The sequence below is a fragment of the Thalassobacter sp. 16PALIMAR09 genome (genome assembly GCF_000765485.1).
GTDB lineage: Bacteria > Pseudomonadota > Alphaproteobacteria > Rhodobacterales > Rhodobacteraceae > Thalassobacter > Thalassobacter stenotrophicus.
On record NZ_JHAK01000010.1, the window covers coordinates 1 to 57,671 of the forward strand.

Here is a 57,671-nt window from a genome sequence, read left to right on the forward strand (position 1 = left end):
AAAATTACCAAATATATCAGACGTTTAGTTCTATGGTAAAATACTGGGGAATTAAGCGTGCTCGTTTACATCAACGCCACATCAACGACTGACGAGTCGCACACCTATAATTGTCGTAATCATAGATAATCACCGGCGCTTAGCGATAATCGATGTTGTTCAGCCGCTTTGAAGCGGATTGATTTGGCCGTGTGATGATGGACAATCTTGTGTGCTGGCGTTATGGCGCCAACCGCCTGCTTTGCCCTTCTGCAGCAGCCCCATTTCAATCAAGCTCGGGATGTCGCGATTTGCACTATCCTGAGTGCAATTGGCAATTATCGCCCATTTCGACGTGGTCATCCTTCGTTCTAAGCCGTCAGGCAAGCGGTTCAGAATCTTGATCTGGCGTACGTTCAGCGGCACCGGGGTCGCGCGCTCCCAGAATTGACCCTTGGCAATGACAGTGATCTGCCTGGTGTCTGCGTTAAGAAGGTCGTGATCGCTAATCGTGAGAAGCCGCTTGCGCCAGGATACTCTTTAAGTAACAGCAATTGGCATTGCTCATTGCCCTGGTGGCGTCACTTCCAAGGGCTTTTCCACGTCGATGAAGGCTGAGATACTGTGAGAGCAGCCAGGGTAAACTCGCTATCTTAATAAGATTTGTCTCCTCAGTTACACCTCCGACCTGAACAACAAATCACATCAGCATTCAGTTCATCAGCGTTAGAAAGACTACCTGGTCATGCGAGCACCTTGATTGGGCAGTGTCGCGCAATGTCCGGGATCTTTAACTTTTGGAAGCTAAGAATTTCGACGCCGTACATAAGTTATCAGTATTTGCTTGCTCTTTCACCAAAAGTTACTTTTTCGCTCGATGGTAAGTTTCATTTTGTTTTTTTCAGTGTATCTTCTCCCCACAGACCTGTACATGAATCCCGACAAAAAGGTTATGTTCAAGGCTAGGTAAGAAATGTCTGATATCACTAAAATGTATGCATCGGTGTCGCCAATCAACGCTGGCTCCCATGGGGATGTCTCAATCAAGCCAGCGACCAACCTGGAGTTTTCGCGCGGCATTAATTCAATTCCGGTCGTTGCGGCTGAGTTCCCTTCGGCTGCTCAGGATATGGCGATTGTGTTTACGGGTGATGACGACGCGATGGTGCCTGTCGCCTTGACCGGCGTGAAGCCCAACGAAAACGCATACCTCGACGAAGATGGAAAATGGACAGGCCGGTATGTGCCTGCATTCCTACGCCGCTACCCTTTTATTTTCGCTCGCAGCGAACCAGACACCATGACGATGTGTCTAGATGAGGGGTATTCGGGGATAAATCGTGATGGACGGGGCGAGCGTCTATTTGATGCTGACGGCAACCGGACCCAATATTTGGAAAATATGCTGGGGTTTGTAACTCAATATCAGCGCCAGCACATCGTGACGCAAGCTTTCTGCAAGCGTCTTGCAACGCTGGATCTGCTGGAGGCGGCAACTCTCAACGCTACTGATGCGGACGGTGAGACCCGCCGTTTGATCGGATTTCAGGTGATCAAACGTCAGAAGTTCAAGGAGATCCCAGATGCTGATCTCTTGACGATGTTCCGGTCTGACGAGTTGGAACTTTGCTACCTGCACATGCACTCGCTACAAAACCTTGGCATTCAACTTGCCAACGTCCAGACCTCTGAACTGGCCCGTGACCTGTCGGAGCCAGACGCGGCTGAAACGTTGCAATAGGGCAGAGGTTGTAAGCATAATGAAAACCCGCAAACTGGCGGGTTTTTTCGCTTAAATACCTGATGTATAATAAACAAGTATAAGTGTTATGCACGCAACCCTGCTTCAAAGCTATGATTTGAATGGCTTGTGAGGCGAGCGACTAAAAAACGATTGAGCAACGCTCTAAAACAGCCAGCCAAACGTAATCTGTAGTTCTTGGGTGCGTTCGTCATCCCGGTCATGGACCGGTTGTGCGTAAGAGATGTCAAACGGGCCAACCGGCGACTGCCACCGAAGGCCGACACCTGTGGTGCGGTTGAGCCTGCTGGGGGCCAGGTCGCTGGTGTCGTTGGTTGCATCGCCGCCATCCATAAAGGCGAACACTGCCAGATTGCGATTTTGACCGCTAATCATTCCCACTTCAAGTGAGTATGTCAGTGCGTACTTTCCTCCAACGACGGCGTCCTCTCCCGAGGTTTGCATAGCAGAAACCGGGCCAAGACTGTTTGGTTTGTAGCCGCGCACGCTGCCGGGGCCGCCGACGGAAGTGTTTTGGTTGAAGGGGAAATCGCCGCTGTTGGTAAAACCTGCGCTTGCCGCGATGCGCCCTTTTGTGAACATCCGTTCACCGAGCGGAATGATGCGTTGCGCTGACAACTGTCCCACGGCGTAGGGCGTTGAGCCTGCGTTCCCGATTTCCAACGATGTGATGAATGTCGAGCCAGAGGTAGCGAAGTTTTCATCCCCAACCATGGTCGAGAACTTATGGCTTAGGGAGGCATAGCCAGTGTAGACCTTGCCATCATCCAATACGTCGGCATTAGCGATCAGCGCGGGCAAATCGTCAGAATTTTTGAGGTCCAGTAGATTGTATCCGAATGCGATCGACATGCTGCGCCGTGGCCCGAATTCGCGGCCAAAGGATACCTCGGCGTCGGCGGTGCCGAAGCCAAAATCACGCAAAATGTCTTCGTGGGTTGAGATCTGGCGTACCGAGAATGAGAAAGTTCGCGACCAGGGGGATTCGAACAAGTCCAGGTCTGTCGAGCGTATGCTAAGACCACTGCTGTACTTGCTGTAGGACAGGTCTAGCGCCAGATTGTCATCAGTGCCCAAAAGGTTCGGCTGTTCCAGCCCAAAGTTGAAAGTAGACTGGTTAACGTTGTCGTAAAATACGCCCAATTTGTACGATCCTTCGGAAGGCATATCGAGGTCGAACGCGAGGGGCTGGGACTGGGCAGAGAGTTGGGACGCGAGAACGGACAAGCTGGACGCAAGAGTAAGCCGGTAGAGGAACTTGTAAGGCTTCATTCTGCTCTCTTGCGTGAATTGACGTACCGACATCTCAATACAGCCAGGTTGTAGATAAAAGGAATTAGTAACAAACAACTCCAACGATGAGACAAGTATCACGGTCAATTTTTTCCAGCAAGGCTAGGCTTTGAGCGTAGGTAAGGTGCAATGGGTGTAGCACGTTCTTTTTGAAATAAGCTCGAGGAGCAGATGATAGTTGTGTGCCTATTGCTCCCTTCGAAGTGCTACTGAAGGATGCTAACTGCGATCAGGTGGTTAATTTTCACATATTAAGATGCATTGCATTAACCAAAGTGGCATTTTTACATCCTTTGGCGAAAAGATTGATTGATGTTGCGAAGGTGAGTCTCTTTCGGCTGTAATAGCTTATCGCAAGCGATCTTTGGCTTCTGGGGTCTTGTGCGCGTAGGTACCAACAGGATACTTTCATCCTTTTAAGGGCTTTGTACTGGTTTGTTAGGATAACTTTTAAAGGGTTCCCGTGGATCTTAACGAGTAGCAGTGCGCGGGTTTGCCGGGGTGGTACTCTCCTGGTTGACACGCTTTTTGGGGCTAAAGTCGGCCAGCCGTGGGCGCTTAGGCGATACGGGTGCCAGCTACGGAATGGCGTGAGTTAGTAAGATATGACTGACAGACTTGACGACGAAAAGTTTGATGCTGGTGAGGACCGTGGATCAGATTTTGGTTTGGAAACACTCGAACAGCGCATCGTACTGTCGGGTGATGTCGCATTAACTTCCTCGGAACAGCCGTCGCTAGATAATTATATCCAGGTTGCGGATGCCGACGAAGCCACGGCCCAAGCCACGCCGCCCACGCTTGATCCTGAGGAAGAGGATTCGGATCTCATGTTGGTCGGGTCGAGCGGGTCACAAACGGCCTTATCGGCAAGTGGGGTTGACGCTCCTCTGACCGTGTCATCTGGTCAAACGCTGACCGGCAAAGGGAGCGTAGCTGCTGGCTTGACAAACAATGGGACCATTGCGCCCGGCCAGTCGCCAGGTGTTTTGCGTGTGACGTCCTACGATCAAGATCCCACGGCCACTCTTGAAATCGAGATCGCCGGGCAGCGTCCTGCGTCCGAAGGGCTGTCCGAGGCTTATGACCAGCTTTTGGTTTCAGGCACGGCGGAATTGGGCGGCACGCTGGCGCTGTCATTCTTGGATGACTTCACCCCAACCGCAGGTCAGGTCTTCGACATTATTCGTTGGGGCCAGAGGACGGGATCGTTCAGCGCGTTCACAGGCCTCTACGCCGGCAACGGAATGTACATGCGGCCCGTCTATTCGGCAGACCGCTTGCAACTGGTGGCGACTGCGGTTCCCGGTCTCGACCAGCTGAATGCGATTGGCGATGAGGGACAGGGCGTCATTGACGAATGGTTGACCGGGCTGGTTAATCAAGTGCCGCAAGAATTGACACTATCGGCGTCGCTGGACGTATCGGGCTTGCGTGTTTCGGGTGATTGGACTGTCTCCGTTTTCGAGGCGGTAGACGGCTGGCGCACACGACTGACCGTTGCCGATGGGACTGCAAGCTGGGCCATCTCGGGATTGACCGGCGGTTTGACCGATGTGGCAGGCAGCTATGAGTTCGGAGCCGGTTCGCCCACGCTCGCGATGACCGCGAATGGCGCGTTGTCGGCCTTTGGCGGGGCGTCCCTGTCAGGCGATTTTGCCATCGCTCATAATGCGACCACCGGTGGTTTGCAGGTTACGGCGAATGGCGTTTCTGCCCGGTTGGGCAACCCTTCGCATGGAGTTTCGGCCTTGGTGTCGGGTGCGTACCTTTCGGTACAGATGCAGGGCGGGGCGTTTGACATCGTCGCGACAGGTGATGGCACGATTGATGGCTTGCCCGGTTTCAGCTTTATCGGTCAGCTGGGGTTCGAGGCGTCGTCGGCCAGCGGCACGGCAAGGTTTGTGGCCCGTGACGCCCAGGTTGTCACCCCCGATTTGGGTGCTTTAACAGGGGATTTTGTCTTTGCGACGTCCTCCCAAACCACCGCGACCCATCGCATTCATCGATTTGTTATCGGTGCGGATGAAGTCAGCGGTGCGCTTACACTTGGTGCCTTGAACAGCACGCTGAGCACTGGTCGCCTAGGGATTATTGTCGAAAGCACCTCCAGCCTCAACGGCATTGGCGAGCTTACCACAACCAAGGCAGTCTACGGTCAGCTTGATTTGGATATCGCCATTGATGACACGTTCTCGCTGTCGGGGCAGAATGTTCAGCTGGCCTACAGCACTGCCAACAAGGCAACTTCGGCAGGGGTTGAGTTGCTGTCCGGTATGACGCTTTGGATGGATGTGGCTGCGGGGGCTGCCAGTATCGAGGGTCAGTTCGAGGCGACAATCGACGGTATCCTCGCGTTCTCGGGTCATCTGAAGCTGGACATCAGCACGACGACACGGCTTTTGTCCGATGCCTCCACCGTGCGCGTGGTGGAATACAGCCTGATGGGCCGCAATATCAGCGCGAGCTTTGGCGGCGAAAATGGGCTGGAAACGGACGGATCGGATTTCGTCCTTGTCTATTCAAAGGAACAGAATGGCGCGCGGTCTTGGATGTCCTCGCGCGGCGGCATCTATGAGGCTTCCGTAGCGGGCTATATGCTTCCTGACTTGGAAGTCGCCCAATGGTCGATTAACCGTGCCATTGGCGCGCTGCCCGATGCGGCGACAATCGATTGGTCGGTTCCGGCGAGTTTCGACTTGGGCGACAGTATTTCCTTTGTGCTGGACCAAGTCGGTGACGTGTTCAGCGTGCCGGTTTCAGGCGGGATCAACATTGATGGGAACGTCCTGTCGGGTGATCTGACCCTGACCTATAATCGCACAGACGACAGCTGGGTCATTGATTTTGACGATCTGACCCTTGTCGCGGCGGCGGCGGGCGTGGCCTTCACTCTATCTCAAGGGAATGGTCAGTTGCGGATCGACAGCAACCGTCGCGCTTCTGGCACGATTTTGGGAGCTTTGTCGGTCACGGGCGTTGACGGAATGACGATTGATGCCAGTGGCTCGATCACATTCGCCGCGGATAGTCCAGATTTGGCAATCACCGCCAATGGGGCAGTGGCGATTGACGGTTTTGCGCGCATTCAGGGTGATTTTAGCATCGAGCGTCAGGAAACCGCTGCGGGTGAACGCTTTGTCATCGCGGCCAGTGACGCGGCGATTGCCGTCGGCACTGCTGGTAACGGTGTTTCGGTCAGCGAGGTCGATCTGGCGATGGTTCTTGCGCGCGATGCGTTGGGGACGGCCGGTGTGGCGATGGTGGCCAACGGTTCTGTCGCATTGGAAGGTCTGGGGGGCGATTTGTCCCTGTCGGCGGCCAATGGAAGCGTGTTGGTCAACACTCTTGGCAGCCCAATCCAAGAGACGATAACCGTGGGCGGTCGGGCGCTGACGCTTGCGTTCGAAGACGCGCACGAGGTCAAGTCTGTTGCCGTGTCCGGCCTGTCAGTCAGCGTAGCCGGTGGCCCGACCATGACGGGCGACGCGCGGATCACTTCGCGGGAGTTGGCGATCGGCGGCACCACTCGCCGTCAACTGGAAATCGGCTTCGATAACCTTTCGGTTATCGGCATCAGCATGGGCGAGGCGACCGCATCCCTTAGCGAAGCGCGCGGTGCGGTGCTTGTCTTCAAGACTTCCGCGGGCGACACGAAATATGCGGTTCAGGCTCAGGGCTCGGTCGATCTGACCGGGCTCACTGGCGTTTCGGTTTCGGCAACGGACATGGCGTTGTCGTTGAACCGGACGGGCCGTGCGATTGATACACAAATCGCAACAGCGACAGGCTTCATAGCGCTGGATCAAGCGCAAGACGAGATACGTCTGACCGGTCAGGCGAGTGCCGCGGTTGATGGCGTCATGGCCATCTCGGGCGGGCTGTTTTTGGAGCATCGCGCGGATCAGTCCCTTTCGGTCAAAACCGGGGCGGGGGAGAGCGCGACGTTTGAGACCATCACTGGCGATATGCTGGTGATTGGCGGTTCGGACCTGAGCGCGGATCTTTCGGCGGGCGATGCCTCGCTGGTCTTGGGCGATGTGGATATGGCGCTGGCCCTCACGACCGAGGTCGTAACCGGCTCTGATCCCGCCCGTCGCTGGATTACCACCAGTGCAAGCCTGTCCGAGGCGCGCATCGATGCCTATGCCGATGTGGCCGTGACAGCCGGCATGCTTGAGATCAACCGCGGCTTGGCATCTGACGGCAGCCTGTTGGCGGCGGGAACGCCTGTTTTGGATTTCTCGGGGGACCACAGCATCCTGTTGCCCCTCGGCGGTAGTGAGTCGATGGCGTTGATCAACGATACCGAGCGGTTCACCGCTGCGGTCGTTGGTGCAGTTCAGATTGGCGGTGTGAACCTGATCGGCAAGATCCACGTCAATGAATATACAGACGACGCTGGCGAACCCGCTTGGGAGGTGCGCCTTGGTGAGGGAGAACTGACGCTCTCGACCGATGATGCGGCGGTCACGATCAATTCGGTCGAGGGGGCGTTCTACGTTACCACTGATGGGGTCAGCGGCACCGTGTCAGGGGTTGGCGCGATCATCGGGGTAGACGGCCTGACGGCATCGGGCGCGTTGACGGCCAGCTTTGCGGACAATGAGCTGTCGCTGGCGGGTAACCTCGATCTGGCTGTCGAAGGGATCGGCAGCCTGAACGGTGATTTTTCGTTCGTTAAGGAACAGGCGGAATTCGCGCAACCTATTGAACAGTTGGCGACCGCCACCGCCGCAAATGGGAGTGCATCCGACGCGGCGCAGAACGGCGGTGAAACCACCAACGCCAAGATCCACCTGGACATTACCGGCGACAATGGCGCGTTTGCCCGCGAGGGTGTCTATGCGCTGGAATACAACGGGGTGCGGCAGACCGTTTCGACCCTGGATGATAGTGATCGCCCGGTTTCTGACGCGGTTCTGGTCTCCCGCTTCCAGGACACACTCGCCCGGATTCCGGCTATCGGGTTGGGCAATGTGCTTGTCACAGGCACCCGTGCCGATGGCTTTACCTTTGAATTTATCGGTGCGTTGGCAGGCAAACCGATTTCGTTGGCCAATGCGCGCGACAGTGCCGGTTTGTGGCTGGAGCAACCGGTCGATCTTCAGGATGCTCCTGATTGGGGTGTCACAGAAGAGGTCAGCGCCGCCACCACCGGCGTGGATGAGACGCAAACCCTGCGTATGCAACGCAGTGGCAACGGGACCGACACGGATACTTTTACCCTGACCGTGGATGGCCAGACCACTGACGCGATACAGTATTTGCCCAACGGCAGCTTGGTAAACGAACAGCAAACGATCGCGATAACGGCGGTACCGACGACGTCTGGCCAATTCTGGTTCGATGTGAATGGTCAAACCACCGCGAAGATCCGCTTTGGTGGCAACCCCAGCTTCCAAACCGCCAAGATGCAAGGGGCATTCGAGGCTATTCTGGGGCAGGGCAACGTCACCGTCCGCTACGATACCCAGTTTACTGGTAGCAACCAGATCAACTACGTCGTTACCTTTGCCAATGACCTTGGCGGGCAGGATATACCGACGATTGTGTCGCACGTATCGACATCGGCCATCGACATTGAAGTGGCCGAGACCCGGAAGGCCAGCGCTGGATATTCGGTCGAAAAGCAGGCCAAGCTGATCGAGGATGCCTTGATTGCAACTTTCGGCGTAGGGTCCGCGTCGGTGGCATTCGCGGCGGGGACCAGCTTGTCGGACGTCACGTTCAAGGTCGACTTTGCCCGTGCCTTGGGTGGTAAAGACCTTGAGCTGATGACCGCGACCGGGTTCGCAGGTGCGACCTTTACCGCAGCGCAAAGCATCGCCGGTTCCACTGCAAAAGGCGCGGTGCAAGTGGTGCATCTTTATGACTCGCAGCGCCTAGGCGCGTTCGAGATGCGCATCGATCATGATGGCAAGACTTATGTGACCGCGCCCTTGGGCTTCGCGGCGACGGCGGTTCAGGTCAAGGCCGCGCTGCTGGCGGCGCAGGCGGCGGATGGAACGCGGCTGGCCTCGATTGGGGCGGATGTCTACGTCGCTCTGAATGAAACCGCTGGCAGCGGTGCCTGGGAACTGGCCTTCAAGGGCACGTTAACGGGTCAGATCCTGCCGTTGGTGCAGGGCAAGGTCTTGACGTCAATTCCCGCACCCGATGGCCTCCTGACCAACGTGGTCACTGGACGCACCACCAGTGAGATCCAGACGCTTGATCTCTCAGGCGATGCGCGTGTGCGCCTTTCGGTCAGCGGCGTTGCCGGGGCGACGGACGTTCTAGAGGTAGCCAGCCTTGATGCGGCGGCACTTGCGCAGGCATTGGGTGGTTTGGTCGTCATAGGTGCGGCGAGCAACGTCCAGGTCACCGAGACCGAGACGCCAGACGTCTATTCCATCGCATTCGTTGGCGGGCTGGCCCAGCAGAATATTGCCCGCATCGAAGTGTCACCTGTTCAGCGCGTGACCCTCGCTCAGGCCGACGGGGCGATGCCAACGTCGATTATGGCGCGGGTTGCTTCGTCTGATGTATGGTCCACGGAAGTGGACGTGCGCGGCATGGAGGCCGATACCATCGCGGCGGTTCTGAAAGCGCAGCTTGACCAGATGGACAATTATACGCGCGCCGATATCACGGTCAGCGTGGCGGATGCGGACAGCCTGACGCTGGACGTGGCGTTTATCGGCGGTCTTGCCGGCGCGGATGTCGAGGCGTTGGAGGTGATTTCGACCACCACGGCCCAGACCACCGCGCCGCGTTTCCTGATCGGGGCCAGCAACGTAACTGGCGCCGTGGGCGACAGCGCGACCGCCAGCCTGGAGCTGGCGAACGGCTCGCTTGCCCTGCTGATTGACACCAAGGAGGATGGCACGACCGGCTTTGCTTTGCAGGCGGGGGGGGACGTATCCCTTTCAGGCTTTGGTGATGCGGTGTCGATCAATGCAACGGGTGCGGTGCGCGTCAACGCGTTGGGTCGCGAAGTAAGCCAGACCATTCCGACCGGCGCCACATCCACCCAGCAGATCAGTTTTTCCGATGGCGTCGCCCGTCAGGAAGTCATCATCGACAGCGGCTCTGTTACCGTTGACGGCGTTGGCACTCTGAGTGGCGCGCTGACTGTGGTGCGGACGCAGGAAATCGTGCAGGGCGTCACCGTTACCGAGATGACCATTGGCGTTGACCAATTGTCGGGTAGCCTGACCCTTGGGCCAGCAACGGCGGATCTGACGGAGGGGCGTGGTGCGGTTCTGCTACGGCAGGAAGTGGATACCCAAGGCGGCGTGACCAACAAGGTTGCCGTCCAAGCCGATGGTGACGTGTCGTTGTCCGGTGTCGCAGGCATTGGCCTGCAAGCCGAGAACCTATCGGTCTCTTACAACCGTTGGGGGCAGGCCCTGTCGCGCACAGTTGCCACGCCAGGTGTCGACTATGTGGTCGACATGGCCGCTGGCGCCACCCGGATGAGTGGTCAGGCTGTGGCAACGCTGGACGGCGTGTTGGAATTGTCCGGTGATCTGTTCATTGAAAACGTACAGAACCAATCCGTCAGCCTGACGGATGATAGCCAGATCAGCGTGGATCAGTTGATTGTGGGCGGCACCAATATCGGGGCCAAGCTTCTGGCAGGCGCGTCTTCTGCCGCGCCAATTGTCGAGATCGGTGAAATCGATGTGGCCATGGTCTATTCGACCGAAGTTGACGGCAGCCGGTCTTGGGTTACCACCGAGGCTGATTTGGGCGCCTTGCGCGTTGCGGGCTACGATCTGGCCGATTTGAACACTGCGGCGCTTCAACTGAACACGGCCCTTGATCAGACGACCGGCGCAATTGATACGGCGCAAACCACAGTGATTGACTGGTCCGCCGGGGCCAGAGAGTTGCAGTTGTCGGACGTCAAAGCCCTGACCCTTGATCTGGCTGGGCCCGTCGTGCAGTTGCCGATCAATGGCGCACTAAATCTTGGCGGTGCGGTGCTGGGCGGGTCTTTCAAGGTCACGCTAGACCAAACCGGCACCAATGATGTCTGGACGATTGAGGCCGACAATGCCGACTTGGGCTATAACGCAGGCGGGGCCTTTATCGGTTTGGCTGGCGTCACCGGGACACTTGTATTTGAACAGGGCCAAAATCCGACCGGTACACTGACAGGCACGGCACAGGTTGATGGTCTTGGGGGGATCTCTCTCAGCGGTGCTCTGAGCGCATCGCTTGATGGCGCGGGCAACATAGCATTCTCAGCCACGGGCATGGACATCGCGGTCGATGGCTTCGGCACTATGAACGGCGATGTGTCGCTGCAAAGGTCGTCCGATGGCGACATCTTGCTGGCGGCGTCAAACGTTAGCGCCGATGTGGGCGCGGCGGGTGCAGGCTTTGCCATGAACAACGGCCAGCTTGGCCTCTATATAGCGGCGCGCAGCGAGGACCGTGCGGGCTACGCTCTCGTTGCGAAGGGTGACGTTGCGCTTAACGGCTTTGCAGGTATTTCAGCCACCGCTACGGACGCGGAAATCCGCGTGAACACGTTGCAGCAGAGCGTTTCCAAAACCATCGGCGGCGTTGACATCGCGTTCGATTCGATTGCCGACGTGCAGGAACTGTCCATAGGCAGTGCGACCGTCACCGTAGATGGCCTGGGCAGTGTTTCAGGCGCGATCGCGATCAGCAACGAGACATCTGTTAACAGCGCGGGCGAAACGGTTGTTTCGACCGAGATCGGTTTGTCCAACGCGGGCGGCAATCTGGATCTAGGGGCCTTAGGCGCGAGCATATCCAATGGGCGCGGTGCGATCCTGTTGAACAAGGTTGGCAGTGCTGCGGGCACCTATGCGGTGCAGCTAGAGGGCAATGTGGCCCTAACAGGAGCCGAAGGCGTCAGCCTTTCCGCGACCAACATGCAGATCAGCTACAACCGGCTGGGCCAGGCTGTCCAAGGTGTGTCCGTCGACACCGGCGCGGGCGAATACACGATCAACCTTTTGGATAATGAGACCCGGATTTCCGGTCAGGCCACGGCGCAAGTCGCGGGGCTGACTCTCTCGGGGGATCTGTTTGTCGAGGTGCGCGAGAACGTCACCAGCCAGCTTGTCGACGGCAGCGGCGCGACTTCGGCTGTTACGTTGGACCAGACGATCATCGGCGGCAGCAACCTGTCGGTCAATTATGCGCAAGGCGGGACGACCTACGCAGCCCTTGGTGGAGGTGATCTTGCCTTGGTGCTGTCGCAGGACGCTAATGATGCGAACGAGCGGTGGCTGTCGGCCACAGGTTCCATTGGCAGCATCTCTGTGCTGGATCAGGAGGTCGCCAGCATCGACAGTGCGAAGCTGGTGCTGAACCAAAAGCTGACGACTGCGGGCAATCTGATTGAGGATGCGAGTGCCCGTGTCATCAATTGGGGCAATGATGCCCAAACGCTCGCTCTGTCCGCACAGGATGCGGCGAAAACCGCCGTTTTGGATATGGCAGATCGCCGGTGGGAAATTCCTGTCAGCGGCGATATTGATTTCGGCGCGGCGCGGTTGGGTGGAGATTTCGTCATTGTTCTGGACAAGAACGATGACGGTGATCGGATCTGGGACATCACCGCGCAGGATGTGACGGTCGCCGTTACCGCGGGCGGCGCGAAGGTTGCGATCGAGAACGGCTCAGGCACGCTACACGTGGAATCCGGGGCGAACTCCGGCTCGATTTCCGGGGATGTGGTTGTCGCAGGTCTTGGCGGTCTGTCCGCCAACGGGACCCTTTCTGCAACGTTTGACGCAGACGATTTGGTCCTTTCGGGCACTGACGTCAATCTAGCCATTGACGGCTTTGGGGCCATTTCCGGCGATTTCGCCGTTGAAAAATCCGCCGACAGCCTGCTGGTCGGTGTGTCCAACGCGGCCGCCGACATTGGTGGCGTTACATTGTCCGGCGGTCAGCTGGGCCTCTACATCGGTCAGAACGCTGCCGGCGCGGACGGCTTTGCCTTGGTGGGTGCGGCATCGGCCAGCCTGTCGGGCCTGGATGGCTTGTCCATGTCGGCCACCGCGGATATCCGCATCAACACCCTGCGGGAGGCGGTTGATCAATCCATTACCTTGGGCGGCACAGACCTTGCGGTCGCCTTCGATAGCGCCGCCAATGTGCGCGAACTGGTCATCACTGATGGCACCTTGGTCATTGATGGGCTGGGCTCGATCTCCGGTGCGCTAGCGATCTCGTCTGAAACGACGACCGACGGTCCGGTCGAGACAACTCGTTTGCAGATCGGTCTTTCCGGCCTTGCGGGCTCACTGACGCCCGGCGGGATCGGTGCTTCCCTCACGGGTGGAAACGGTGCGCTCTATGTGGAGCGCATAACCACGAGCGGGACCGTTACCTCGACCGGTTATGCGCTGGATGTGGGCGGCAGTGTCGCCCTAGATGGTGTGTCGGGCGTTACCTTAGCCGCGGATAACCTCAACTTGCGCTATAACCGTTTGGACCGCGCGGTCGAGAACATGGTTATCGCAACTGGTGGCGACGACTACGTCCTGAACCTGCTGGATAATGAAACCCGCCTGAGCGGTGCCATAAACGCCGATATCGCAGGTATGATCGGCCTAAGCGGCCAGATGTTTATCGAAAGCCGCACGGGCGTAAATTCGCGGACTGTAACGCTGAGTGATGGCAGTACCGTACAGGTTGAGCAATTGATCCTTGGCGGCACGGGCTTGTCTGCCAATGTTGGTCCTGCGGGGATCGGCGCGGAATTGACCGACGCGGATGCGGTTGTAATCCTTTCTACTGAACTCGGCGGCGCGGGTCGCCGCTGGGTCTCGTCGGTATCCTCGATCGAAGAGGCGGCGATTAGCGGCTATGATCTGGCCGATTTCGATGATGCGCGGCTCACCGTCAATACGGAGATCGTGGGCGGCGCGTTGCTTCTGGACGGGACCACCCCAGTCATTGACTGGGATGCGACCAACGAAACCGTCACATTGCTGCCCGGCCAGAGCCTAGCGCTGTCGGGCGATGAGCGTGAGCTGTCCGTTGAACTGGACGGTGCCTTGAATTTGGGACCAGCCTCTCTGCGCGGTGATTTCTCGATCAGCCTCGATGCCTCCGACGCGGGCGAGCAGGCATGGCACGTCGTGGCGCGTGATGTGAGCATCGCGCTTGAGGTCAACGGTGTGCGCGCAGGTCTGGACAACGGCCAAGGTGATCTGTGGATTGGCAAGAACGATGTCACCGGTGTCTATGGCGCGGCTGAACGGTCGGGCAGCATCCTTGGCAGCGCCTCGCTGACGGGTGTGGATGACCTGACACTTGAAGGTGATTTTGCGACCAAATTTGATAGCTCGGGCAACCTGACGCTGGCCGGTGCCGTCGATATCGATGTGGCAGGCTTCACCACAATTAGCGGTGAATTCGCAGTCGAAAAGCCCGCCCTCGAAACCGCCAGTGTCGTACTTGAAGACGCCGCGCTAACCGATGGCGCGACTGGGGCGGTGACTGAGACGCAACAGGGCGGTGTGAAGCAGTCCAGCCGTTTCACACTTGATGTGGCCACCCTCAAAGACGGGGCCTTGGCCGTGCGGGAAGGCGCGTACACCTTTGCCTATGGCGGCAGCTCTGCGGCGGTGACGCTGGCGGGCACCGACAGTGACCTAGTCTGGCAGCGGAAACTTGCCTCAGCTCTAGAGGCACTGTTGGGCTTCGGCAATGTGTCTGTGACAGGCACAAAGGCCGATGGATTCGAAATTGCCTTGCGCGGCGATCTGTTAGGTCAGGCGTTGACGGGTCTGACCCTAACCCAGCCCGTCGATCCAGCGCTGGCCTACCAGAACCAGCAGGTGGCCACCCGTATCGCAAGCGCAACCCAGACCACTGGAACGCTGCACGCCATCGAGCACGTGGACGCGACGCTCACGGGGACTGCGGATTTACAAATCGTCTTTGCGCCTGCGGAAAATTCCAAGTTCAGATTGTCGGCTACGGACAGCAGCGGCGTGTTCCGCGAAGGCGTTTACGCCTTCAGCTATAATGGCAAATCGGTGTCGATAGACACCCGCGCCATCAGCGGCGCGGCACGGGATGATGTCAGCCTGCGCACAGGTCTAACCAACAATATGGAGATCCTGTTCGGATCGAACAACGTCAGTGTCTCGGGTACCCGCGCAAGCGGGTTTGTGATCGAGTTAAAAGGCGATCTGGCGGGGCAGGCGATTGCGCTTGATACAGACGGTCAGGGCACGGGCTTTGCAATGACGCCGCCGGTTGATCCGTCCCTTTCTTATAGCAACACAGATGCCTCAACGGTGTTGAACCAAGGGGCGCAGGGGACTGCGGCCTCGGCCTACACACTGGTGATTGACCGCGATGCCGGCGCGACGCGCAATTCGGACAGCTTCCGCCTACAGTTCGCGAACAGCCCACGTTACGTCGATGTGAAATATGTCGATGCCCAAAGCTCCCAGCCTCGTCAGATTTATGATGCGCTGGCAAAGGCGTTTGGTCTTGGTTCTGGCACCAGCTCCTTTTATGGCAACAGCACTGTGCTGTCGAAAACCGCCTCGGCGGATTTGGCCGTTCGCGCCATCCAGTCGCCCACGGCGCAACAGCAGTATACGATCGAATTCAAAAATGCTTTGGCACAGCGCGTTGTTGACATGGGGGCCATGAGTGCCACCAATGTCGGCAGCACTAGTGGTATGGGCTATACCGTGAGTGCCGAAGCAGGCGCGGTCGCGCCCGCAACCGGAGCGGTGCACCTGCTGGAAGGCTACGGCGCAGATGCGCGCGGCAGCTTCACACTGACCTTTGCCTACGGGGGCGATACCTATACCACCGCCGCGATTGACGCGCAGGCCAGTGGGTCCGTTGTGGCGGCGGCTATCGCGGCAGCCAGCAACGGGAGTGCCGCCTTCTCGGCCACCGGTGCCACGGTTGATGTTTCGGTCACCGCTCAGGATCAATGGCGACTGGCCTTTGCTGGTGCTGCGCTTGGCGCGGAAATACCGGCGATTGCCCGCAGCTTTACCCCCGCAGCCATGCCCGAAGCGCGCCTAAGCTCGGAAATGACTGGCATTGGTGATTATGCTGGCACTTACTTTATCACTGGGATCGACCTTGCCGTGTTTGCCGGTGGTGATGCGTCAGCGGTCAAGGATGCAGTCCTCAGCGCAACCCGTCTGGACGGTACGACCCTTGCTGATGCAGGTGTGAACGCCAGTGTTGTGCTGAGTGCTGAAACCGGCACATGGCGGGTCGACTTCGGTGGTATTGCGGTTGGGCAGAGCATGGATGTCCTGCGCGTCATGGCTTCGGCCGAGACGGCACCAAATGCGTCACTGACCCAGACCCATGTCGGCGCAACGTCGTCCGAGGTTCAGACCCTTACCCTTGGCGCGTCCGGTCCGTTGCAACTGGGCTACATGGGTCAATATACCGACATTGTCTTGGCGGAAAACCTAGATGCGGCAACGCTGCGATCCGCTCTTGAGGGTCTGACCTCTCTTGGCGCGGGCAACGTCAGCGTTGCGCTGAACGATGATGGCAGTTTTGACGTGTCGTTTATTGGTGATCTTACGGGGGTGAACGTCGGCGACATCGTTGTTGCTGCGGTCGCATCGGTTGATTTGGGCCTGTCGGACGGCGCGTTGGCCGATCTGATTAAGGTGAAGCCCTCCGGTGCTGCAGATTGGCTGCGCACCGTCGAGGCGGATCAGACCTTGGAAGGCGATGCAAGAACGCTCGACTTATTGGAGCGCTTGACGCGGGCCATCGGCCTGTTGCCATCGGTCGGTCTTGGGAATGTGGAGCTGGTTGCGGTCGAGGGATCGGAGACGGGCTATTACCTGAAAACGATTGGCGCTCTGACCGGTCGCGCGCTTCCTGCGATTGACATCGCGCTGGCGCGCGCGGTGGCCGCGCCGGAAAATTACCTCAAGATTGGCGCAGCGAACGTGGACGCCGCGCTGGGGAACGCGGACAACGGGATCTTTGTTGAGGATGGCGCGCTTGCGCTGGTTATCGGTCTCGAAGCCCCTGCGACCGATGGCGTTACGGCAAATCAGCCGGGTTACGCGCTGGAACTCTCTGGCACGGCGCGCATCAACGGCTTTGGCGGTGCGATTACCATGTCTGCCGATGCGGCGCTGGCGATCAACACGTTGGGCCGTCCGGTCGATCAGACGGTCAAGACGGGTCTGACCACTGCGGATGCGCAGGTGACCTTTGCCGACGGCCTGGAGCGGCGGGAGTTGACGATCAATGAAGGCAGCCTCGCCATTGACGGCCTTGGGTCTGTCACGGGTGCCCTGAAGATCGTCTCGGCCCGCGAGACGGTTGCGGGTGTCACCACCGTCAACACAGAAATCGGGATCGACAGCGCGACGGGTGCTCTGACCCCGGGTGGTGTGGGTGTGTCGCTCGCAGACGGCAAAGGCGCATTGGTTCTTCAAACCATTGAGGCCGCGGATGGCACCGTGACCACCAAGTATGGCTTTGTCGCCGAAGGTGACATCGCGTTGGAGGGCGTGCCGGGCGTCACCTTGTCCGCGGACGATCTGATTGTGGCCTATAACCGTTGGGGCGACGACCTTGCCGTCGACGTCGCCACGGCAAGTGGCAGCTACAGCGTGAACCTGGTGGATGACGAAACCCGGTTGCGCGGATACATGACAATTGGCGTGGCCGACGCGATCACTGCACAGGGCAACCTGTTCATGGAGGCCCGCGACGGTCAAACCGTCCTGTTGGCCGACGGCAGCACGGTTGTCGCGGACCAGTTGTTCATCGGTGGCGCGGATGTGGCAATTTCGGTTGGCAATGACAGCATCGGCGCGGAACTTTCCGAAACGGATATCGCTCTTGCGATCACGACCGAGCAGGTCGCCTCGGGCACGCCGCGTCGCTGGCTGACTGTGCAGGGCAATGTGGGTGAGGCTGGCCTGAACGCCGGTGTTACCGCGGAAATTGACCGAGCGGCCATCTATCTGAACCGTGAAATTGTTAATGGTGAGGTTCTAGCCGCCGAAGGCACAGCGGTTGACTGGAACGGGGCCAATGATGACGAGAGTACGGCCCTTGTGGTGTCGGACAGCACCACGCTGATCCTTTCCGAAGGGGCCGAACGGTTTGATTTGTCCGTCAACGGCGCGTTGACCTTTGGTCCGGCGCGGATCAGCGGTCAATTTGGTCTGGCGTTGGGGAACGACGAGAACGGCGATCAGACTTGGACGATCACCGCCGAAGATGCCTTCGTGGAATTGGCGGCGAGTGGTGCCAAGGCGCAGTTGGTCAACGGCGCGGGCACGTTGTTTATCGCCGCTGACGGTAGCCGGTCGGGCCAGATCTCCGGTGATGCGAGCCTGACAGGGGTAGACGGCCTGACCCTTGAGGGCAGTTTTGCCGCCAAGTTCGATGCAGCCGGAAACATGCAGCTGGCCGGTGCCGTTGATCTGGCGATCGACGGCTTTGCCTCTGTTAATGGCGAATTTGCGGTCACTCGCGTCATCGCAGAGCAGTCCGAGGCGCAGATCGTGGCGGCCAAGGCTGTCGAACAGGTGCGCGGCACCGTCACCCGCGTGGATCAGGGCGGCCTCCTGACCCCCACCACTTATGAGTTGACGGCTGCAACGGGTCGTGACGACACGCTGCGGTTCCGCGAAGGGACCTATGTTTTTGCGCGTACTGGCGCCAGCGTCTCGATTAGCTCGCTCGGGACCGATGGCGCGGCCCTGACCGATGCGGCCTTCGCCGCGCGGTTGGTGACTGGCCTGTCGGCGATCTACGGCACTGGCAACGTCGAAGTGACCGGCACCCGGGCTGACGGATTTGAAATCAAGCTCGTCGGCGCTTTGAACGGCACCGATCTGACCGGCCTGACCATGACCCCACCCGCCGATCCGGCGGACAAGGAGGACTGGGGGTCCACCAGTATTCTGCGGTCTGCAACCGCGCCCAAGAACGACAGCCGGTATCTGCTGCTGAAACCCGCCAACATCAACAACGTGTCCGGCGCGAAATTCACCCTGGATCTTGGCGATTTGGGGACCACGCAAAGCATCCGTTACATTGCGGACAAGAACCGTCAGCAATCGGCAATCCGCGAGGCGCTAGAACCCCTGGTCGGTCGTGGAAATGTCAGCGTTAGCTCCGACAACTCGACGGGCGGTGTGACCTCGCAGGGGTATTTCATCCGCTTCCTTGGCGATGATCTGCCTTCTGATTTTGATGCGGCGGCCTTCACGACGGCCTCAAACGGCTCGGTCATGGATGGGGTGGTGCGTGTTTCGGCAAGTGCCTCGACCTTGACCGAAGGAACGTCGGCCAGTGGCACCGTGCAGGTTCTGGACCTGTACGATGAAAACATTCGCGGCGCTTACACCCTTAGCTTCGATGCGTTGGGCGCGACGTTTGCCACCGGCGACATCCCCTTTGATGCAACGGCGACGCAGGTGCGCGATGCTATGCGCGCGGCTGAAACCGCGTCGGGTGACACCTTTGTCGGTGAAGGCGGGGATGTTTCGGTCCAGATGGTGCTGTCGGAACTGGGCCACCAGATGTGGGAGGTCACTTTTGAGGGGGCCACCCTGGGGCGCCAAATCCCGGTGATGACCGGCATGATCTCTCAGATTGAGATGGCCCCCGAGGCGACGCTGACGAAAACGGTCAGCGGGAGCACAACATCCGAAGTACAGCGCCTGACACTTGGCGCGGCGCAAGATCTCTTTGCGATCTCTTTTGGTTCGAACACAACGGCACCGCTATCCGCCACGGCGCCGGCGGCTGACGTGCAGATTGCGCTGGAAAATCTGCCTACTGTGGGCAAAGGCAATGTCCGTGTCACGTCCGCAGGGGCGAATGCCTTTGATATTGCCTTCGTCAATGGCAAGTCGGAAAGCTATGTGCCGCTGCTCAAGCTCAGCGAAGTGCAGGTTTTGGACCTGCGTTTACCTGATGGTCTGGCCGATACCGTCACGCTGCGTGCCGCAGGCAACAGCCAATGGCAGGACATCGCAATTGATCTGACCACTGGCGATACCCGCGCGGCACTGGCGCGTGCCTTGGGCGGTTTAGAGAATGACGCGGGCAGCATCGTCTACGGGGCGGGCAACATCGCGGTTTATGCCACGGCAACCGAGGGTGTCTATACGCTGGTTGGCGTTGGTGCCAATGCAGGCGTCGATATCACCGATGTTGTTGCGGGCCTGACCCGCGCCGTCGACACGGCACCTGACTATCTGCTGATCGGTGCAACCGGTGTGAATGGCATCGTGGGTGGCCCGCAAGCGGGTGTCGCGCTGACTGATATGAACCTTGGCTTGGTCATCAGCCGCACAATGGACCCTGACACCGGGACGTCCGCCACCAGCGGCTACGCCTTGCGTGCCGATGGCGGCGTGGCCTTGTCGGGTATGGGCGATGCGGTCAGCCTGACAGCGACGGGTTCCGTTGCATCCAACACCTTGGGCCGTGCGATCACTATTGACGTGCCCGCCGGGCTGGATGGCACAACCTATGCGCTGGAATTCAGCGATGGCACCAACCGTCGCGAGCTGATTGTGGATGAGGGCACCCTGACCATTCAAGGTCTTGGGAGCGTGACCGCCGGTCTCGCCATGACGGTGCTGTACCATGATGTGAACGGCCTCGACACGACTGATATTCGCATCGGTCTCGAGGACGTGAACGGCGCGCTGGATGCCGGGGGGCTGTCGGCCAACTTGACGGATGGCGAAGGGGCGATCGTGCTGCGCAACCAGCAAGGTATCGGGTCGCGCTACGCGGTGCAGGTCGAAGGCGATGTCGCCTTCGAGGTCGGCGGTTCGGTCGAGATATCGGCAGATCGTCTGCAAATCGCATGGAACCGTTGGGGCGAAGCCTTCACGGAAAGCGTCCGTACCCCTTCGGGCTACTATGATGTTGACCTCATCGACAACGAAAGCCGTCTGCGCGGATATCTGGGGGTCAATGTCGCTGACACCATCACCGCCGAAGGTGAGTTGTTCATTGAGGTTCAAGAGGCGCAGACGATCGCCCTTAGCGATGGCAGCACCGCCATTGTGGACCGTGTGCTCATTGGAGGCGCGGATGTCTCGGGTGGGATCGTCGCGGGCAGCGCGACAGTCGCGGCCTTCGACGATTTGGATGTGTTGGTGGCACTATCCACCGAAACCACATCCGATACCAATGGCGCGCGGCGCTGGATTTCCGTTGTGGGTGACGTCAGCCGGGCCACGGTCGGCGGCTATGAACTGGCGCAGATCAGCAACGCGAGTTTGTCGCTCAACCAGAGCCTGTCTTCTTCAACGGGTGTGGCCGCCGCTGCGAATGCGGCGGTGATAGATTGGGCTGATGATACGTTGACGCGGTCGCTAACCAGCGATCCTTCAGATGATCTGTTGCTTGATTTTGGGGATGAGGTCTTCGCTGTTTCGGCCGAAGCAGATCTGAACTTGGGACCGGCCCATTTGAATGGCCTCTTCACCGTGAGCCGCAACAAGGAAGAAGAGCGTTGGGAAATCACTGCGGATGATGCCAGCATTGGCATGTCTGTTGGCGGTGTGGCCATGTCGCTGTCCGATGTTGAAGGCACCTTGATGCTGGGCGACGATGGGAGCCGCAGCGGCACCATGACCGGTGAGGCCAGCCTGAGCGGTTTGGACGTCATGTCTTTGGAAGGTGATCTGGCCGCCAGCTTCGACAGTAGCGGCAACCTTAGCATTAGCGGTAACGCAGTGCTGGATGTACTGGACATGGCTGAGATTGAGGGCGATTTCATTGTCCAACGCTCGGTGCAGGACAACCGCTCAATGTTGGCGATCGGCATCGCCAACTTCCGCGCCGGCTTCGAGGTTGGTGGCGTCGGATCGGCCGGTTTGCAAAATGGTCAAGCGATGATCCTGCTCGGCAGCGGTGCAGATGGCGCCTCAGGGTATGCGATCAAAGGTAAGGCGACCGCTGTGATCGATACCCCGATCATGGACACGACCGGTCAGGTCACGATCGAGGGCAATACCTTTGGCCGCGCTATAGACCGCACCCAGACCGTTGGTGGCACCGCCCTTGCCATGTCGTTTGATGAGACCCGCCAAGAAGCGGCTATCGACTTTGGCGACCTGGACGTGATCATTTCGGACGGGGACCTGTTGTATGACGCCGTTGATGCGGTCAGCGACGGGATCGCGACCCTCAAGGCGGATATCACGCCGGAATACGATGAGTCTGGCACCAATGTGAATGACAACCCGCTGGCGGTGGAGTTGCCGGTCATTGGCACATCGTTGTCCCAGATGGTGGGCGCGGATCGCTTGCTGATGATCGGGGATTACGTTCAGCGCTACATCGGTAATGCCGACGATTTCGGTCATTTGGCCGCGCCGGTTTATGACGAAGATAGCCTGAGCCAGCCGACCATGAAGGGCTTGCTATCCTACCTTGAAGCAAACTGGCTGCCAGAACTGGGTTTGTCCGAAGGTGCGCTAAAGCTGGTCACCAGTAGCGACGGCGTCAAGATCGCCTTTGACGATACCTTCCGCATTCAAAGCGATGTCACTCTGCGCTTCGATGAGGCGGTTGAGGACTTCTTTCTATCGATCGATGGGGAGGTGAACGCGGCCATCGATGTGGCGCTGGATGTGGCCTTCGATATCGACATCAACTGGTCGGCGGGCGATTTCGACTTCAACCTGAAGCGCTTGAACTTTGATGCCACGGCCGAGGTCGATGACATCGATATTACCGCGTCACTGGGGCCGCTTGCTGTCAGCATCGGGGATGTGGAGCGGGAAACCGGGTCATTATCACTCGCACTTTCGGGCAGGGTCGAACAGACGACCAGCGGCTTGTCAGTCGTGAAAACGCGTGACGAATTCACGCTGGATCTGCCGGTCTATGCAGAGCTTGGCAGCCTTGATCTGGCAGCAGGCAAAACCCCGCGTTTGATCGCCTCAGGCAACCCGTTTGCGGGTGATGTTGCTTGGACGACCGAGAATTTTGACGCCATCGGTGATTTCACCAACCTTTCGGTTGTTGACCTAATCCTCATGTTCCCGGACTTCCTAGAAACCCTGCAGGACATTCAGGACAGCGATATTTTCGCCAATGGTTTGCCGTTCCTGGATGCCGGTCTGGATCAGGTCCTGAACTTTGGCGAGGGGTTCAAAACCGACGTTTACGACAAGATTGATTTCAACCGTCCACGCGTTGACCTGCTAAGTGTTGACCGTGTCAATGTCACTCCTGTGAACGTGGATGGGTCTGAGAAAATCGCGTTGGTCAATCCACAGGGCGGCCTGACCGAAGAATTTGTTGATGGTCTGGAAGTCACACTGTTCCAGTTTTCCAACGGTGTGGAAACGGAAGTTGGCACCTATGCCATCGACACGCTGCTGGATGAGCGCTCGGTCACTTTGCGCAGTGCATCGGGCCTCCAAGGCACCTACCGCATGGTCATGCATGAGGCGCGGGAGCAGATCCAGACCTTGCAGGAGTTCATGGATGCCGTGAACCGTTCCGGTGTGCTGCCGGCGGGTTTGCGGATTACTTTTGATCCTGTGGAACGGTCGTTCGGTATCCCGCTCGCCTTCAGCTATGATCTGACGCCGTTCGACATCCCGCTGAACTTCGAGCTGGGTAGCGATGCGGTAAACCTGAGCACTGACGCACGTGGCAGTATGGCTGTGCATGTCGCGGGCACCATCGGCTTCTTTGCGGACCTCGATGGCAAGACCTTCCTTGGGGAAAAGGGGCAGATCACCGAAGACACGAACCTTTTCAGCGATGAGACCTTTATCTTCGATACCTCAATGGTGGGTTACACGCTGGAACTTGGCGGCGAGAAATATGAGATCGTCGGCTATCGTGGTACCCATGTGGTGGCACTGGATCGCACCGTAGACGAAACCATGAACGACATGGGCTACGTCCTACGTGAAGGTTCGTTCACGCTGGGCATGGAAGACGTTGCGTTGACGGCGTCTGCCTCCCTTGATGTGACAGATCTTGAGGTCGGCGTGCAACTGGGTCTTCTGAAGGCTACGGCTGGCGGCGCCGGGACTGGTTCGGGGCTGCATCTGGGGGCCGATGTCTCGGTGACGCTGGATCGCAACCCGGACGAAGTCGTCAAGGGCGACACACGTTTTGCGTTCAGCGAACTCGATGCGTCTGCGTTGAACTTTGATCTAAGCGGTCAAGCTTCGGCACGGTTGCGTGGTCTGACGATTGATCCGGGGCTGGGGTCGGATATTCCGTTGGCTCCGAATATCGAGGTCTCGTTGACAGCGATGGACCTGTTTAATCCCGGTGACTTCAAGGTCATCGACCAGAACCCGATGTATGCCGCGGACGTGGAAGAGCTAATCCGGTTGGGGCAGGTCGCGGAAAACGATATCGTCGTCATCCTGCCCGATTTGGGCGCCATGTTCGACTTCAAGGATATGTCCTTCGGCGACATCATTTCCGCCACCCGAACCGGCCTGGAAATGGTGCGTGACGCGATCGAAGATCAACCGTTCTATACGGTGGTGATGCCAATCGTTGGCCGGTCGCTCGAGGACGTGTTCCCGTTTGTCGATGAGTTTCTTGGCAAACTCGAAGAAGCCGAACAGAACCCCGCCGGAGCGATTGGTGAGGTCGAAAGCATCATCGAAAACGCCCTTGGCATCACGGATGACAACACCCTTGCTGTCGAGGATCAGACATTCGCGTTGGCCATCAATGGCGACACTCTGGACATTCACCTGAACCTCGGGGCTGCGTTCTCTGAGAACTTCGGCTTCAATCTTGATCTGCAACAGTTGGCGGCGATTGCTGGCCCCGATGCGTTGGCTGGTTTCGACTTTGTCGATGACATTGCCGACGTCATCAATCCGGGCGCGGCGGGCAAGATCAACCTGTCGGCGTTCGTGAATTTCCGGGTGCAGGCGGGCGTACGGCTGACCGATGATGGACCAGAGGTCTTTCTTTACGATTACAACCCCACCCGTGTGGCGCAAAATGCGGTCGCCGCTTTCGGGGCGGTGAACTTTGCGAACCGTTCGTCGAGCTTGTCGGAAACAGAACGGGATAAAATCCTGACCGATCTGAAGTCGACCATCGCCGCGCAGGGCGAGGGGGTTGTGGCGTTCTCGGCGACTTTGAACAGTCATTGGCTGGAAGAAACGGAAAACAGCGAGACTGACCGCAACATCGATGCGGTGCATGGCGCGGGTCAGCTATCAGGTCGCCGGATGGATGCCATTGTCAGCATGGCTGACTGGCTGAGCGAGCAGACGGGCGTAAAGGTCACTCTCTACGCGGGTGCACAAGAGCAGTTGGCCGAAGGGGAAACCCAGGCTCTGTTCACGGAAGTCACCGTCGATCAGGAATATGCGGTTGCTGCCGACAAGGCGCGTGGGACTTACGCCAACCTAGGCCTGCGCGTGGCGGGGCAGGACCTTTATCTGGGCTTGGAGGCTGGTCCAGCCAAAATCGGCGTTGTGGGCGGCACGGCCGCGATTGACGGCGACGGCATTGCCGCCACCGAAGATTACGCGACATTCACGGTCAAACTGGACCAGAAGTCGGGCCGCGTGGCGGATGACGGCAAGTTCTATTTTGGTCCCGAACGTCTGAGCGACAACCTCAGTTACGCGTTAGACGGGGCAATGTCACTGAACCTGCCCATGTCGCTACAGGTTTCGGGCCTGCCCGACATCTCGCTGTCTGCCTTCAATGTAAAAACCACTGATGCAGGCTTGCAGGGTCTTTTAGACATGGCCGCGGGCCGTCCGATCGAGGGGCAGGCGCTGATCGTCGAGGTTCCGAACGTCCAAGACATCATGGACCAATTCCTTGGCGACTTCTCTTTGTTGGGAATGCTGACAGATCCGGGCCGTTTGTTGGACGGTGTGGATGGGGCACTGGGCGTGGTGCAGGACACACTGTCTGACGAACTGGCCCGTGACATTCCCTTCATCGGGGACAAACTGTCGAACGTGGGGACGTTCGTCCGCGATGTGCGTGTCGGTTTCCTTGAGGACTTGCGCGCCAAACTGTCGTCCGAGGGCGGCACGGTTGGCATCATGCGCAACTCGCTGTGGGATCTGTTCGGCAGCACGGGCCTGGACATCATCCTAGACCACGATGAAAACGGAACCGTCGATATCAACGACATCAGTGTCTACTGGGTGAACCGTGATGGTGAGAGCCTTGGCGACTGGGTCATGGGCGATCTGCCCCCATCCGCCGCTGATGGCATCGAATTTGATATGAACATGGGTATGCATCTGGCGGGTGCCGATGTGGATATCCCGCTGGATCTGAACCTGCCCGGTTTTACGCTCGATATCGACGGCGGTTTCAGCCTTGATTTGGGTTGGGCGTGGGACTTCGGTTTTGGTATCTCGACCTCATCTGGCTTCTATTTGAAGACCAACACTGATGATGAGCCAGAAATCCGTGTCACTGCCAACGCTCTTTTGGAGGGAGAAGGCGGGAATCCGTTCACCGCAAACGGGTCGCTTCTCTTCTTTGGGGCGACCGTTGTGGATGCGATGCCCAATGGCGAAAAGTCCGGTGTGCGCGCCATTCTCGGTATTGACGTAAACGGTGACGAGCGCGGCCGCCTTCCGGTCACGAAGCTATTCTCGCAATCGCCAAGCCAGACGTTCGACATCGTCTTTGGTGTAGATACCGAAGTTGACTTGGAGATGACCCTGCGGGTTATCGGTATCGACGTCATGCCGACACTGGCGGCCAACCTGACCGTGGATTGGGATTGGAATTATGGCGAATCTGTAGCCAAACCAGTCGTCGATATTGTCGATCTGCGGATCGATGTAGGGTCGCTGGTCAATGACTTCCTGCTGCCAACCGCGGAACGGATCGCGGGTGTTCTTTCCCCGTTCGAGCCATTTGTCCGGACGATGATTACTGACATCAACGGTTTGGATTTTATCCGCTTTGCGGGCATTGAGCCAAATCCGCTCGGCCTTTTGAACGGGTTCCTCAAACTCAAGGGTAAGCCGGAAATCCCACGGGCCTTCTTCGACGCGGTTCTCTTTATGACCGACCTGCCGGATACGATCCGTAGCTGGGGTGATGGTGGCTGGATCATGTTGGGCGACCTGAAGGGCTTTGGCTCGGGCAACGTGCGTTCGGAAGAAACCACGCAGGCCATTGATCCGGCTCTGTTGAGAAAAATGGCTGACGTAGAGGCGAAGTCATCCGGCGCCAGCTCCGGCAGTTTCTCGGCGGGATCGATCAAGGAAAATCGGTCGGGCTTCAAGGCACTGGAATACTTAAAGGACTTGGACAATTGGAAAGCGCTGATGACGGGTGGCGACGCCATTCTGTTCAGCTATGAATTGCCGCTATTGGGGCTAGGGCTGAGCGCGCAAGTGCCCATTGCGCGCGTGCCAATCGGACCGATCATGGTCAAGGTTGACGGTATTGTGGATTTCAAAGCGATTGCCGATCTGGCCTTTGGGTACGACACCTTCGGTATCCGCAAAGCGATCGACAGCGGTAATCCGCTTGATGCGCTCGATGGGTTCTTTGTCCATGACTGGACCTTGCCGACCTTCAAGAACGGCAAGATCGTTAAGGGCACAGGTGGTGACGAAAAAGATGAGTTTTACATCTCCGCTTCCGTCGGCCTGAAACTGGGTGTGAACCTCGGCCCGATTTCGGGTGGGGGTCTGGCAGCGATCAACTTCTATGCAGGTCTAGATCTGCAAGACATCGCAACCTCGGAGCTGACCAAAGACACCTTTGGGAACGTGACCAACGTCGATTGGATAAGCGATGGTCGTATCCGTGGCAGTGAAATGGCCACGATGTTCGAGTATGAAGGCGGCGGTTTCAAAAATCTGTTCAATATTACGATGGGCGCGGATTTCGTCGCCGGCATCTTTGTTGAACTGGATCTTTTTCTAACCACCATCACCTTGTTTGAGGCGGAGCTGTTCCGCATCAATCTATTCAACTTGGAATATAACGCACCACGTGTGCAGCCCTACCTTGCAACCAAGCAAGGCGACACCCTGCATCTGAACATGGGTAGCCGCGCCGAGCTGCGCAAATATTTCAACACGACCGATGGTGGTGAGAACGTTGTTCTTTCCGGCAGTGGTGGCACGGTGAACGTCGAATTTGACGGTTGGTACCAGAGCTATTCCGGCGTGCGCAAAGTTGTGGCCAATTTTGGCGACGGGGATGATAGCATTGACTTGACCCGTTTGCGCGATGTGACCGTTGATATCGACGGTGGCGCGGGCAAGGATCAGTTCTGGGCGCGCCACGGCGGCGGTACGCTGCGGGGCGGCGGCGACGCCGATACCATTCAGATCGGCTATTTTGAGGAGGGCGAAACCGGCACCGACTCCGACGGCAAGCCCACTTATTCTCCAGGCAACTTTGTCTCTGGGACCGGGACCAGCACCGGGTGGACGGTTGAGGGCGGCGACGGAGACGACCGCATTACCACCGCGCTTGGGAACGATACGATCAAGGGCGGGGCAGGCAACGACCGGATCAGCGCGGGCGGAGGTAACGACGAGCTGTGGGGCGGCACTGGGAACGACCGTCTTAGCGGTGGCGGCGGTTACGACACATACGTGTGGGAAGACAACTACGGTGAAGACCGGTTCTCTGATAGAGACGGCAATTCGGCGATCGACCTCTCGCGCGTCAGTGCCGGGATCTCGGCCACGATCACCAAGCGTTCAGTCAATATCATTGACAAAGGCACCGAAGAAGAAATCCGCATGTCCGGCGCGACCATCGACGACATCACCCTGACGTCGGCGAGCGACACAATCTACACCACCTCCTTCCCGGAGTGGGAGATCGACATCCGCGATACTGGCGGCGAAGACGATTACCATTTCCGCACCGCACGGGCGAGCGCATCCGGTGACACCGGCACCATCAACCTAATCGAGAGCGGTAGCGACTTTGACGAAATTATCGTTGAACAGGGCACCGCGCGCGCGACGAATGATGCGTTGCAACTGGGGCTTGGCCGTCTTGAGAACGGGCGCGAGGTTATCACCTACACCGATGGGGCCGTTGAACGCCTGACGCTGCTGGGTAAAGGCGGGGCATATGATGCTAACCGCATTGAATCCTTCGGCAAGGACGTACGCTTTGCCGCGCTGGACGATCAGACAGTGGTCAATCTTGGTCGCACTGAACTCCGCGCCATTGGTCGGACGATCTGGCAAGACAGCGAGCTTATGGCGAGCGGCGTGATCTACGAGTCCATCCGCGACATCGAGATTGACCACGACATAACCATTCTGAACGCAGGCATGTCACAGTCCAAAATGCTTGACATGCGAACCTATGGTGACCGCTCGGACATCATCCTGCGGGCGGATATCTCGTCTTCGAACGACATGACCAAGAACACGCTCGGTGATGCGTGGATGCGGTTCCAGGTGGCCGATGGCAGCTTTATTAACGACACTGGTGTGAAGATCGCCGGTGCCGATGCCTATGTCATGATCAAGGCCAAGAACGCGGTGGGGTCCGTTTCGAAACCGATCCAGACGCGTGTTGCCGAACTGACGGTTGCAACCGCCAAACATGGCGTGGGCGACGTGATCTTCGTTGAAGATGACGATCTGACTTTGGTGGAAGAGCGGGCGCTCTTTAGCATCGAGAACCCGGGCTATGTGCTGGATCAAACCCCGCCTGACAGCCAGTGGGAATCCGAGGTTAAGTGGGTTTTTGATACGGCCGAAGGTGCCGACGAATGGCGCGATCTGTTGCAGATGAACCGGGCAAACATCCGCGATGATGTGGCCATTGAAGTCGCTCACGGTGATCTGTCTATCGACATTCTGATTGACGACGGCCTTTTGAAGCTGGAGGCGGGCTATGTCCGTGTGCTGGAAGATGACCGGGACATCACCTTCACGGTCGATGATATGGACATGGTCAGCGGCCAGAGCCGTCTGGTGGGCGCAGGGCTGCTGACGCTGCGCACTCAGAAACTGGTGTCTGACTACTTTATGGGCACCGCCGCCGAAGATGTGAGCGGTGAGGATTGGTTTGAAGACGAAGCACGCCAGTCGTCCCTGCCGGGCTTCTACTTCTCGTCACGTGATATTGCTGCGATCGCGGATGGGTTCGACCAAATCCACATCGGCCGCAGTGACTATCAAAACATGATGCGCCTAGGGGACATAAAAGTCGCCGAGACGGTAAAAATGTCCGGCAACCTGCGCGATGACACCACCCGTGTGGCGAGCTGGCGGGACGAGACGTTCCTGTACACCGACCGCATGAGTGTTCAGGGCGACGTTCAGGCCCCAGACGATATCTTGCATATAAATGCTCGCCTTCTGGCGGTTGAACCCAAAAACCTGCACGACCCCGATGGTTTGCCGGACTCCGGTCTGTTCGCCCGTGAACTGGACATCAACGTGGGTCGTCAGGCGGTTATTTCCGGTTGGCTGAAGGCGACTGACCTCATCACTTTGGATGTCTGGCAGGACACAGGCTCGGTCTTCCACAATGATGACTATATTACGCCGGTCTATAATGATCTGGCAGGCTCGCTGGGTCTGAAAATTGACTCGACTGCACTGCTGACAACGTCGGCGGATGCGTCAAACATAAACATCTATTCGCAAGCGGCTATTGAGACCGCCGGCCAGATCGAAGTCAAAGGCGATGGGTCCACCATTGATGTCGCCGCCGATGGCCCGATGATCCTGGTCCAGTTTTCACGCGTGTTTGCCGAAGGCGACAATTCCACCGTGCGCATGGTCTCTCAGGATGTGCTTTCGGTGAACTCTGGCACCTCCATGCGCGTGGGCGTCAAGAATACACCCGTGTATGCCGATATCTCGGGTATCGTGACCGACAGCGGCTTGGGCACCATGACAACCTCGGACGGTATCTGGTCCTTTACGCTGGATTCTGCGGCAGTGGCCGATATGCAGATCGGGGATACGGCAACCGACAGCTACACATTTACCTCCGAAGAAGGCGTCCAGAAAACTGTCGATATCAATATCGAGATGACGGCAAATGGCGCAGTGGTTGAAGAATCGTCGGGCGTCTTGTTCGATGCGCTCGGCTTCTCCGGCCTAAACGGCCAAGTTTATCTGGAATCTCAAGGGGCTATGCTGCTGGGTGGCGCGATTTCGACGTCGGGTGACCTCGTAATCTCGTCCAAAGAACAAATGTACGATGGGCAGATTTTCGGGGCTCGCAAACTCCCAGACGGGAGCGAAAACCCCGACTATTATCCGCGCTACAACATCTTCAACAAATCCGCTTATTTCGCGGGCATCGCCGACGCAACGCCAGACCATTATCTGGCGCGGCGCGACGACAATGGCGACCTTTATGCGCAAGGCTACGGTTTGCTCGTCACCGGCCAGATCGTCAGCCTTGGCGAAAACAAGTCGCTGACCCTGCGATCGGATCAGGAAGTCATTGTTCGGGGCATTGTAGAGGCCCGTGGCGCAGGAGCCGAGGTCACACTTCAGTCGGATGAGTTCCTCTACGTTGAGGCATTTGTGACGGCGAAAGAGGGCCTAAACCTCTACGGTGGTGTGGACGTGAACGGCAATGCACTGACGTCAGGCGGCGCGACGGCAGACAGCCGCGGTTCGTCTATCTACGTAGCCGCAAACGGCACGATCCGTACCGAAAATGCGGATGGTGATATCCATGTGAAAGGCGCGCAAGACGTTGATATCTTTGGCGCGCTGGTTGCTGGCGGCGAGATCGGTGAAACGGGCGTTACCTTTGCGCTAGAAGACGGAAATGGCGCGTCCGATATTTTGGTTGAGGCCGGTCAACAAATCCGCCTAGAATCCGGCCTATTGGCCAGCGGTGACGTCACCGTTGTGGGCGGCACACCCGGCGGGGACGATCATTGGACCGGCGCGGACATGATCACCGCCCCGGCAGAGAATCCGAACCTGATTTCGGTGTTGATCAATTCGTCCGGTGGTATCACCGCGTTCGGGCTGGGTGCAGACGGGCGTGGCTCGACGGTCAGCGTTACCGGAGATCAGCGGATTGAGATCATGGGGACCGTCACATCGGGCGGCCGTCTTGTGCAGGAATTCGGGCCGCTCGATCCAGACGACATTTACGGTGAATACGTGATGCTGTCCCAGACCGTGGATTGGTCTGGCCGCGACAGCACCGTCTACCTGGAAAGCGAAGGCCGCATTTACATCGGCGGGCGAACGCTGAACGAAGCGGGTGAACAGATCGAAACCGGCGGCTATATTAACGCCAGCGAAGCGATCATCGCGCGGGGTGGCTTTGATGCAGAAACCGGCTTTGGGATGTTGGTTCATGCCGCGTCCGAATTGGTGGTGGAAGGTCGTTGGGATTACGACGCCGACAATGTCCGCAGCCGCGCCCCCGGTGAGAGCTATTCTGATGGGTTGATCGACCTGTACGGTGTGGGCGACGTGGATATGCGCGGGACGCTGGTTTCAGGCGGTCGCAGCGACATGCAAATTGATGCAGTCGGCAAATACATCGGCCGCGATTTGGTTAACTACGATGTAGACTCGGTGATCAAGGTACGCGCCGACCGTCAGTTGCTCATCCACACAGATATCAGCGCAGGCAAGCAGGTCGATTTGATCGGCGGCGTCGATGCTCGTGAAACAGCCGATATCAGCGTTAGCGTGGCTGGGGGCGCGGTTGTGTTTACCATCGTCAACCCGGGCCTCGGCTATGACAATCGGGTCACGTTCGCGTTGACCGACGGCACCACGACCAAGGACGCCACGGCGACGTTGGATGCCGACGGTCGTATAACCGCCATGGACGTGGATGCGTCTGGCCTTGACCTGACCGCTCCGCTAACTCTGACCTCGGACGGGGACAAGTTTTATGGTCGTGGTCTCTCGTTGTTGGGTTCGGCACAAATTTTGACCCTTCGCGATAACGCAGAAATCAACCTGAACGCGCCGGGCCGAGTGGATATCCTGCCGCCGGGCGATGTGCAGGAATTGGTTCTGTCCGGCTGGGCTTATCGCGCCGATGGGAAGCTGGTTCCCGCGGTTGGCGATGCAGTTGGCAACAACGACCTGACCGTGCTGGTCCAGATCGACAAGCTGCGCTACACTGTCGAGGCGGCAATCAGCTTGACTGAGGCCGAGACCGCCGATTTCACGACCATAAGTCAGTTGACTGGTCTGATGAACACCAAGCTCGCGACTGCCGATTGGGTGGTTGTCCAGTCCGATGCGCCTGAGACTGGCGTCACCCCGCAGTTGAACACTGTCTATCGTGGTTTTGAGGCGATGCGCGTGATAGACGAGCGCGATCCCTCTGACCAGGTGCCAGACATTGCGGCCAAGCTGCGTGATGGCCATATTCGATTTACCTCGCCTTTCGAGGTCAGTGTCGTGCAGACGTCGGATGTTGCCGCAGGCGCGACCGTGCACACTGTCATAACCGCGGCCGGAGAAGATTTGACCGATGCTGCCATCGGCAGCGCGATAAGCGGCCATACTAATGAAAACGCCGATCTTTTAGGTGTTGCCTTCACCGCCGACGCTTACGGGGCGCAGACAAACGGCGCGGGCAACGTGGTAAAAGTAACCTCGTCCCAGCGTTTCTCGATAGATGCGCCAGGGCAGGGTTCGCTGATCAACATCGGTGCACCTCAGGGAGATAACGGCAAGCTATACATCGCGGGCAAAATTCGCGCCTACAGCTCTGTCGTGCTGAACACCGGAAACGCCGAAGCTGGCGAAGGCGTCGATCTGGCAGCGACCGGTGTGCTGGAAACTCTGGATGGTGACATCACCTTCGATCTCAGCTCACAGGCTCTGTTGCAGGGTGACATCATTGCGCGTGGCGCGGGCCGTGATGTGGACCTGAAGGCGTTGGGGCAATTGCGCATCCAAGGTCTGATCCAAGCCGATGATGCGGTCACCCTGACCGGTGGTGTCGATGCTCGTTCCTTGTGGATCGACAACACCGCGACCGTGCGCGCGGCGGATGCCGGCGGCTCAATTACGCTGGCGGGCCCGAACGAAGTCTTCGTTGATGGAACGGTTGAGACCTTGCGGGACGATCAGACCATCTCCATCGGTTCCACTCAGGGGACCGTGACGCTGAACGAGGCGTCGGGCCGCATCAATGCCGCGGGTCAGTTGGATATCTGGGGCATCGTTCTCGATTTGCAGGGGCCCATCACCAGTACCTTCAATTCCGGCACCGCCACGCACGAAGTCCGTTTGGACGCAGTGGACAGCATAGTTTTCGGTACCGATCTAACAGGTCACAGCGACGCCAAAGTGCTGATTACCTATGGCGCAGCGATGACGATGGTTGATGCCAGCATGGACGTTGGCAATGTGACCATTAATGGTGGTCATCTTGTCATGGGTGCCGTCGTGGAAAATGTGCGGCGCGGTGCTAACCTGATGGCGGCCCATAGCGTGAATGTCGACCTTTGGGGGGACCTGACCCTTGAGTCAGCAGCACGGATAGCGACATCTGACGCGGACTCGACCATTACAATTGAGGTCACGGGGCTTGACACCATCGGCACCATTCATGCCGGTGCCACCATCGACGGTGGCGTTCTGACCGCTACGGGTGATCGTGCGGATGTGTCGATCACAGTGGCCGATCAATTATCAATGGGCACGCGTGCAGCGGACGGCGTGGCATTTGGGGGCCAAATTCGAGCCACGGGTGACATTACCTTGAACGGCGGTGCGGGATACGGGGATCCTTCGTATCCGGGCACCGGGCTGTGGGTCGATGCGCGATCAACTGTTGAGTCGGTGAATGTGGCGGGCGATGCGTCTGGCACCATCACCCTCAACAGCCAGCGAAACATGGTGCTGAACGGCTTTGTCCTCGCAAAAGACGCGGGCGGTGTGGTTGACATCAACACTGGAAAAGAAGCCAATATCAGCGGTGCGATCACAGGTCATACCGAGGTGAATATCAGCGGGGGGCAAACAGATTCCTTCGGCTTCTCGGTTCTGACGTCCGAGCTTATCTATCGAATGAACCAAGCAGTTCTGGATGCAGATGGCGTAGAAGTCATCGCGGCAGACACGTATTTCGTCGATGAAAACGGTTATCTCATGGGCAGTGATCTGCTCGGGGTCGTTGATAACTCCGGTGCGTGGATCCAAGAGACCGCCAATGCCGAAGGCGCGATTGTGGCAGCTGTCTTGGCGGCAGGAGCCACGGCATCGGTCGGCACAGAGGCTGTCGGTACGCCGGTGCGTATCACCGGCGCGGTGATCGATACCGGCCTTGGCGGCACCATCCGGATCGAGGGCACGGGCCTGCTTGATCTGAATGGGAACATTGGTCAGGCAAATGGCTCTGGCAGTGCAAACACCGCCACGATTGAAATCGAAAGCCTTGACAGTGCGCAGATGATGATCCGCGCAGACGTCAATGCATCCGATCTGATCGACATTTCCGGTCAGGATCTGAACCTTATCGAAGGGGCGTTGGTCAAGACGTGGGACACTGGATCTCGTGTCAATGTGATTGCCGACGGCAACGTCCTGATCCAATCGCAGCAACTGTCGGACAGCGCTCTGACCAATGCCAAAATTTCTTCCGCAGGAAGCGTGCATGTGCGGGCTGATGGTACGGTTTATGTGGCGGGTGACATATTCGCGGAGGACACGGTTTGGGCGAACGCGTCGCGGGATGTGTCTGTGTACGGCTCGATTAAGAGCGGCGAAGGCAACACCGCAGGTAAGCTCCATGTGCGGGCCGGGATTTCCACAACAGTCGTAGATGCGACCGCAGCCAGCGCGACCGTTGCAGCGGACAGTTTGGGCAGCGGTTCGATCTACGTTTTGGGAGAGGCGAACATCCAGTCTGACGGCACCGTTCAACTGGAGGCCGGAACCGATGTTTTCCTCGATGCGTCGGCCTCTAGCAGTGCGGGCACGCGCAAGGTTCTGACGCCAACCTTCCGGACCGAGACGATAACCTACGACAAGCTCACAGGGTACAATCAGGAAGTTGCAGGCGTGGTAGACGTGCCTGTGGTGAAATGGGTTGAAACGACGATAACCGAGCAAGAAGGTTTGGAGTCGGTCAAGGTGGGCTATGAGTTTACCACGATGAACGTAAACCTCACGCAGCTTGGATACTTCAACGGCACAACTCACCGAGAATATTTTATCGAAGGTGTGGACTACCTGAACCGCGCGGTTCCAGTTGACTCAACCGACAATAAGGTGGCGCAGTACGGCAATATCCCGGTAATTGACTGGGCGAGTTTTGGCTTGTCGGTGCCAGAGCAAGACATTCTAGAGAAAGATGGCGTTTATAAGGAATACCGTCAGAAAACCTTTGGTCAGCTGCTAGGCGCGCATCGCGAGGCCGTATTGCAGACCATCGGATACAAGCCGGTTTATAAATTCGAAGCTAGCGAGCTTAAAATTCATCGTGTGATTAACGGCAATCCCACTGTCGACGTTTGGCGGCCCGAATGGACCCGTCCGCTGGCCGCGGGGGAGACCCGCCTGACGCATCGCGTGAACTTGCCGGTGGATGGTATCAGCGACATCTGGATTGAGCTGCCTGTCGGTGCCGAAGAAGATTTGGCCCGCGTCGTAACCACAGGCGCTGGGCTTTTGAGCCCCGAAGTGGTCGGCACCCGTTTTGATACAGCGGAAGCCTACTACGATAAGATCAAGTCGGATTGGGAGAAGGAGTTCCGGGGGGCTTATGAGCGGTTAGCTGATCCGAACGAAGGTCATAGGAAATCGACCAACACAGTTGACTATGATGGCATGGATCACACCTGGCAGGTCGTGTTCGATGGGGGGCAAAGCACCAATCGTGTGGCGGGCGAAACGGCAGCGGGCAACGTGGCCTATCGCACCTTTAAACTGACCGATGGCACCACCGCCGAGCGCTACTATATTCCCGGTTGGGCACAACAAGCGAGCCCGCTGACGCAGAGTGAAATCAATGCGCTAAGCGAAGGCAATGTGGGGCGCGACTATTTGGGTCGCCGTGTTGTTGCGCCTGAAGGTTTCTTGCGCTCTGGCAATTTGACGTCCGATCTACAGATGCTGGGCCGCGCCAATGCCAGCGACGTGCGCAACGTCGGTGTTGATTACAACTGGGTTCACAAGCAGTACAACTTGTCGTCGTTCCGCGCGGACCACGTTTGGGCAGCGAACAACTATACGCTTGCCAACGCCACTAATTCTACGCAGGCGCACGCAATTGATGCCGTCGTCAATAACGGCCAGTCTTACTGGTTCGGGATGGTCAATGACGAGTATCATCGTATTATGTACGACGTTAAGTATAACCAGAGCCAACCTGGTGCGATTGCGAACAGCTTTTGGGCGGGCAGAACGTATCGCTTTAGCGGTTATGAGAGCCATTACAGAAACTGGAACCCCGGCGAACCGAACGAATGGGATTATCGCGAACATCCGATCCAGGGTTACACCCAAGGTGGCCTTGACCGCTGGAACGACTTGCCGCCTTGGTCGCGCCTCCAATTTGTCTATGAAACGGGGAATTACTGGAAGTCTACAGTTGAGACCGAGGATTACGTCGATTACACGGCCGAGTGGAAGTCAAAAGAGCATCAAGTCACTGATACTCGCGGTTTCTTGCAGTTCCAGTGGGTGTCCAACGACCAGTCGGTTTTCCAGAACCGTCCCAAGTTCCGCACGTTTGATCTGCAAACCAAAGTCGTCGAGACCGCCAAGGAAACCGTTTATCGCGATGTGGCGCAGTACACATCCGCTACCAAGGACATCACGGTTCGCGTCATGTCTGATGGTGTGGGATCGTTCTCGACATATAGTGACGCAATCATCGAAGCTGCCAAGCTGAACATTCATTCGGGCCGTGATGCGATTGTCTCAGGGCTTGTATCGACGACAGGTGACATGAACGTGACCTCGGCGCGCGACTGGTCGCTCGCCTCCACGCGGACACAGCTTGTTGACGGGCAGACCTTGCCCGCAGCTACCTCCGAGCTTCAGATTGGCAACAAGCTGAACATCAATGCGGCGCGGATCAGTACCTTCGACGAGGCGTCGCTGATCACTTCGGCGGGCGATGTCAGCATAACCACCGGCGCTGATTTTACCCACAAGGGTGAATTGACTTCTGACGGTGACATCACCATCAACGCCGGTGATCAACTGACCGTGCGGGGCAAGCTGCACGCGGTCGACATCACCCTGAACGCGGGTACGGATGGCACGGGTGGCGTTCTGACCGCGGTGACAACGGACATCCGGGCCAGCTCCGATGGTGAGTTGGGTGATCTAATGGTGACCGCTGGGACCACGTCGGGCAACATCACCTTTACCGATAGTAATATCTACGTGAACCGTGTGATGACGCTGAACGCTGCGGCGGGCGGTGTGTTCTCAAGCGGTGACAACGTCCAATTGCGCAGTAAGGATGCTGTGCTGAGCGCGGCCAGCCATATCCGCAGCGATGTGACGGGCACCTCAGGGGCGTTCAAGATCCACACCGAAACGCTGGACGCAGAGGTGACTGGAGACGGTGAAATCTGGCTCGATAACGTCGCGATGACGGTATACGCGCCGGAAACCGACACTGCGGCGGTTCTGGAAGCCGACCTGCTCGTTAAGCGCGCCGTCACGGCGGCGGGGAACATCCGCTTGAACGCCGATGGCAACGTCACCGCTGATCTGGTGCGCGCGGGCAGCCTGGCGGGCACCTTGCACAATGTGGCTATCAGCACACCGCTCAGCATGGGCGACGTGCGTGATGAGGCTGGTGTCGCTCGGCGTATGATCACCTTTGACGAGGTGTACGGCGCGGATGTCACCCTGACGGCTGGCACCTCGGTCGATCAGACGGCAGGGAGCGTTCTTCAGGCCGAGCTGCTGACGTTGAGCGTCAATGAGGCGGTCACTCTGGGCGGTTTGGACGTCGACACGCTGGATGTAGTGACACATCGCCCAGGGGACATCTCCCTTACGACGACCGGCACCGGCGACCTATTGGTGCAACGCCTGGTCAGCCAGGACGGTCTGATCGACCTCAACAGCGCGCGTAATCTTGTGTTGGCAACCCGCGCTCAGGTGGGGGCCGATATCACCAGCGGTATTGTCGCTGGTCGTAGTGTGGATCGCACCACGCCCCAGGGCGGCGGTTTGTCCGATCTAGACACCGACGGCTCAGGCAATATCGAGTTGGACGAGCTGCCGCTGGATGTTCGACTGGTCACGGCCGGCCATGTCCGGTCTCTGGGCGCAGGTCCGCAGATCAGCGTGGACACCGATCAGGGCGGCGCGGTTGAAATCATCGCGGCCACAGGTATCGATGCAGTTTTGGATATCGCCGAACTGCGCAAGGCAGAGACCACAAGCGGTGATTTGACGCTAAAGATCTCGGCGAACTCCGATGTGGATGCTATCCTGCTCAGCGACATTCGTGCGGATGACGGGAGTATCGCGATCACCTCTGCCGAGGCGGCGGAGGTTGTGAGCATGTCTGCTGCCCTGACCGGCGATGTCTCGATGAGCACGCTGACTGGTGATCTTGCTTATCGTGCGACCACGGATGGCGGCCTTTACGAAGTGCGTAGTGCCAACGGCGACGTGCAGGGTTCGGGCTATGCTCAGAACCTGACTTTCACCGCGGCCAACACGCTGGATATCGGCGCAGGTATCTGGCTGGATGCCCAGAACGTCGTCCGCTTTGAGAGCGGTGCAGATTTCCAGATCCCAACCACACAGGCCTACACCGCCCATACCCTAGAGGTGTTCTCGTCCCAGAACATCGTGGCTAACGAACGTGTGAGCGTCGGAACAGATGCACAAGATACCCGGATCGAAATTGGGTCTGGCGGGAACATCACGCTCTCGTCTCCGCTCAGCACCCGTACGGGCGGCGCGGTGGACCAGATCACGCTGAACGCGACCGGCGATGTGGCTCGCCAGATTCAGGCCAAGTCCGAAGTGGGCGGTCTGCGTGTGGTAACCGGGGCCTCGGGCGAGGACTACTTGGAAGGCACGTTGCCTACGGGTGATGCCGCCCTTGGGGTCTACGAAGCTTCGGGCAGCTATTTCACCGACCGCGTGGTTGCGGGCGGTACGACCTACTACATCTACGACGCTGCGTTCTTCAGCCTCGACAGATTCCCGGCAATGACGGACGAGCAGAAGAGGGCCTACAACTTTACCTATTCGGTGGACACGACCATATCTGGCCCAATCCTGTCATCGACCGAGGACGGCGTGAACGCCAGCCTTTACAAGATCGACGTGGACGGGACGACAGGTGCCCTGGGGGTAGGGGATGAAATTGTCCTGACGTCCTCCGAGGCGAATGTACCACCCGCCAAATCCGTTCAGCTGCGCGATCGCGCCACCGCAGAGATCACTCAGCTTGTGACTGCCGAGCGCGCCTCGATGACGCTATCGGATTTGACGGCTAATGGCACGGTACAGCTGCAACTGCGTGACACCACGGGTGGTTGGGCCACGGTTTCGGCGGCGGTCACGATCGCCGATCTATCTTCCTTAGCAACGGCGATCAACGCGGTCTCTGGAGAAACGGCGATATCCGCCGTCATTGAAAATGGCGACATCGTGCTCAGCCGCGCGGATAACAAGGCGATCGAGGTCAAGGGCTATACACATACGCCCGCCGCTACCCTTACCCCAGGGGTCACGCAATTGGCAGTCGATCTGGTTAGCGGCGATATGACCGTAGCGGGCAGCCATATGGAGAGCACAACTCTCAGCAGTAGCACGCAAACCCTTGCCGCGACTGCAGTCACGCCCAAGCTGGTGGATCAATTCGCCAGTAGGGTAACGCTTTATCAGGCGCAGACGCCCTACAACCTGATCACGATCAATGCCCTCAGCCCCGAAGGCACCACGACCGGCGATGTTGAACTGGTCGCGGGCCAAGATATCGATCTGGACCGTGTCAGCATTAACGCCACCGGCACCGTGGACATTACGACAACCGCCGGCGCGCAAGCTGACTTTGTTCTGACGCTCGAAGATGCGTCCGGACGGGTGTACGCGCACAAGGTTCTGGGTGAGAACGATGTGTCAGGTGCCCTGTTCTTCGATCCAGCGACTGTTGTTGCCGGCACTCACAGCGTGCGCAGCGTATTGCGCGATCTGGACGGGAATATCTCCTTCTCCAGCGGCTATGCGACGATCACCGGCAACAGTGGCATTTCGGCGAGCCAAACCGCGTCTATTCCGACTATGAACGTTCCTGGCGTCACGGTGGGGTCAACTCAGACCGTAACGGATGCGCAGCCGATCCTGTCGGGCGCTGGCGCGACCCCTTGGACACTGGTTGAGCTGTATGACGGCACCGACACCCTATTGACCAAGGTGCGCGCAGATCAAACTGGTAACTGGACCGCGACCTTGCCCGTAATGGCAGAGGGTGCGCAGTCGATCTACGCTAAGAACTTGACGGATACGGGCGTGCGGAGCGCAGCCTCCGCATCGGTTGATTTCAGCATTGATACTTTGCCGCCAGCGGCACCTATCATTGAAGCCTCAACTGGCAGTGCCGTCACGGGTACATCTGCCGCTGCCGCAGGGGCGATCGTTAAGCTGTATCTGGTCGATGACCTTGAGGCTGCGTTGGGCGACGTTTCCGGGGCCGTGAATGGCGATGGTAGCTGGAGTGTCCCCTTTGATGAGGCAGCTCTGCTGGCTGAAAACACTCTGGCGGACGGGGCCAACGCGTTGGTGGCCCGCGTCACCGATGCCAGCGGTAACACCTCTGGTGTTTCGGGTATCTTCAGTCTGGTTATCGGTCAGGTTGCCGCGCCGACCCTAAGCCTCGATACGCCTGCCGATGCAAACGTGAGCATCAACACCCTGCACGAGGGTTATTTGCTGACCGGGCAGGTAGATGCAGGTAGCGTCGTGACCGTTAGCGCCAGCCAAGAGACAACCACGAACCCTGCGCATACTGCATGGGTAGAAGGGGGCAACTGGTACTATGTCCTGCAAAGCTCCGATCTGACGGGCTTTGCCGATGACACGTTCACCGTAACAGTGAGCGCGGTCGACCCCCTTGGCGGCGGCAGTGCAGCAGTCGCGACCCAGACCACTGATCTTTCGCTAAGCCTAACGGCCCCCGATATTGCGTTGACCGGTGTCTTCAATGTCGTCAGCGGAAATGATCTAGCTCTCGGCGGGACCGTGACCGCTGCAAACGTGAACGCGGGCGATGTCGTGCTGAAAGGCACCGCAACCGCCGGATCTACCGTCGATATCCTTTTGCCCAACGGCGACCTCCTTGCGCAGAATGTCTCGCTGGACGGCACCAACTGGCGCCACACAATGACGCAGGGCAACTTTGAGGCCATCGGCAACGGCGAAACGAACCTACGGTATCGGGCGACCCTCGCTGGCAACGAACAGATTGCCAGCGCAGTGATCAACATGCAGGTCGTCCAGCCTGCGGCGCCTTCGTTGCAGCGTGTGAACGATGACACCGGTGCGGGTGACTATATTACACAAGACAATGATGGCCTTACCCTATTTGGTCTGTCCGAGCCGGGTAGCACCCTTACGCTGGCCTATCGTTTGGCCGGTGAAACTGGTAATGGCACGGCGATTTCTTCGGTTCAAATCACCAACCCAATCACCGGCGCATGGACCGCACAGCTGCCGCAGATCACCAATGCAGGTAGCAATGACGGCGCAATCGAGCTGTTGATGATTGCCACTAAGGACGGCATTCCTTCGACACAAAGCATTGCAAATATCATCATCGATACCGAAGCGCCCGACGCACCCGTGATCAACGTCGCGGCAGAGACGTCGGCCCGCCCTGTGTTCTACGGCGATGCCCAAGCGGATGGTTTCATGGCGATCTATGATGCGTCGGATGACCGCATTTTGGATACGGTGCGCGTGGATAGTGACGGCACTTGGCTGTGGACCCCTGACGAGGCGTGGCGCCCCGACGTAGCGCGTACGATTTACGCGACGGTGCGCGACGAGGCCGGTAACGTGTCGGCACAATCGCTCCAAAAAACGGTTACGCCAGAGGCGGCCGCTGTCTCTATGACGCTGAAGCCGATCACCGGCGACGATATCATCTCGACGACCGATGCGTCCGGCGCGATCACGATTTCGGGGACCACCAGCGGTCTGGCGATTTATCTGGGCGTTGAAGGTAGCACTGTCACCGAAACCGTTAACTTGGGGCAGGCCTTGTCGGGCGCGACCATTGATAATGGCGGCAAAGGTTTCGCTGACGGCGCAGCTGTGACCTTCGTGACTCCGGCTGGTGGCGTTGCCGCGACCGGTACGGCTGTCGTGACGGATGGCGTGCTAACAGGGGTCGCCTTGGCCGATGGCGGTTCGGGCTATATGGTTGCGCCGCAACTCACGGTAAGTGCAAATGGCGTGACCCCGACGGCCACGGCAACTGTCAACGGCGGCGCGGTCGACGCGCTGACCCTGACCGAAGCAGGTAGTGGTTATTTGGCTGGAGTGACACCCTCGGTTACTATTTCAGCCCCTGATGGGGTGGATGCCGCCGCAACCGCAACGTGGAACACTGACGCCGACATCGATGCAGATTGGAACACCGCAAAAGACGCGGTTGAATTCACAATTAACACGGCCGGAACAGGATACGGCGCCGGAACCACGGTGACGGTGACCGATGGCACGAATTCTGTGACTGCAACCACGACCGTTGTGGCTGGTGAGATTACGGCCGTGACCCTTGGTAGCATTGGTGCCTTGGATGACACCCAGACGCTTTCGGTCTCTGCAATTACAGACGGCGCACGCGAAGCCGTTGCACTTACCATCGATACCGCCGGTTCGGGGTACAGCAGCGCGGTACAGGTCACGCTGGCCGACGGTGGCTCACCTGCGAACACTGTCACGCTAGATGCAGCGGATGTGACAATTGTAAACGGTGTGATCACGGGGCTGTCGACGGCAAATACGGATCTAAGCGGGCTGACCGACAAATCCTCGCTATCCATCAACATCGCGGAGCTCGCTGTCACGGCGACGGCGACTGTTGTGCGCGATGGTGCTGGGATCGGCAGTACCTTCACAATTACCGAAGGTGGCGCCCGCTATGCAACGGCACCTACGGTCACTATTGATGCGCCTGAACTGGTTGACGCTACTGTCACCGGCGTTTTGTCGACCGAACCACAGGATTATTCCGTCACGATGTCGGCTGCGATGCGGGCGGCCTTTGGGCGGGTCGAGACGCTCACCGTTTCCTCGGGTGGTGCGGGATATAGCCTGAACGAGACCGTGCGTCTCAACCTGAATAATGCTGACGATACTACAAAGCTGGACCTTGGCATAAATGACGGCACCGGATTGGGCGTCACGGCGGCCATCCCGGCGGCATCGACAGTCGCTGAAATCCAGACGATCTTGGACGCTGTTCAGGCTGACGTCTTTGTCGTGGCAGATGCTGATGTGGGCGCACGCTTCCGCGCAGATTGGTCTGGCGACGATGTTGTGTTTACCTCGGCCAACGGCGGCGCGGGCTACACCAGCACGCCGACAGTTACGATAACAGACGCGGAGGGAACGTCCGCGACAGCGACTGCTGTTCTCACCGACGGCGTCGTCACCGATATAACCTTGGCCGCCGGTCATGGGTTGACATCAGGTTCCGCACTGTCCGTGGAAATAGCGGCCCCGGCCACAACGGCTGGCATCTTTGATATCAGCTACGTCGGCGATCTTGGCCGCCAGGCGATCGAAACCGACATGAGCCTGTCGGTTGCGGGCAGCGCCAGCCTAAGCGTTGTGCGCCAAGGTGGCCAAACCCCGACCGTAACGCTCAGCGCGCCTGATGACGGTACAAACGGCCGTCAGGCCACTGCCGTTGCGGTCATCAATGACGATGGTGAGATCACAGGATTTACCGTCACCGATGCGGGAGCAGGGTACACCTCTGCGCCGACCGTCACAGTGTCAGGTGCCAACCCCACCGCGCTTGCACCTGTTGTGGTTACGACCTCGCTTGCGACGGAAACCGTTGTTACGGTCAGCGAAGAAACAGGCACTGACGAACAACAGACGATTAGTCTTAACGAGGTCACTTCAGGCACATATTCGGTTGCGTTGCAGGTGGACGGTACGATCTATCGTTCAAACCCGCTCAATTGGAACGACAGCGCAGCTGACATGCATGCCGTGCTGCTCGCAATGAATGTCCCCGGCGCGGATTATGACGTGCAGCTTGTGGACAGCGAGTATCAGATTACTTTCGAAGGTAGTTTGTCGGGTCGAAATCTTGCGACCATGACGCTCGACGCCAGCAACCTTGTCGGTGGCAATGCGGTTGTCTCTGAATCGGTCGCCGGCTCGAACGTGGCGACTGCGCAGGCAAATGAACAGCAACTGCTGGATATGCGTGGTGTGACCGGTGGCACCTTCACCCTGACATTCCCAGATGACTTGAGCTCCAGAAATCTGACTACAAATTCAATCACTTGGGATGCCAACGCGACACGCAGCGATCAGGCCAACGCGATGCAGACGGCTCTGAATGATCTGGGAGTCGGAGACAGCGGCACCGATGACTTTACCGTCGCCGAAGGCGCGTCGGACGGTCTGTTCACCATCACTTTCGGTGGTGATCTGGCGAACCGGAACGTACAGGTACTGCAGATCAATTCGGATCAACTGACGGGCGTTGGTCCGCGGATCGTAACGACGCAGGACGGTGTGTCGAACTCAACCCTGTCGCGGACCGTGACATGGGACCGTGCGGGCAGCGGTACGTACGATTCTTCGAACGTTGGCCCGTTGACCATTTCACAAGTTACGGGGTCCTCGGCCAATGCGACGGCACAATTGTTTGGTCAGGGCGATACCTTTGATACTGTGGAGTTGGTCAAAATCGACGCGGGACCAGAAGTTGTTTTGGGCACGACGACTGTCAGTGGCGCGGGTGAGTTTGGCTTTGTGCTCGATAACTACACGCTGGCTTCGGGTGAAACACTCAAGGTGCGCAGCACCAATAGCGCCTCGATTTCCGAGGCTGTGACCTACAACGCGGCGGCTCCGATGATTGGTGTCGAGACTGTTGCCGAAGACGATATCGTCAGCGTCACCGAACTGGACAAGGTCGTCGAGCTGCGCGGTATGGCAGGGTATGATGTGACGCAAGTTACATTGAATATGGCGGGCCTCTCTGCACCAATCAGCGTCGGCACTACCCCCACCGTCTCTGGCGAGATTCTGGCTGGCGAGGGGCAAATGGTGTGGCGGATCAAGCTGCCCCAGAGCGCGTTTGCGAGCCTGAGCAACGGTGAGCAGACGCTTGAGTTCACAGCGACCAATGGGTCCAGTGCGACAACGATTGCGCGTAAGGTGACCTTTGCAACAACTGCACCTACTGAAACGCCCGCATTTGGGCAGACCGGTGCGCAGCAAACGACGCTGACGACCACCAATCCACGCCCTGTTTTGGGCGGGTTTGGCGCCGGCGCCGGCGCCACGGTCGAGGTCTACGATCAGGATACTTACACGCTGATGGCCCGGGTCACAGCCGACGCGTCGGGCAATTGGAGCGTGGCCGAGTCCGATTACACGGATGTTCTGCCTGAGGGTGTCACGAACTTTATTGCCTTAACTCAGGACGCCTTTGGCAACTATGGCGCGTTGGACGCGAACAATAAACTTGAGATCAACGTGTCCCTTGGCGGTGTGAACGCGCCTAGAATTGTCGGCATCGACAACAATACAGGACGTCCCGACGACGCTGTGACCTCCGCTGCAACGCCGCAGATCCGCGGCTTTGCCGACGCAGGGGCGACGGTGGAGATTTTCGTAGACGGGGTTTCTGCCGGCAATACGGTAGCGGATGGGCTTGGTCATTGGCGCTACACACTGGGCAGTCAAACTGACGGCACCTACAGCATCACGGCCACGGCTAAGATCGAAGGGTTGACCTCTGACCAGTCAGCGGCATTCGACGTGACCGTCGACAGCAGTGTTTCGACCCCTGCGATTGATACGCTGGCTGCGCAATACGCGAACCCGCAGCCGACAATCTCGGGCACCGCCGAGGCGGGCACAATCGTGCGGCTCTACATGAAGCAAGGCGGCTCCAACGTGCTGTTGGGCGAAACCAGCGTGGTTCCGGCACCGGGTGCTGGCTCTTCGGGTACGTGGCGCATCACGCCGTCGATCATGCTGCCGGACGGGGCCAATCTGATCTTTGCCGAGGCCGTCGATAGCGCGGGCAACGTCAGCACAGCGACCGCTGATGCAACCTTGACAGTGGCTGCAGCGACCCCCGCCATGACCATGAGCAAGCTTACGGGTGACAATATCTTGACCTTGGCGGACCTGGAGCAGGGCGCCTTTGTAAGCGGCTATGTCGACCCTGGTTCGTCAGTCACTGTGTCGATTGTGGGCCGCGATTCGCTGGCTACGGTTCAGGGCAGTGGCCGCTGGTTCTATCAACTGACACAGGACGACTATGACGCGGTTGGCGTGGCCGACAACGTAACTGTCACGGCCACGGCAACAGGGGCCAACGGTACGACCACCACGGCCACACAGGTTGCAAATTTCCGCACGGAAAAAACCGCTATTCCGGCAAACCCCGTTCTGGAGGGCGGTCTTGTCAAAACCAGTGCAGGGCAAGCAGGCTCGGTCTTTGGTAAGGCGCAAATCAACGCGAACGCGCTGTCTATCAATTCTGCACAAGGCATCGATGTGCGGTCGAACGTCACCGTTGCAGATCTAAAAGCGGGCGGGTCCAACGTCTATTTGTCTAACGCAGGTGCTCTGGAACTCAACGCCGAGATGGCCTCTGGCGAAATGGCGATCCGTGCCGGTGGCACAATGGTCATCCATGACGCGCGCTTTACCTCGGACGTCGCGGGTAACGCGATGGAGTTCATGTCAGGCGATAGCGGCATTTGGAGTGGCGAAGAGGCCGCGCTGCGCAGTCGCTTGGCCAACCTCGGCCTGACGGGCTCAGAAATTGATGACGCTGTCGCGGAGCATAATTTCGTTCTGGATGGCGTTGACATGGGCCTGACCGGTGGCGTGCTGATCGACCTGATTGACGCAGGGACCGAGGGCGACGTGGTTATCAAGACCTCGGGTGATGTGCGCGAGGTTCTAAAAGACGATATGGGCGATATCCTGTTCGACCTGCCGCAATACGCCCCGGGTGAGTTACTGGGCCCACAAGGTACGATCAACAAAGAGCTGTCCACCGACGTCTATGCCAAGAGCTTTAGCGCCATTGGCCGCAACAATGCGTCCGCAGCGACAGCTTCGGCTGTAACCGCCGTTTCGCAGCTCGAATTCTCGGACGGGCTGAAAAGCTCGGGTGGCAACATATCGCTGGATTGGGCCGAGATGCCCACGCCTCTGATATTGGACAGCGACTCGGCTGGTGTGCGCGATGGCGTCTACGCTCTGGCGGGCTATTTCAGCACCAATGTTGACATCAGCTTTGCAGATGGTGTCATCGATGTTGTCGGGCTGTACGTGGATGTGCCCACGGCAAACGCCGGTACCGGTAATGTCACGTTGAACGCCAAAGAGGTGACGGTTGCCGGCACCATACGTGCCGAGGATGCAATATCAGTCACGGGCGGAACTGATGGCGTGCTGATCAGAGACGGGGCTTATCTGGCCTCTCAGACTGGCGACGCAATTTCGGTTCAAACAGGCTCTGCGGACATAACCATGCTCTCGGGGTCGGTTATCAAGACCATGGGTGCGACCACGCTGAACGCTACCTCTGGCAATGTGACCTTGGGTCGTATTCTCTCGGCCAACCCGGCACTTGACCTGACCGGCGGCGGAACAGCCCCGACTTCGGGGTCGATTACCGTGACCGCAGGCGGTCAGATTCTTGACGGCGACACGCGTTCCGTCAGCGGTGTCGAGGTTCCGAACATCGAAACCAATGGCGCTATCATTTTGTCCGGTGCCGGTGGTATCGGCGCAGAGGGCAACGGCATCGTCCTAAAATCCGATGTTGTGGACAGCCTTTCGGCTGGCACGGGCGATATCGTTGCGGATCTGACCACGATGTCGGGGGCCTCCGTCACGGTGAACGCATTGGATGCGGACGACGTAACACTTAGCACCGATGCTGCGCTGGAGGTCGGGACCACCGCCTCGGATACTGGTTTTGACATTGCAGGCGACTTCGCCCTGACTGTGGCATCGGGCAACTTGACCGATACCGCCACGCTGGCGGTAGACGGCACCACCACGCTGGACGTGGCGGGCAGTGTGATTATCGACAACGCGGCCACCGACCTGAACGGTGTGGTTGTGACTGGCGCGCAGAATGTCTCGCTTGTGGATGCGGATGATATCAGCCTTTCGGGCACCATCATCGGCAATCTTGACGTTGACGCCGAGGGCGCAATCTCGGTCGGGGCAACTACTGTTGGTGGCACCCTGACGCTGGACAGCGCAGGCACGCTGTCGGGCAATGGTCCGCTAGATGTGACTGGAACGTCGGCCCTGATCGCTTCGGGCGTGACGCTGGCGGGTCTGAACGACTTTGGCGGCGCTGTGGCGCTGACGGTCACTGGTGATACGGTTCTGAACGATGTGAACGGCCTGTCGGTGAGCGGCACCAACACCGGCGGGCTGACCCTGACGGCAGGCGGCGTCGCGGCGCTGGATACCCTTACCGTGGGCACCACCACCACTGCGGCGGCTCTGAGCGTCACCGCCGAGGGCGCGATCACTGATATTGCGGGTCTGATCACCGTTCACGGCACCAGCGCTCTGACCGCAGGCAGCGGCCAGAACATCGCCCTGAATAATGCAAACCACGTCTTCGACGGCGATGTACGGGCCGAGGGTGAGGATATCACTCTGACGGCAGCGGGCGATCTGGGCCTGACGGCGATTGCCGACGGCTCGGTCAATGTGACTTCGTCGGGTGAATTGCACCTGTTTGGTTCGGAGATTGATGACAACCTGATCATCGACACCGCTGGCGCGGATGTGGGCGCGAACTCGGTTGGCGGTTACATGCTGCTGAATACCACCGGCGCTGTTACCTCTTCGGGGGCGCTAGAGATAGGTCTGCACTCGACCATCGTGGCGGACGGTCAAACGGTCACGCTGGACGATGCGGGTAACGACTTCATCGGCGATGTACGGGTAACCTCCGCAGAGAACCTGACCATTAAAGACAAGAACGCTCTGGAAATCTCGGGCGTTGTTTCGGGCAGCCTGTCGTTGGAGACTGGCGACGCACTCACCCTGGGCAATCTGACGGTTGGTGCAGTTGGCACCAATGCGGGTGCACTCGACATCAGCGCCGGTGGCGATATGGCCCAGAACGCGGGGACCGATCTGTCAATCTATGGCACCACCACAGTTAACGGCGGCGCAAACGATGTGAATTTGAGTGCGGCGACCAACGACTTTATCGGTGCTGTGTCTGTGGTCAATGCAGCCTCGCTAGATCTGACCGACGCCAACAATCTGGTCCTTGGTCCTGTTGTGGTGAACGGTACCGAAACCACCGTTACAACCGGGGGCGAGGACGTCACCGTTCCAGCCACAACCATCACCCTGACCGGCAACTTGACCCAAAGCGCCGCAGAGAACGAGGAACTAATCATCACCGGTGGCCTAGCGGTCGACCTGAACGGTGGTAGCCTTACCTTGAATAATGACAAGAACGAGATCGGTGGTCAGGTCTCGATCCTTGGGGCTCAAGACGTCACCATCGCATCGGCCAAGTCTTTGCACTTGGTCGCAGCGGAGGTTCAGGGGGATCTGAACATCAGCTCGGCTGGTCGCATATTCAATGCCACAGGCTGGACCGTTGGTGGGACCACCGTCATTGATGCCGCTGGCCAGGATGTTGTTTTGCCTGCGGACCACAATTTCACCGGGCCGATCACGGTGATTGCGCGTAACCTGACCATTAATGATGTCGATGACGTCCAGTTTGCAGACCTAACCCTGAGCGGGAACCTGACGGTTACTGCGGCCGGTAATATCTCGGCCAGCGGTGTGGTCTCCGTTGCCGGGCGCACCGACCTGACTGCGGGTGGCAATACCGCAACCGTCACCATGTCACATGCCGCAAACAACTTTGGCGGCTCGGTCAGTGTTGCAAATGTCGGCAATGTGACCCTCGCCGATGCGAACGCTCTGATTCTTGGGCAGCAGACCGTCGCGGGCAATTTAGACATCACAGCCGGAGGCCATGTGAGTGACAGCGGCGCGGTGAAGGTGTCGGGCACGACCGAGATCACCGCGACTGGCTATAATGTCGTACTGGATGGGGCGGGCCATGACTTTGTCGGTGCGATTTCGATTGAGGCGCATAACAGTACGTTGCGCGATGAGACCGCACTAACGCTGGGCACCGTTGATCTCTCCGGGACAATGGCGTTTTTCGCACAAGGCGATGTGTCTGGTACGGCTGTCGTGACAGTGGACGGCTCCGCGCTGATCAATGCGGGCAACCACGACATCACGCTTGCCAACAGCGCCAACGACTTTGGCGGATTGACCAGCTTGCAGCGTGTGAACGATGTGACGCTAGTAGACAGCAACGCCTTGGCTCTCAGTGGTCGTGCGACTGGTGTCGATGCTGACCTGACCGTGACGGCAGGTGGGGCCCTGATCCTAAGCGATGGCGTTTCCACAACGGGCAACCTGAACCTGACTGCGGCTGGCGTTAGCTTCGGCGAGACCGTGGTAGAGGGCGACCTGACCGTTCAATCGAGCGGCGCAGATATTACCCAGCGTCAGTTGGCTGCTTCCACCATCGATAGCACTCTGCGGGTGGCGGGTGATGTTGATGTGACTGCTGCCAACGTGGTGCTCGATCATGTGAACGCATTTGACGGCGCAGTGTCGCTGACCACCTCAGGCAATGTGACACTGGCCGCAGAGGGTGCGATTGCGTTTGGCGTTTCTTCGATCGCTGGGGATCTGGCCGCAACCAGCGTCAGCGGTATGACGCAAAGCGGCGCAATTGCCGTAACCGGTGCAACAACGCTTAGCACCGGGTTCGACGCTGACATGTTGCTGGGCAACGTGGGCAACGATTTTGGCGGTCTGTTGCGTGTCGCCGATGGTCGTGACGTCGTTGTCACGGATGCCTCAGCCGTCGCTATTGCGGGAACGACGCTGCGCAATCTGACCGCAACCGCTGGTGGCGCGTTGAGTGTTGGCGCGTTGACCGTTGGTAACGATCTGAGCCTGACGGGCAACACGATCGCTAATACGTCCACGGACATTCTTGCCGTAACCGGCGAAACGACCATGGCGGCTACGGGCACCATCACGCTTGACAACCTGCACCAGTTTGGCGGGGCTGTTGGTGTCACCTCGGGCAGCGATCTGACCCTGCATGACACGAATGCACTGGAACTTTCGGGGGTTGATATCTCCGGCGATCTCACTTTGACCGTCGACGGGGCAATCACGCAAAGTGCTGGGTCGTCTATTTTGGTAGCGGGCGCGGCGGATGTTGTGACGACAGGCGCCGCCGACGTGACCTTGAACGAAGTGGCCAACGACTTTGGTGGTGTGCTGAGCATTGCGACCACAGGTGTGGCCACGATCACGGATGCGACCGCACTGTCGCTAGACGGATCGGTCGGAACCACACTTGATGTGACTGCGGGCGGCCTTGTGGGCTTTGGCGCGACGACGGTAACGGGTGCCGTTACAGTTGCGACAACGGGCGGCATCGCGCAAAGCGACGCCGTCGTCTTCAACAGCACAGCCGCCCTAAGCGCAGGTGCCACGATCACATTGCAAAACGCGGCAAACCAATTCGCAGGCGTTGTCACTTTGAACGCAGGCGGTGATGCCAGCCTCGTTACCGTGGACGCCGTCAGCGTTGAGGGTCAGCTGGATAATGGTCTCAGCATCCACGCCAATGATGCGGTCGACTTAGGCGACCTGCATGTGGAGGATGATCTCGAGATCGTCGCGCATGGCGATATTACCCAAAGCAACGCAGATGATGCACTGTATATAGGTGGCCAGACCACTCTGACTGCCAATGATGGTACCACCGATTACAACATCACGCTTGCGAACCGAGTATCTGAGACACAGTCCGTCAACGACTTTGTCGGCAGTTTGCTCATCACTTCGGCAGCTGACGTCGATGTTCGGGCAATTGAAACCCTTCGGGTTGGCGTGACGTCGTCCACTGACGCGGACATTTACGCGGACGACAAGATTTTCCTAACGGGTGCGACCGTGGCCGGCACGCTGAACGCGGTTGGTAACTTTGACATGACCGGGGACATTTCCGCCCAGTTCATCGACCTGTATTCGGACAGTTTCCTGAATATGAACGGGCATTCGATCACCGCTACGGCGACGGGCAGCGAGGGCTACGTGAGGGTCGTTGCCGAAGGTGACATTACTCTGGGCCATATCGAGTCCCAGAACGGTGACATCTATGTGGAAAGTAGAACTGGCCAGATTACCGATGGTCTGCTGACCAGCGCTGGGGAAACAAATACACAGTGGAACATCAAGACCGCAGGTGTTGTGTCGGTCGTTGCGAACGAAGGATCGCTCAACGCGATCCTCTGGTCGCCCCTATACGATGGCAATGGGGAAACCGCGGACGATACCGCGAACACCATCGACATTGCGGCCTTCAGCGTGAATCAGATGCAGGCACCCGACGGTGTGACAGTCACTGTTGGAGAGGGCGTTGATAACATCGCATTCACCGGTGATCTATACGCGGAACGGGATGTGATCGTGAACTTGGGCAGCGCCAATTTCACAATGTCCGAGGGCACAACGCTGTCGGCAGAAGGGGATATCCGGATCTCTACCACCGGCTCGGTTACTCTTTCAAACATGCAAGTCATCGATGGCAGCACGATTGACTTGCAAGTGGGTGGTGACCTTATCGGGCTGACCAACGCGGATGGCAGCGCGAACCTCTACGGCTCGACCGTTCGTCTGAATGTCGGCGGCTCTATTGGCGCGTCTGATCAGGCGATCAGCATTGATGCTCAGACCGGCGCGGCGGGCCAGAACGGTGCAATCCAGTTCATCGCGACCCCCAGCGATGCGCATCTAGAGATCACCACGCCGAACGATGGCACCAACCGTCGCACGGTCGAGATTGGCTCGGACAGCGACGATTGGGTGGTCGGGAATACGCTGGATGTGACCGCGACCCACGCGGACTTGGACATCCTGGGTGACATCTCCGCAGCGCATGTTTCGATTGAAGCCCAGGCAGGCGCGCTGACGATGACTGATGGCCGGACCATAACATCGCAAGGGGATGTTATTCTCAGTGGTTCTGCCGGTCTGGCCGTGTCTAACATCATTGGAGATACCACGGCGGGCACGACCCAGACGATCACCCTGCGCAGTGATCTGGGCAACATCTCGGAACTAACGGCGAATGAAAGCGCGAACGTTGTGACGGCCGGCGCACTCACGCTGGATGGTCAGAGCATCGCGGTTCTGGGTTCGGGCGATCTGGATGTGGACGTCGGGACGATGGACATTACCACCACTTCCAGCAACGCGGGGGTGGCTAACATTGAATCCCTCAGCAGCCAGACGGTCGTGACCGGTAGCGATGTGACAGGTATCCTGACGCTCACAGTGGATCAGGGCGATTTGACCCTTGCGGGCGATCTGTCGGCGGGCGGCATCATGTTCAATCTGGCCGATAGCTCGGCCTCTGACACGGCGCGGGATATCATCATCAATGATGGGGTCAGCTTGTCGTCGCTTGGTGCCGCGACCTTGCGTGCCACTGGGGATGTTCTGCTGAGCGACATCAACGTGGCAACGGGCGACCTGACGATTGTTGCGGATGGTGAGGTGCGCGACAATGCGGCGGGTAATGGTGCAAACGTGACTATGGGCTCGGGCGAGCTGTCAATTGCATCGCAGGCAATGGACCTGACCCTAGACGTGGGCAATATCAAGTCGTTGACCACGACGCAGGTTGATACTGCGGCCACGCCAATTAACATTGTCTCGATCAACGAGAACACACACCTTGGAGACATCTCTACAAATGGCACAGCCATTTTCCAGCAGACGGCGGGCAATCTGACCCTGACGGGGTCAATCTTTACCGATGATCTCGATATGGATGTCTTGGCGGGTAACCTGAGCCAGGAACAAGCCGCCGCCATGACCGTCACCAACGGGTTCGATCTGACGGCAAGTGGTAATATGGCGCTGTCGTCGATCACAAGTCAGGATGGCGACATCACGATCACGGCTGGCGGCACATTGACAGATGCTTCGCCCACGCGCGAAACAGCGATCATTACGACCAACGCAACGGACGCAACCGTCACCATTCAGGCCGCCCAGATTGGCTCAGAATCGGAGATTGGCGACGTCGAGATTAGGTCGAGCCATGTCGCAAGCCTCTCTGCCACGACTGGTGGTATCTTTGTGGAACTACAAAGAGGTGGTGATCTGGGGGCTGCGACCGCCACCGGCGATATCGCGATCACTCAATCTCTTGGTAGCTTGTCCCTGACCGATGGGGTGACCTCCTCGGCTGGTTCTGTCGGGTTCGCTACGGTGGGCGGTTTGATTATGGACGCGGGTTCGTCGATCACCGCAACCGATGGCGTGACGCTGGATGCGCAGGGTGGCGATCTGACGCTGACGTCGGTGACTGTTTTGGGTACCGGCACTGGCACGGCGATCAGCAGCCTGTCGGCCAGCGGCGATATCATTGATGGTGTGCCTTGGGTCGATGGCCCCAGCCTGGCTGACGTAGACGGCTGGAACGTGAATGCACAGGGTCTGCTGAGCATCTCTGCCACCAACATTGGTGCGGCGGACCAGCGTCTGAACGTCCGGTCAGCGGATCTGTCCGATGTCTCGGCCAGTGGTCAGGTTTACATGGCTGCCGCGGGCACTGGCACGGGCACCGTCACTCTGGGTGGCGGCAGCGCGACCGAGGGTCGGTTCGACCTTCAACTGTTAAGCGATAGCCTTTTGGTTGAAGGCTCTATCGAGGCGAGCAACGTCTCGCTGGTTGTCGACAACGGCACCATGACCATGGAAGACGGCATCCGTATCGTCGCCTATGAGGACATGGACCTGATTGCGCACGGCGACATCGCCCTGAGCCAGATCCAGACCACGGACGGTACCATCACCATTGATGCGGGCGAGGGGCAGATCCTTGATAATAGCGACGCAGAGACGTCGAATATCATTGGCTTGACCGACGATGCGCTGGCGATCATGCGAGGTGGGTCGATTGGTGAGAAGCGGATCGTTGGCGCTCACAACGTGGGTGACATCGACCTGAATATTGCCAAGCTGACCGATCTCGAGGCTGGGGCAGGTGGCATCTATCTGGACAGCGCTCGGGCGTTGGAAATAGGCGATGCCACCACCACGGGTGAGTTTGAGGTGCGTGTCACCACGGGCGACCTGACCCTGAGTGGTGACCAAACCGGCCTGCGCGCGATCCTTGAGGTGCAACAGGGCGGTCTGATCCAACACGATGGCGTGACCCTGACCACGATTGGAACCAGCGGCACGGCGGCAAGCGGCGATCTGACTGTGACCGCTTTGCGCGATATCACCCTGTCCACGATGAAGGTTCAGAACGGTGATGTGAACATGGTCAGCGAACTGGGTCTGGTCGAAGACGGCACCCTGGCCGACGATGCGGACCGCGCAAACCTGATCATCTTTAACGGCCAATTAGTCGAGATGAACGCAAAATCCATCGGCACTAAGTTCGAGGGAGGCGACATCAACATAGATGCGCTCGATATCGATGAGTTGGTGGCCTTTGAAGGCGGCATCTTTGTTGGTCTCAATGGCCGCGATGGCGCACTGGCTAATATCGCGAGCGCCACAGCAACCGATGAGGGCGCAGACATCGTGATCACCTCAGGCGATGGTATGCTGAAGGTCGAGGCGGCGACTGCCGACGATGATCTGCGTCTGGACGTCGCGGGTGAGGCTGATACGGACTCGTTGTTCCTGGGTACGCTGCGGGCGGGCGGGGATCTGACCCTGCGCAGCGCCGCGGGCAACATATTGCAGATCGTTGACACGGATGTTCAGGCAACGACCGCGGGCGCGCTGACCCGTTTGGGTGCGGGCGGGAATATCACGCTGACCGCTGCGACCAACGATTTTGCCGATCTGACCGTTGAAACTGGCGCAGATGTGCATGTGGTCGATGCCTCGGCGCTGAACTTGCTGGATGTGACCACCACAGGCGACTTCACGCTCGAAACCCAGCGTCAGATCGCCATGCAGGATAATACAGCGATCCGTTCGGGCGAAGATGTGAGCCTGCTCCTGGCAACGGGTAACCTGACCTTTGGCATGAGCCACGAAATCACCTCGGGCAACGATGTGAATGTGGATATCAATGCGGGCGATTGGACAGCGATCACCAGTAGCAGCATCACTGCCGCACAGGATGTCTTTGCGGATGTGGTGGGTAACATTGATCTGCGCGGGACGACTTCGGTCGTCGCGGGCCGGACGATCGGTTGGGTGACTGACAACTCAATCGTAATGCAGGGCATCACCACGTTGAACGCTCAAACCGGTAATCTGTCACTGGTCAGCGACGTGGCGGGTGAGATCACCATGTCCGACACCTCGACGCTAGAGTCGGGCGGCGACATGTTGATCGATGCTAAAGACGGCGATCTGACGCTTTCTGATACCAGCAAAATGCTGGCGGACGCTGG

4 protein-coding genes (1 of these 4 running past the window's edge) are annotated in these 57,671 nt (G+C 58.4%); 2 read left to right on the forward strand and 2 right to left on the reverse strand.

The genetic code is table 11. From position 1 onward, the window contains the following. Nucleotides 1–159: 159 nt before the first annotated feature. Nucleotides 160–405: a hypothetical protein gene (locus PM04_RS17930; RefSeq protein ID WP_200880360.1), complete on the reverse strand. Its 246-nt coding sequence runs from the start codon at nt 403–405 to the stop codon at nt 160–162. A gap of 547 nt (nt 406–952) precedes the next feature. On the opposite strand from PM04_RS17930, the gene PM04_RS15415 reads away from it, so the two are divergent. Beyond that, entirely contained in the window at nt 953–1,720 is a 768-nt protein-coding gene (locus PM04_RS15415; RefSeq protein ID WP_038008518.1) for a SapC family protein, read from the forward strand. A 165-nt stretch (nt 1,721–1,885) separates the two neighbouring features. Here PM04_RS15415 and PM04_RS15420 read toward each other — a convergent pair whose 3' ends face one another. Next, the gene (locus tag PM04_RS15420; RefSeq protein WP_038008519.1) at nt 1,886–3,013 is read right to left on the reverse strand and encodes a BamA/TamA family outer membrane protein; all 1,128 of its coding nucleotides are present in this window, start codon (nt 3,011–3,013) and stop codon (nt 1,886–1,888) included. Between the two features lie 626 nt (nt 3,014–3,639). On the opposite strand from PM04_RS15420, the gene PM04_RS15425 reads away from it, so the two are divergent. Beyond that, nucleotides 3,640–57,671, forward strand: partial view of an Ig-like domain-containing protein gene (locus PM04_RS15425; protein ID WP_038008521.1) — the 5' portion only. 1,735 nt of this gene lie beyond the right edge of the window; only the first 54,032 of its 55,767 coding nucleotides appear in the window; its start codon is at nt 3,640–3,642; its stop codon lies beyond the right edge, outside the window.

What these genes read in the sequence shown, in the direction of transcription:
- PM04_RS15415 (WP_038008518.1), top strand. Translation starts at nt 953, where the DNA reads ATGTCTGATATCACTAAAATGTATGCATCGGTGTCGCCAATCAACGCT.
- PM04_RS15420 (WP_038008519.1), bottom strand. Translation starts at nt 3,013, where the DNA reads ATGAAGCCTTACAAGTTCCTCTACCGGCTTACTCTTGCGTCCAGCTTG.